This window comes from Segatella maculosa DSM 19339 = JCM 15638 (assembly GCF_000382385.1).
GTDB classification, from domain to species: Bacteria; Bacteroidota; Bacteroidia; order Bacteroidales; family Bacteroidaceae; genus Prevotella; species Prevotella maculosa.
In genome coordinates this window covers 1-52,516 of record NZ_KB908336.1, presented here as the reverse complement: position 1 = coordinate 52,516, position 52,516 = coordinate 1, and the positions used below count along the sequence as shown (strand labels likewise).

At 49.6% G+C, this 52,516-nt stretch carries 45 protein-coding genes, 3 tRNA genes, 1 rRNA gene and 1 pseudogene; 20 read left to right on the top strand and 30 right to left on the bottom strand.

Translation table 11 applies throughout. The features are described 5' to 3' along the window. From H164_RS0111795 to H164_RS0111765, 7 genes are all read left to right on the top strand, one after another. Positions 1–237 (top strand): IS982 family transposase (locus H164_RS0111795; RefSeq protein WP_019968806.1); only part of this gene is annotated, 237 nt, incomplete at its 5' end. 30 nt (positions 238–267) lie between these two features. Next, positions 268–1,680 carry an MFS transporter gene (locus tag H164_RS0111790; RefSeq protein ID WP_019968805.1) on the top strand — a complete coding sequence of 471 codons (1,413 nt, stop codon included), beginning with the start codon at positions 268–270 and terminating at the stop codon, positions 1,678–1,680. Then, entirely contained in the window at positions 1,677–2,780 is a 1,104-nt protein-coding gene (locus H164_RS0111785; RefSeq protein ID WP_019968804.1) for an endo-1,4-beta-xylanase, read from the top strand. Before H164_RS0111790 ends, H164_RS0111785 begins: the two co-directional genes overlap by 4 nt. Next, complete coding sequence (locus H164_RS0111780; RefSeq protein ID WP_019968803.1) at positions 2,777–3,742, top strand: glycoside hydrolase family 43 protein; 966 nt, start codon at positions 2,777–2,779, stop codon at positions 3,740–3,742. Before H164_RS0111785 ends, H164_RS0111780 begins: the two co-directional genes overlap by 4 nt. Before the next feature lie 102 nt (positions 3,743–3,844). After that, positions 3,845–3,917: transfer RNA gene (locus H164_RS0111775), tRNA-Phe, on the top strand. Positions 3,918–4,088: 171 nt separating this feature from the next. Next, a complete protein-coding gene (locus H164_RS0111770; protein WP_019968802.1) occupies positions 4,089–4,409 on the top strand; it encodes a metal-sulfur cluster assembly factor in 321 nt (106 codons plus the stop codon). Then, on the top strand, positions 4,410–5,177 hold the full coding sequence (locus tag H164_RS0111765; protein ID WP_019968801.1) for a UDP-2,3-diacylglucosamine diphosphatase: 768 nt from the start codon (positions 4,410–4,412) through the stop codon (positions 5,175–5,177). Positions 5,178–5,573: 396 nt separating this feature from the next. Here the strand turns inward: H164_RS0111765 and radC are convergent, their stop codons facing one another. From radC to efp, 3 genes are all read right to left on the bottom strand, one after another. Further along, positions 5,574–6,278 carry a RadC family protein gene (radC, locus tag H164_RS0111760; protein WP_019968800.1) on the bottom strand — a complete coding sequence of 235 codons (705 nt, stop codon included), beginning with the start codon at positions 6,276–6,278 and terminating at the stop codon, positions 5,574–5,576. An 82-nt stretch (positions 6,279–6,360) separates the two neighbouring features. Further along, the gene (locus tag H164_RS0111755) at positions 6,361–7,410 is read right to left on the bottom strand and encodes a glycosyltransferase (protein WP_019968799.1); all 1,050 of its coding nucleotides are present in this window, start codon (positions 7,408–7,410) and stop codon (positions 6,361–6,363) included. 75 nt (positions 7,411–7,485) lie between these two features. Next, positions 7,486–8,052 carry an elongation factor P gene (gene efp, locus H164_RS0111750; protein WP_008564597.1) on the bottom strand — a complete coding sequence of 189 codons (567 nt, stop codon included), beginning with the start codon at positions 8,050–8,052 and terminating at the stop codon, positions 7,486–7,488. A 247-nt stretch (positions 8,053–8,299) separates the two neighbouring features. Here efp and rpmH point away from each other — a divergent pair, with 247 nt between their 5' ends. The 4 genes from rpmH to H164_RS0111725 all read left to right on the top strand — a co-directional run bounded on the left by rpmH (position 8,300) and on the right by H164_RS0111725 (position 11,387). Continuing rightward, positions 8,300–8,455, top strand: a complete 156-nt coding sequence (rpmH, locus tag H164_RS0111740; RefSeq protein ID WP_004378018.1) for a 50S ribosomal protein L34 — start codon at positions 8,300–8,302, stop codon at positions 8,453–8,455. Between the two features lie 133 nt (positions 8,456–8,588). Next, a complete protein-coding gene (locus H164_RS0111735; protein WP_019968797.1) occupies positions 8,589–9,284 on the top strand; it encodes a PASTA domain-containing protein in 696 nt (231 codons plus the stop codon). Positions 9,285–9,304: 20 nt separating this feature from the next. Then, positions 9,305–10,378, top strand: coding sequence for an RluA family pseudouridine synthase (locus H164_RS0111730; RefSeq protein WP_025830231.1), 1,074 nt, complete (start codon positions 9,305–9,307; stop codon positions 10,376–10,378). A gap of 13 nt (positions 10,379–10,391) precedes the next feature. Continuing rightward, a complete protein-coding gene (locus H164_RS0111725; RefSeq protein WP_008564601.1) occupies positions 10,392–11,387 on the top strand; it encodes a D-alanine--D-alanine ligase in 996 nt (331 codons plus the stop codon). 154 nt (positions 11,388–11,541) lie between these two features. Here H164_RS0111725 and glpC read toward each other — a convergent pair whose 3' ends face one another. The 3 genes from glpC to glpA are packed head-to-tail and all read right to left on the bottom strand — an operon-like array spanning position 11,542 to position 15,704. Continuing rightward, entirely contained in the window at positions 11,542–12,840 is a 1,299-nt protein-coding gene (gene glpC / locus H164_RS0111720; protein ID WP_019968795.1) for an anaerobic glycerol-3-phosphate dehydrogenase subunit GlpC, read from the bottom strand. Between the two features lie 3 nt (positions 12,841–12,843). Then, positions 12,844–14,085, bottom strand: coding sequence for a glycerol-3-phosphate dehydrogenase subunit GlpB (gene glpB / locus H164_RS0111715; protein WP_019968794.1), 1,242 nt, complete (start codon positions 14,083–14,085; stop codon positions 12,844–12,846). Then, a complete protein-coding gene (gene glpA / locus H164_RS0111710; protein ID WP_019968793.1) occupies positions 14,082–15,704 on the bottom strand; it encodes an anaerobic glycerol-3-phosphate dehydrogenase subunit A in 1,623 nt (540 codons plus the stop codon). Before glpA ends, glpB begins: the two co-directional genes overlap by 4 nt. A 1,077-nt stretch (positions 15,705–16,781) precedes the next feature. On the opposite strand from glpA, the gene H164_RS0111705 reads away from it, so the two are divergent. The 3 genes from H164_RS0111705 to H164_RS0111695 are packed head-to-tail and all read left to right on the top strand — an operon-like array spanning position 16,782 to position 19,468. Next, on the top strand, positions 16,782–17,570 hold the full coding sequence (locus H164_RS0111705) for a DeoR/GlpR family DNA-binding transcription regulator (RefSeq protein ID WP_019968792.1): 789 nt from the start codon (positions 16,782–16,784) through the stop codon (positions 17,568–17,570). Between the two features lie 26 nt (positions 17,571–17,596). Next, the gene (locus H164_RS0111700) at positions 17,597–18,796 is read left to right on the top strand and encodes an acyltransferase (RefSeq protein WP_019968791.1); all 1,200 of its coding nucleotides are present in this window, start codon (positions 17,597–17,599) and stop codon (positions 18,794–18,796) included. A gap of 3 nt (positions 18,797–18,799) precedes the next feature. After that, positions 18,800–19,468, top strand: a complete 669-nt coding sequence (locus H164_RS0111695; RefSeq protein WP_019968790.1) for a NigD1/NigD2 family lipoprotein — start codon at positions 18,800–18,802, stop codon at positions 19,466–19,468. Between the two features lie 44 nt (positions 19,469–19,512). Here H164_RS0111695 and H164_RS0111690 read toward each other — a convergent pair whose 3' ends face one another. After that, positions 19,513–21,165, bottom strand: a complete 1,653-nt coding sequence (locus H164_RS0111690) for a S41 family peptidase (RefSeq protein WP_019968789.1) — start codon at positions 21,163–21,165, stop codon at positions 19,513–19,515. Between the two features lie 161 nt (positions 21,166–21,326). Between H164_RS0111690 and H164_RS0111685 the strand changes: the two genes are divergently transcribed. Then, positions 21,327–21,400: transfer RNA gene (locus H164_RS0111685), tRNA-Asn, on the top strand. Between the two features lie 135 nt (positions 21,401–21,535). On the opposite strand, the gene H164_RS0111680 is transcribed toward H164_RS0111685, so the two are convergent. The 14 genes and pseudogenes from H164_RS0111680 to H164_RS0111620 form a co-directional block, all read right to left on the bottom strand. Beyond that, positions 21,536–21,608, bottom strand: a tRNA-Pro gene (locus H164_RS0111680). Positions 21,609–21,783: 175 nt separating this feature from the next. Then, on the bottom strand, positions 21,784–22,746 hold the full coding sequence (locus H164_RS0111675) for a Rossmann-fold NAD(P)-binding domain-containing protein (protein WP_019968788.1): 963 nt from the start codon (positions 22,744–22,746) through the stop codon (positions 21,784–21,786). Between the two features lie 156 nt (positions 22,747–22,902). Further along, positions 22,903–24,150 carry a glutamate-5-semialdehyde dehydrogenase gene (locus H164_RS0111670; protein WP_025830230.1) on the bottom strand — a complete coding sequence of 416 codons (1,248 nt, stop codon included), beginning with the start codon at positions 24,148–24,150 and terminating at the stop codon, positions 22,903–22,905. Between the two features lie 2 nt (positions 24,151–24,152). Continuing rightward, the gene (gene proB / locus H164_RS0111665) at positions 24,153–25,223 is read right to left on the bottom strand and encodes a glutamate 5-kinase (protein ID WP_019968786.1); all 1,071 of its coding nucleotides are present in this window, start codon (positions 25,221–25,223) and stop codon (positions 24,153–24,155) included. A 10-nt stretch (positions 25,224–25,233) separates the two neighbouring features. Beyond that, entirely contained in the window at positions 25,234–26,910 is a 1,677-nt protein-coding gene (locus H164_RS0111660; protein WP_019968785.1) for an AMP-binding protein, read from the bottom strand. Positions 26,911–26,923: 13 nt separating this feature from the next. Then, positions 26,924–27,478 carry a helix-turn-helix domain-containing protein gene (locus H164_RS0111655; RefSeq protein ID WP_008564617.1) on the bottom strand — a complete coding sequence of 185 codons (555 nt, stop codon included), beginning with the start codon at positions 27,476–27,478 and terminating at the stop codon, positions 26,924–26,926. 456 nt (positions 27,479–27,934) lie between these two features. Continuing rightward, positions 27,935–28,711 (bottom strand): pyrroline-5-carboxylate reductase family protein, encoded by a 777-nt coding sequence (locus tag H164_RS0111650; RefSeq protein ID WP_019968784.1) that lies wholly within the window; start codon positions 28,709–28,711, stop codon positions 27,935–27,937. A gap of 9 nt (positions 28,712–28,720) precedes the next feature. Beyond that, positions 28,721–29,863: an aspartate aminotransferase family protein gene (locus H164_RS0111645; RefSeq protein ID WP_019968783.1), complete on the bottom strand. Its 1,143-nt coding sequence runs from the start codon at positions 29,861–29,863 to the stop codon at positions 28,721–28,723. Then, positions 29,864–30,865 carry an N-acetyl-gamma-glutamyl-phosphate reductase gene (gene argC, locus H164_RS0111640; RefSeq protein WP_019968782.1) on the bottom strand — a complete coding sequence of 334 codons (1,002 nt, stop codon included), beginning with the start codon at positions 30,863–30,865 and terminating at the stop codon, positions 29,864–29,866. It abuts the gene before it with no gap. Next, positions 30,862–31,086 (bottom strand): PspC domain-containing protein, encoded by a 225-nt coding sequence (locus H164_RS0111635; protein ID WP_008564622.1) that lies wholly within the window; start codon positions 31,084–31,086, stop codon positions 30,862–30,864. The genes argC and H164_RS0111635 overlap by 4 nt, the downstream gene beginning before the upstream one ends. A gap of 172 nt (positions 31,087–31,258) precedes the next feature. Further along, positions 31,259–32,539, bottom strand: coding sequence for an argininosuccinate synthase (locus tag H164_RS0111630; protein WP_282705207.1), 1,281 nt, complete (start codon positions 32,537–32,539; stop codon positions 31,259–31,261). Further along, complete coding sequence (locus H164_RS15965) at positions 32,526–32,882, bottom strand: endonuclease domain-containing protein (protein WP_373278021.1); 357 nt, start codon at positions 32,880–32,882, stop codon at positions 32,526–32,528. Before H164_RS15965 ends, H164_RS0111630 begins: the two co-directional genes overlap by 14 nt. A gap of 66 nt (positions 32,883–32,948) precedes the next feature. After that, positions 32,949–33,515: pseudogene (locus H164_RS15960) on the bottom strand (DUF559 domain-containing protein); the annotation flags it as partial. Positions 33,516–33,831: 316 nt separating this feature from the next. Next, positions 33,832–34,305, bottom strand: coding sequence for an arginine repressor (locus H164_RS0111620; RefSeq protein ID WP_019968778.1), 474 nt, complete (start codon positions 34,303–34,305; stop codon positions 33,832–33,834). 567 nt (positions 34,306–34,872) lie between these two features. On the opposite strand from H164_RS0111620, the gene H164_RS0111615 reads away from it, so the two are divergent. Then, positions 34,873–36,135: an Nramp family divalent metal transporter gene (locus H164_RS0111615; protein ID WP_019968777.1), complete on the top strand. Its 1,263-nt coding sequence runs from the start codon at positions 34,873–34,875 to the stop codon at positions 36,133–36,135. A 407-nt stretch (positions 36,136–36,542) separates the two neighbouring features. Here H164_RS0111615 and H164_RS0111605 read toward each other — a convergent pair whose 3' ends face one another. The 7 genes from H164_RS0111605 to folP form a co-directional block, all read right to left on the bottom strand. Further along, the gene (locus H164_RS0111605) at positions 36,543–38,486 is read right to left on the bottom strand and encodes a sialate O-acetylesterase (RefSeq protein ID WP_019968775.1); all 1,944 of its coding nucleotides are present in this window, start codon (positions 38,484–38,486) and stop codon (positions 36,543–36,545) included. 230 nt (positions 38,487–38,716) lie between these two features. Next, the gene (locus tag H164_RS0111600; RefSeq protein ID WP_026356353.1) at positions 38,717–40,660 is read right to left on the bottom strand and encodes an LTA synthase family protein; all 1,944 of its coding nucleotides are present in this window, start codon (positions 40,658–40,660) and stop codon (positions 38,717–38,719) included. 55 nt (positions 40,661–40,715) lie between these two features. Then, the gene (locus H164_RS0111595; protein ID WP_019968773.1) at positions 40,716–41,756 is read right to left on the bottom strand and encodes a sugar kinase; all 1,041 of its coding nucleotides are present in this window, start codon (positions 41,754–41,756) and stop codon (positions 40,716–40,718) included. A gap of 123 nt (positions 41,757–41,879) precedes the next feature. Continuing rightward, entirely contained in the window at positions 41,880–43,085 is a 1,206-nt protein-coding gene (locus tag H164_RS0111590) for an acetate kinase (protein ID WP_019968772.1), read from the bottom strand. 39 nt (positions 43,086–43,124) lie between these two features. Further along, a complete protein-coding gene (pta, locus tag H164_RS0111585; protein ID WP_019968771.1) occupies positions 43,125–44,147 on the bottom strand; it encodes a phosphate acetyltransferase in 1,023 nt (340 codons plus the stop codon). Between the two features lie 124 nt (positions 44,148–44,271). Next, on the bottom strand, positions 44,272–45,048 hold the full coding sequence (gene cdaA / locus H164_RS0111580) for a diadenylate cyclase CdaA (protein WP_008564634.1): 777 nt from the start codon (positions 45,046–45,048) through the stop codon (positions 44,272–44,274). A 24-nt stretch (positions 45,049–45,072) separates the two neighbouring features. Continuing rightward, positions 45,073–45,960: a dihydropteroate synthase gene (folP, locus tag H164_RS0111575; protein WP_019968770.1), complete on the bottom strand. Its 888-nt coding sequence runs from the start codon at positions 45,958–45,960 to the stop codon at positions 45,073–45,075. Between the two features lie 193 nt (positions 45,961–46,153). Here folP and H164_RS0111570 point away from each other — a divergent pair, with 193 nt between their 5' ends. From H164_RS0111570 to H164_RS0111555, 3 genes are all read left to right on the top strand, one after another. Further along, positions 46,154–47,470: a UDP-N-acetylmuramoyl-tripeptide--D-alanyl-D-alanine ligase gene (locus tag H164_RS0111570; RefSeq protein ID WP_019968769.1), complete on the top strand. Its 1,317-nt coding sequence runs from the start codon at positions 46,154–46,156 to the stop codon at positions 47,468–47,470. 70 nt (positions 47,471–47,540) lie between these two features. Continuing rightward, positions 47,541–48,752 (top strand): SGNH/GDSL hydrolase family protein, encoded by a 1,212-nt coding sequence (locus H164_RS0111565; protein ID WP_019968768.1) that lies wholly within the window; start codon positions 47,541–47,543, stop codon positions 48,750–48,752. Between the two features lie 181 nt (positions 48,753–48,933). Next, complete coding sequence (locus tag H164_RS0111555; protein WP_008564640.1) at positions 48,934–49,383, top strand: copper resistance protein NlpE N-terminal domain-containing protein; 450 nt, start codon at positions 48,934–48,936, stop codon at positions 49,381–49,383. Between the two features lie 735 nt (positions 49,384–50,118). Here H164_RS0111555 and H164_RS0111545 read toward each other — a convergent pair. Then, positions 50,119–50,760 carry a DUF4923 family protein gene (locus tag H164_RS0111545; protein WP_019968765.1) on the bottom strand — a complete coding sequence of 214 codons (642 nt, stop codon included), beginning with the start codon at positions 50,758–50,760 and terminating at the stop codon, positions 50,119–50,121. Positions 50,761–50,785: 25 nt separating this feature from the next. Next, on the bottom strand, positions 50,786–51,520 hold the full coding sequence (locus H164_RS0111540; protein WP_019968764.1) for a Bax inhibitor-1/YccA family protein: 735 nt from the start codon (positions 51,518–51,520) through the stop codon (positions 50,786–50,788). A gap of 618 nt (positions 51,521–52,138) precedes the next feature. On the opposite strand from H164_RS0111540, the gene H164_RS0111535 reads away from it, so the two are divergent. Beyond that, positions 52,139–52,516: ribosomal RNA gene (locus tag H164_RS0111535) — 16S ribosomal RNA — on the top strand; the annotation flags it as partial.

Below are 52,516 nucleotides of genomic sequence, written 5' to 3'. Positions count from 1 at the left end.
AATATGAAAGGTGCGTTGATGAGCGTTCCCGATAAGTTACTACTCAGAAAGAGGGCCATCATAGAAACCATAAACGATGAACTTAAGAATATAGCGCAGGTAGAACATTCCCGGCATAGGTGCTTCGACAATTTCATCGTCAACCTTCTGGGTGCCATTGCTGCCTATTGCCTATTTCCAAAGAAGCCATGCGTCAGAGTGCAAAGGACATTTGACACACAGCTTGCTTTATTCTAAATTCATCGAACTCACGTTAAAATAAACAAGATGAGCACAGAAGTGACCATACAGGAGGCTAAAGGCTTCTACAAACTGAATTGGCTACAACGCATCGGCTTTGGTTCGGGCGACTTAGCACAGAATCTTATCTATCAAACAATCTGTATGTATCTGTTGTTTTTTTATACGGATATCTACGGATTGCAGGCCGGAGAAGCGGCAACAATGTTCTTGGTTGTCAGATTGGTTGACGTGCTTTGGGACCCATTGGTGGGCACTTTCGTCGACAAGCATCACCCCAAACTTGGTAAATACCGTTCGTATCTTGTCTTGGCAGGTATCCCCTTGACGGGTTTGGCTATTCTTTGTTTTTGGAATGGCTTTAGTGGTTCGTTGCTCTATGCCTATATCACATACGTCGGTATCAGTATGCTCTACACCTTGGTCAATGTGCCTTACGGTGCTTTGAACTCCTCGTTAACTCGTGATACCAATGAAATTACGATTCTGACATCCGTTCGTATGTTCATGGCCAACGTCGGCGGACTCGCCGTTTCTGCCGGCGTTCCCATCCTTGTTGCAGTCTTTGCCTGCCAAAAACTGCCACTTGAAATGGCATTGTTCATGGGACTTGGTTCGCTCCCTTCATTCATTTTCATGCCAATGGTGCCGGCCATCAAACGCAAGGTGGGCAAGAAAAATATGTTCTACATTTTCCTTTCAGTGGCCATCATCGGCATGTTGGCACTCTATGTCATCAGTAAAATATCGTCGGTCGAAGATAATATCACGCTTATTTATATTGCACAATTCATCAAATCCACAGGTGTTATTGTGGCTACGGGATACATGTGGGCTCTCATTCCAGAAGTGATTTCTTATGCAGAGTACACTTCCGGGAAACGTATTTCAGGTATTGTGAATGCACTTACCGGCATATTCTTCAAAGCAGGAATGGCACTTGGAGGCGTCATTCCGGGTCTTGTTCTGGCCTATACCCACTATCAGGCGACCGCCGAAGCCAATACTTTGCCGAAGGATTCCGATGCTTGGTTCCTTACTATGCTTATCTTTTCTATCATTGGGTTGGGACTTCTTGTCTTCTGTTTCACGCAGACAGAGGAGCGAGTTGTCATGAATGACAGCGAAACTAAAAATGTAAAGGTGAGCGACCTATGGATGGAGTTCATGCGCAACCGTCCACTTCGCATCATTGCTCTTTTCTTTATCACGGCCTTTGCCATGATGTCGGTGGGTAATGCTGCAGGAGCTTATTTCATGAATAACCTTGAGATGCAGTCTCCGATGGCACAAGAAGGCATCCGATGGCTCGTTTGCATCATTCCAGCCATGCTGCTTGTGCTGGCTATGTTTATCATTTCCAAATATGAACTTTCCGACGAACTAATTGACAACATCAACATAGAAATTGAAAATCGTAATCAAAAGACCGAACAATGAACAAAAGAATGATTCTTGGCACTATATTCCTTTCTATGGGAATGGTAGCCACCGCACAGACCATGAAGGATGTTTTGGGCAAGTATTTTCTCATCGGAACGGCAGTCAGTACCGCCAATATAGATAGCAAAGATCCGAGAGTGAAGCAGGCTATCGTAGATAATTTCAATGCCATTGTGGCTGAAAACTGCATGAAAGGTGAGGCTATTCACCCTGAAGAAAACCGTTATTATTGGGACGAGGCAGATAGAATTGTGAAATTTGCAGAGGATAATCACATGACGATTACAGGCCATTGTCTTATTTGGCACTCGCAACCTCCCAAGTGGATGTTCACCGATAAAGAAGGTAGTCCCGTATCTCGTGAGGTGCTCATTGACCGTATGTATCATCATATCACCGATGTTGTGACGCGCTATAAGGGTAAAATCAAGGGTTGGGATGTCATCAATGAGGCCTTTGAAGACGACGGAAGCTATCGCAAGACACCTTATTATAATATCATAGGTCCAGAATACTTTGAACTGGCATTCAGGTTTGCACACGCTGCCGACCCTAATGCCGAACTCTACTACAACGACTATTCAATGGCGAAACCAGCCAAGCGTGAGGCTGTCTGCAAACTTGTCCGCGATTTGAAAGCCAAGGGGTGCCGCATTGATGCCGTGGGAATGCAGAGTCACAACGGAACGGATTACCCCGACCTTACCGACTATGAGAAGACTATCGATGCCCTATCGGCTTGTGGTGTGAAGGTGATGATGACAGAACTCGACCTCAATATGTTGCCCAATCCCAAGCGTTTCGGTGGCGCAGAGGTGAGTCAACACTTCCAATACGACAAAAGTTTCAACCCGTATGTCAAAGGATTGACGCGTCAGGCACAGAAGATGTTCAACGAACGCTACCTCGCTTTCTTTAAAATCTACAAGAAGCATGCTGAACAAATCAGTCGTGTGACTCTTTGGGGTCTAAGTGACGGTGACAGTTGGCTTAATGGATGGCCCATTCCCGGACGTACAAACTACAGTCTACTTATTGACCGTCAGTATAAATTGAAACCTATAGTGAAAGACATTATTAAACTTTTTGAACAATGAAAGCAAGATATTTATTCCCCAAGGATTATATGGCAGACCCTTCTGCCAACGTGTTTAACGGCAAGCTCTATATCTATCCCTCCCACGATTGGGATAGCGGAGAGTGCTTTGATGATGACGGTGGACATTTCCAGATGAAGGACTATCATGTGCTTTCCATTGAAGGCGATCCCATGTCTGCCCCTGTTGTCGATCATGGAGTAATGCTCGATGTGAAGAACGTGGCCTGGGCTGAGAAACAAATGTGGGATAATGATGTCGTAGAAAAGGACGGAAAGTACTATCTTGTTTTCTCTGCGAAAGACTATAATGGCGTATTCCATCTCGGGGTTGCCGTTGCCGATAAGCCTGAAGGACCCTTCGTTGCCAATCCTGATCCCATTCGTGGTTCCTACAGCATAGATCCCTGCGTATTCAAAGACGACGATGGCAAGATTTATTGCTATTTCGGTGGTATCTGGGGAGGTCAGCTTCAATGGTATAAAGACAACCGTATGCTCAAGAGCGAGTATCTTCCTGAGGGCAAGGAGGATCCACTGCCAAGCCGTGTGGCCCGCATGACCGATGACGTTCAGCAGTTTGCTGAAGCTCCACGCCCCATAGTTATTCTCGACGAAACTGGTAACAAGCTGCCTGCAGAGTCACCACACCGCTTTTTCGAAGCCAGCTGGATGCACAAATATAAGGGGCGCTACTACTTTAGCTACAGCACGGGCGACAGTCATCTGCTTTGTTATGCTGTAGGTGATAACCCTTATGGCCCATTCACCTTTAAGGGTGTTATTCTTGAGCCTGTAGTCGGTTGGACTACCCACCACAGTATAGCCGAATACAAAGGCCAATGGTATCTGTTCCACCACGACTGTGTGCCGAGCAATGGTACCACGTGGCTTCGCAGCCTGAAAGTCATGCCGTTGATGTATGACGAGGAGGGCAATATCATTACGATGAAGAGCGAATAAAAAAGATATATAAAAATTTTATCGACAGATTTTAATAGAAAAATTTGGCGGTGTGCAAGAAAAGGCCTATCTTTGCACCGCAAATCGCAACAAAGACGATGGGGTGCCATAGCTCAGTTGGTAGAGCAAAGGACTGAAAATCCTTGTGTCACTGGTTCGATTCCCGTTGGCACCACTTCCTCCTTTCATTGAGCCGCTTGTTCTCGCATGAGACGAGCGGCTTTCCTTTTTATGTAGAGGAGTTAGGCATAGGAATATACTGAAGCGGAAGGTTTGCATGAATATTTACGGAGCGAGACGACGTAGTTTCGTTTTATTTGTTATCTTTGCAGAAACAAAGAAAGATATGACACAGCAAGAGAAGACACAGATTGAGGAGCGCATCGTCGACGTGCTCAAGACAGTGTATGACCCGGAGATCCCAGTGAATATCTGGGACCTTGGCATGATTTACAAAATAGACGTGAAAGACGATGGCAACGTGGAAGTGGACATGACGTTCACCGCCCCGAACTGCCCCGCGGCCGACTTCATCCTTGAAGACGTGCGTACGAAGGTGGAAAGCGTGGAGGGCGTGGCCTCGGCCGACATCAACCTCGTGTTCGAGCCGGCATGGGACCAAAGCATGATGAGCGAGGAGGCACGTGTGGAACTGGGATTTGACTAAATGGGAAAAAACGTATATTTCTTGAGTGACGCCCACTTGGGCTCGCGGGCCATACCGCACAGTCGTATGCAGGAGCGGCGGTTGGTGCGTTTCCTTGACGACATCAAGGACAAAGCTTCGGCGATATACTTGCTGGGCGATATGTTCGACTTCTGGAACGAATACCGTCATGTGGTGCCGAAAGGCCATACGCGCTTCCTCGGAAAGCTGAGCGAACTGACCGACAGTGGCGTGGAGGTGCATTTCTTCGCGGGCAATCACGACCTGTGGACGTACGGTTATTTGGAGGAGGAGTGCGGCGTCATTGTGCACAAAGCGCCTGTGACGACGGAGATTTATGGTAAAGTGTTCTTCCTTGCCCACGGCGACGGACTGGGCGACCCTGACTGCAAGTATAAAATCTTGCGTAGGGTGTTTCACAGTCGCGTGTGTCAACGACTGCTGAACTTCATGCACCCGTGGTGGGGCATGGCTTTGGGTTTGAACTGGGCCAAGCACAGCAGGCTGAAACGGGCCGATGGGAAAGAGGCACCGTTCATGGGCGAAGACAAGGAGTATCTCGTGAAGTTCGCCCGCGCCTACAAGCAGTCACATCGCGACATCGATTTTTTCTTGTTCGGGCACCGGCACATCGAACTCGACCTTGCCATCGACAAGACGACCCGGATGCTGATACTGGGCGACTGGATATGGCAGTTCACCTATGCCGTCTTCGATGGCGAGCACCTCTTTATGAGTGAATATGCAGAGGGCGAAACGAAGTTCTGACTTTAGGCTTTGAATTTTGACGTTTGGACATTGAACTTTATGATTAGTCGGTCTCGACTCGTTATTTCAATGTAAACGGTCCGAACAGTAAGAGGAATAAATTTTTACAATATAGTAGCCTTTTCAAATTTGCTGCGTAGAAAATTCAAATTCCCTTATAAGAGAATTTAAATTCCCCTATAAGACAATTTAAATTCTCTTATAAGGGAATTTTTACTCTCTTTAAGCTGTTAATTATCAATAATTTGCAAAGTCGATTTTTTGGCCATTAAAACCGATGAAAATTATTTACGTTTTGAACTTTAGCCTGCTTCGTCGCGAGGTTGGTATTCATCGGTCATGCTCAAGCTAATCATAAAGTTCAAAATTTAAGGTTCAAGGTTCAAATATCAAAGTTCACAGTCTTCCACTGTCGTTGTAGGAATAATAATCTCCGTCGGTAACGATAATGTGGTCAAGGAAGTGGATACGAAAAGTCTCGCATGCCTTTTTCACGCGTTGGGTCAGTTGGTCGTCGGCGTTGCTGGGGTGGGGGTTGTTGCTCGGGTGATTATGAGCCAAGGCAAGGACGGTAGCGTTGCAGAGCAGGGCTTCTTTCAGAATGATGCGCACATCGACGGCCGTCTCGCTCAGTCCGCCGTGGCTGATGCAGAGTGCCTTAATGAGTTTATAGTGCCGATTGAGCAGCATCACCCACGCCTCTTCTACGTCAAGGTCCTGCATGCGTGGGTGGAGATAGGCGTAGATGGCTTCCGCTGAGTCGATGGCCGTGCGCTCCTCGGCCTTTTCCATGGTTCTTCGCTTGCCCAGTTCGCAGGCTGCGAGAATGGTTATCGCCTTAGCCGGCCCCACACCTTTATATTGCTCCAACTGGCGAATGCTTAGCTTTCCGAGCGTGTTCAGATTGTTGTTGCAGTCGCCCAGCACGCGTTTCATCAGGTCGACCGCGCTCTCGTTCGGCGTTCCGCTGCCGATAAGAATACCTAAAAGTTCGGCATTGCTCAAGGCAGAAGGGCCAAGTCGCTCTAATTTCTCACGTGGTCGATCTTCTTCTGCCCACTTTGCAATGCTCTTAAAAGTGTTGTTCAATTCCGTTTCCATGGTTTCATTTCTTTTTCCCGCCTTAGAAAGGCAGAATACAATGTTATCGGCGGCTTTCCTTCTTTGAAGTAGGCCGGGAATTTTACTTATAGAAGTTGCTTTCGTAGGCACTGAACTCATCTTTGCCTTCGATGCAGCGTTTCCACCACGCCTCGATAAAGCCGCAACCGTAGCTGGTGAGTTGAATAAAGGCTGCACCGATGCTCAAGAGACCAATCTTCGCACTGGCGTTCTTCGAGGTTGCATCGGCGAAGATGAGAAATGCGTAGAGGAGGAGGGGTAGCAGGGCCAAGAAAGATAACGCGAGGCCTCTTGCCTGCATCATGCCTGCAGGCAGAATGAAGAACAAGACAATACCCAAAATGAACAGCAGAACAAGCAGTGTGCAACCCACCGTGAACAGCATGGGGAGCAAATGAACGAACTTCAGGCTCTCGGGATATTTCTTGTAGAGGTTGATGCGGGCAATGCCGCTGTTGTATACCTGTCGCCAGAACTTGTGGAAGTCGGTGCGCCGCTTGTGCCACACCCATGCCTCGGGGAACAGTCGGCATGTGTAGCCGGCCTTGAAGATACGGATGCTGAAGTCGATATCCTCGCCGAAGCGCATCTTGCTGAAGCCGCCGAGACGTTCATATACGTCACGTCGAATGCCCATATTGAATGAACGGGGATAGAATTTGTCGAGTTTCTTCTTGCCACCACGTATACCTCCGGTTGTGAAAAAACTTGTCATGGAGTAGGAGATAGCCTTCTGCGTGTCGGTAAACGAGTCGTGTGCGCAGTCTGGACCACCGAAAGCGTCGGCTGGTTCGCGGCGTAATTCCTTTTCGATGGCAGCCAAATAGCCCGCAGGTAGCACCACGTCGCTATCGAGAATCAGTAGATATTCACCCGTGGAATGCGCGGCTCCGTAGTTGCGGCTCTGCCCGGGACCGCTGTTCTCCTTTATGAAATACTTGATATCGAGCAGCTTCTCGTATTGCTTGCAGACGGCTTCACAGGGATTTTGCGAACCGTCTTCCACGATAATCACCTCGAAATCAGTGAATGACTGCATGGTGAGACTCTCCAAAAGTTCGGCCACTTCGTCGGGACGGTTGTATACAGGAACGATGATAGCGTATTTCATAGCAAATATTTTTGGAAATAAAAAAGCCTACCCGCGAATGTCATGCGGATAGACTCGGGTAGGCTCAGTGTCTTTTTATTCGGAAACACGACCGAGATAGCTGCCGTCGCGGGTATCTACCTGAATGGTCTCACCTTCATTGATGAAGAGCGGCACGCGCACTTCGGCTCCCGTCTCCAATGTCGCGGGCTTGGTTGCATTGGTAGCCGTATTGCCTTTGACACCCGGTTCGCTATGCACAATCTTCAATGTTGTCTTCACCGGCATCTCGGCAGAAAGGATAGTGCCGTCCGTGGTATCTGTGACCACATCGACAATGTCGCTCTCTTTCATAAATTCAACACCGGTAATCTGATCCCTGTTTATAGGGATTTGTTCAAAGGTCTCTTGGTTCATAAAGATGTAACCGGTGGCATCTTCATAGAGGTACTGATAGGGACGATGCTCAACGCGAACGTCGTCAAGTTTGAAGCCTACCTGAAAAGTACGCTCAAGTACGCGGCCGTCGGCAACGTTCTTCAACTTGGTATTCATTACAGTGTTGCCTTTTCCCGGCTTACGGTGTTGAAAGTCAACACACTTCCAAATGCCACCATCCATGCGGATGCAAGTTCCGATTTTGATTTCCTGTGAATTAATCATTGTTGTATCATTGAATGTTTATTGTTATCGCCTTTGCAAAACAGTTTTTTGGAAAGCTGAATTTCCGTGCACAAAGTTACGACATTTTTATAAAAAAACATCAAATGGCTACTTAAAATTCTCTTCATTCTTTGGTAATTCGAAAATTATGCGTAATTTTGCAGCCCAAAGCGGAGGGTTTGTACGTTACAGTCTCGCTCGCTTTCGGCCTTATCAGCAAATCAATAACAAATAAATAAGAAAGAAAATGAAAAGAACATTCCAGCCTCACAACCGTCGTCGTGTGAACAAGCATGGCTTCCGTGAAAGAATGGCAACGAAGAACGGGCGTCGCGTGTTGGCTTCACGTCGTGCTCATGGCCGCAAGAAGTTAACCGTCTCTGACGAGAACCACGGGAAATAATCCGTAGACACCGGGTCGGAAGACGACAAAAAGCAGCAGAGAAGATTGTTCTTTGCTGCTTTTTGTGTTTATTTATTTTGTATTTCAAGGGGATTATCTTACCTTTGCATCATTAGAATACGAAAGAATAAAGATGAAGTCGTCGGAATTCGTCAGTAAGTTCAAGAGCTGGTATCTATGGAAGAACCTCATAGCCATGGCCGTCGTCGTGGTTTTGCTTTGCCTTGGTGCGAAGTTCGGACTTGATATTTATACACATCACGGCGAAGCCATTGCCATTCCCAACTTGAAACACATGCAACTTGCCGATGCCAAGCATATTCTCAGCAACTTGGGGCTTGAAGTTCAGGTTGTCGATACTGGTTACAAGAAGACACTCCCCCCTGATTGCATCTTGGAACAATCTCCTGCTCCCGGAGAGCGCGTGAAGTCGGGCCACGTTATTTATGTGACTATCAACTCCCCACATTCTCCGACGATTACGCTTCCCGATATCATCGATAACTGTTCGCTCCGTGAGGCCATGGCTAAGCTGACGGCGATGGGCTTCAAACTCGGAACACCGCAGTATATCCCCGGAGAAAAGGATTGGGTTTACGGCATTTTGGTGAAAGGCCGCCATGTTGTTGCCGGCGAAAAGATATCCGTTGAGTCCACATTGATTGTTCAGGTGGGCAACGGTATGCGTAGTGCCGACGATTCGGTCAATTATGTCGACCCTGAAATTCCTGATACGAAAGAAGACAACAACGATGTAGATGAGTTTCAAGTCGTGACAGGACCGGAGGCCGGTGAGCCTGCCAACAAGCATAATCACAGCGATCAATGAAGGCACTCGACGGAAATCCCATGACAGAAGAACAGCTCTTTGACATAGAAGACTTGGAAAACGACGCACAGCAGCTCTATGAACACTGGAAGATAGCAGTGGATATGGGGCAGACTCCTGTGCGTATCGACAGGTTCTTGGCCGAGAAGAATCCCTATCAGAGCCGCAATCGCATTCAGCAAGCAGCCGATTCGGGCTTCATTCATGTGAACGGCAAGCCCGTAAAGAGCAACTATAAGGTGCGCCCCGGCGATGTGATTACGCTCATGCTTGACCGACCCAAGCACGAAACGAGCATCATTGCCGAAGACATTCCTCTTGAAATTGTCTACGAAGATAACGTGCTCATGGTCGTCAATAAGCCTGCCGGAATGGTTGTACATCCCGGTGCCGGCAACTTCACGGGGACGCTTATCAATGCCGTGGCGTGGCATTTGAGAGACTTGGAAGGCTTCGACGCCAACGACCCCGAGGTGGGATTGGTGCACCGTATTGACAAAGATACCAGCGGACTCCTTGTCGTTGCCAAGACAGCAGCAGCCAAGACGGCCCTCGGAAAACAGTTTTTCAACAAGACTACTCACCGCAGTTACAATGCCTTGGTGTGGGGAAACCTTGTAGAGGACACGGGGACTATCGAGGGAAACATTGCCCGCGACCCCAAGAACCGCCTGCGCATGAAAGTCTTTCCGGCCGACAGTGGCATCGGAAAGTACGCAGTTACCCATTACAGGGTCATCGAACGCTATGGCTATACCACGCTCGTGGAATGCCTGCTTGAGACAGGTCGCACCCATCAGATACGTGCTCACATGAAGCATATCGGCCATCCGCTGTTTGCAGACGAGTCGTATGGGGGAACTGAAATCCTGCGTGGGCAACGCAGCAGCACCTACCGGGCTTTCATTCAGAACTGCTTCAAGTGCTGTCCGCGGCAGGCCTTACACGCCAAAACCTTGGGGTTCGTTCACCCCACGACAGGCCGTCAGATGGACTTCGACTCCACGTGGCCCCACGACTTCAGCGGACTCATCGAGAAATGGCGGGCTTATATCAAGGGAACAACGCAAGACACATTTGCAGAGAACAAGTAAATCAATATAGATTATGGAGCAATCAAAACGGAACATAGCCATCGTTTGCGGTGGTGATTCATCGGAGCACGACGTCTCGTTGCGCTCTGCACAAGGCCTTTATTCCTTTTTCGACAAGGCGAAGTATAATGTTTACATCGTCGATGTGAAAGGAACTGACTGGCATGTGAACTTCAACGACGGTGCAACGGCAGCCATCGACAAGAACGACTTTTCGTTCAAATGCAACGGAAAGCGCGTCTTCTTCGACTATGCCTACATCACTATTCATGGCCAACCGGGTGAGAACGGCGTCATGCAAGGCTACTTTGACCTCATTCATCTGCCTTATTCAACCAGCGGAGTGCTTGTCGAAGCGATGACATTCGACAAGTTTGTGCTCAACAACTACCTGCGTGGCTTCGGCGTACGCGTGGCAGATAGCATTCTGCTTCGGCGTGGTGAAGATTACGATGAGGAAGAAATAGAACAGCGATTAGGCATGCCTTGCTTCGTGAAACCGGCGGCCGATGGTAGCAGTTTCGGCGTTTCCAAGGTGAAGAATGCCGACCGTTTGGCCCCCGCCCTGCGCGTTGCGTTCATGGAAAGCAATGAGGTGATGATCGAAAAGTTCATTGATGGCGTCGAAATCTCGCAGGGAATCTATAAGACACGCGATAAGGAAGTGGTGCTTCCTGCTACGGAAGTCGTTACAAAGAACGAGTTCTTCGACTACGATGCCAAGTATAACGGACAGGTACAAGAGATTACTCCGGCCCGACTCAGCCCCGAAACAGCGGCCAAGGTGGCTGCCGAGACGAGCCGCATCTACGATATCCTGCATGCCAACGGCATCATTCGCATCGATTATATCATTGCGAAAGACGAGCAAGGCAACGACCTTATCTATATGCTCGAAATCAATACTACGCCCGGAATGACCGCAACGAGCTTCATTCCTCAGCAGGTTCGTGCCGCAGGGCTTGACATCAAGGACGTTTTGAGCGAGATTGTCGAAAACCAATTCTAAGCTTTTCGTTCTCCGAGACGGAAAGATTTGGGAAAAAATGAAAGGTGGCGGGCTTCACAGCTGGCCACCTTTCGTGTGATGATATTATTAAGATGGATTTGATTATTCAGAACACTTTTTCTTCAACGCAGCCAAAGCGTCGTCCACTACTTCGCTAAGGCATCGCTAAGTCACCCTGCATGCGTGGTTTATCGGCTTCATGCACTGTGTTCAGTCGTCGTGTTTCTTCCACATCGAGTGCTTCGGCGATGAGCGAGATAGGGTTGATGACCTTATACTTGGTCGACATTTCTATCTGCCACTTGCAGGTTTCGCAGTCGGTCGACACGCAGTCGGGATCTACCTCGTTGATATGGTCGAAGAGTGTCGCGCCGATTTGCTGCGAACGCTCATAATTCTCTTTCTTAAACCCATAGGTTCCGGCAATTCCGCAGCATTGGCTTTCGAGCATGATGAGGTCGAGTCCCGGCACCATTCGCATCAGTTCGGTGCTGTAAACAATCCAGCCCAGCCGCTCCATGTGGCATGCCGAGTGATAAGCCACCTTTTTCCGATAGTCTTTTTTGAAAGCCAAGCGTATCTTTCCGGCTGTGATAAGGGTGTGAAGAAAGCGAGTTGCCAGCATCAGACTGTCTCTCACGTCGGCGTTGTCAAGCTCAAGCAGATGCTTATATTCGTCGCGCATGGTGAACGTGCAGGTGGAGCTCGTGGTTACGATGGCCTCGTCACGGTTCTCAATCGACCGCCGCATCGACTTTAGGTTGACCGTTCCCTGTCGTTTTGCCTGTGCCGAGAGGCCGTTGGCAATGAGGGCCACGCCGCAACACTTCTCTTTTTCGAGCAGATGAACGCCGTAGTTGCAAGCGTTCATAATCTTCACAAGATCCTTACCCAGTTGCGGATAGTTGTAATTAACATAGCAACCGTGGAAGTAACTGACGAACCTTGTGAATTGTTTCTGCTGTTCCTCGGCCTCTTTCTTGAACCAAGTTTCGAACTTCTGGCGGCTGTATGAGGGGAAAGTACGGTGTTTGTCGATGCCCATTACCGTGTGGAGTACGGTCTTGGCCGGCTTCAATCCCAACGAGAAGTTGACCACCGGGGCCACCATTGTGGCCATGGTTCCCACGAAATCCGTGTTGGCTAACATGCGATCGCGCAGTGAAGGCGTGTGCGTACTGTACTTGATTCGCGCCTCTTGAATGATATCTCCCACCTTTACATCATTGGGACAGGCTACCTCGCAACGCTTGCAATTGAGGCACATCTTGAGGTTTTCGTTGAAGAAAGCGGCGTCTTTGATGCGGTAACGCATCAAGTCGGGACCCGAATGTTTAGGTCCCGGATATTTAGGTTCGACGGCCGAGACAGGGCAATACACCGTGCAGATGGAGCACTTCAGGCATTGTTCCAACTCGTGTCGGCTGATATTCTTTAACTGTATCTCTGACATGGCTTACTGGTTTAGAATGTTGTGCGCCACGGCAATGGCCGTAAGCATCGATACTCCCGTGCCCGTGGCCTGCTTGATGCCGCTGTTTCCGCTCAGAACGGAGCCGATGGCGTAGAGGTTGGTGACGGTTTTTCCGTCTTTCATCGGGTGGAAATCGTCGGTTGTCTTCACGCCGAAGGCCATGTAAGGCTGCTCATCGAAGAGGTATTCCGACGTCCATTGCGTGCGACTTTCATGTGCTTCGACCTCGAGATGCAGGGCAGGTTCGGTTATTGTTTGATAGTCCGAGACGAGTCCGCCGCTGAGGAATGAACCCGTGGCCAATACATATTGGTTGGCTTCCAAGCGTGTTTCTTCGAGCTTTTCGGTTGTTATGGCCGTGAGTTTGTCGCCTTCGAAGAAGCCATTGTTCACCGTGTCGCTGTTCAAAACAACCGCCCCATGCTGCCCGAGAAAGCCGCGCAGCTTGTTCTCTATGCGTATGCCGGGCACCGACGGTGGCATGGTTGCAACGCATTCGATGGGCATTTCGACCGCTTTTCGCAGCAAGTCGATGTTGTCATGGGCCAATCCCAGCACGGCCGGCAGCAGGACAAGGTCGAAACCCTTGCCGAGTCGGTTGATTTCGCGGGCCGCATCGGCCATGTTCTGCGCCTTGTCGAGGTACTTGGCTATGTTGATGGCGCGCATCTCCGTGGGACTTTTGCGGGCGAACGCCAGTGCCTCTGTGGTGAAAGATGCCGTTTTTACGTTGGCACCCATGGCCGAAAGACTGTCCGAAAGATAGGCCGTCGGCCAGTCGAGAAAGCCTTCTACGTTGGCCAACAACAGTTTTTTGCCATTCAATTCCGCCGTTGTTTCGAGTGTAATCAAGTCTTCGAGCGTCAGCCAAGCAGGGATAGTCGTGCCGATGGGTGATAACCTGAAGTGGTTCTTTTCGGCATTTCCCTTCATCTTCAGGCCTGCTTCGGCCAGCAGGGTCCGGGCCTCTTCGGCGTAAACCGTCAGCTTCTCGGTCTTGATTTTCCGATAGGGGTGGGCCTCATTCAGCTGGGCAATACCCTCGAAAGGCCTTTCTACGACCTTTCCTTCCTGAAAACCAAGAAGTTCGATGGAGCCCGAATTGAAGTGAAGACAGCTTTGTCCGGCCGTCACCAACGCCACTTTCTGTCCGTTTTTGGCAAGCATTGCGGCACAAGTCATGCCGCTTAGTCCGCCACCGATGATGATGGTATCGAATTTCATTGTGCAATCTCCTTTCCTTTTCCTGCGCGTTGGTTCAGTCCGCAAAGGCCTTCATACACCACGGACATCAATTGTGCCTCCTTCAACGTGTCGCCCCATGCCACAGGACGCATGCCTTTCCATCGCTCGGCCATGACGGAAGCAAGCTCATATTGGCTTTGTTTCGCTTCTGTTTTGGCGAGTTCACAGAGCACATGTGCCGCTCTGCAGGCGCAAAGTGTACCTTGACAGGTACCCATACTGACGCGGGTGCGACGCCGCATGTTGATGAGTTGCGTCGCATGAAGGGTCTCTACGGCATACTTCATCTCCCCAACAGTCACCTCTTCGCACTCACATACCATCGCTCTGTCGATGTCGGTGGCGTTCGGAATGAGCGGAGCAAGCGTGCCATGACGGCCTTCTTCGGCCACAACGGCTGTCGGAAGACCTCGCTTTCTGTATGTCTTTTCTGAGCCGGGCAGCGGCTTCGTGGCGGTTTCGCAGGCTTTATCGACCCCTAATTTCTTGCAGGCAAGGTCGGTAGCCAGCTCGGCCATCAGTCGATAGGTCATCATCTTGCCGCCCGTGATGGTGATGAAGCCACCCAATCCGTCGCGCGTTTCATGGTCAAGCAGCACGATGCCACGGCTGATGTTGCGGCCCGAAGGGTCGTTATCGGCTGCAACAAGCGGACGAACACCGGCATATGCACGCAGAATACGGGTCGTTGCGAGAGCCGGGGCAAGCTTTTCTCCCTCGCGAATCAATAGGTCCACTTCTTCGGGAGTAACCTTCAAGCGGTCTATTTCGTCAAAGGGAACGCGGTCACTTGTGGTCCCAATGACGCAAACGGCGTCGTCGGGGACAAGTATATCGGCGTTGGCTGGCTTGCGACAACGGTTGATAACCATCTGATTGACGCGGTGACCGAACACCAACAACGCCCCTTTTGCGGGGAACATATTCACGGTAAGGTCGGCCATTTGGGCTATCAAGTGGCCCCAAATGCCTGCCGCATTGATGGTAAGTGGGGCATATGCCTCGCAAATCTCACCCGTTTTATGGTTGCACATCACGACACCTTCCACGCTGCCATTACGGATAATGAGCCGCGTTACCTCGTGATAAGTGAGCACGTCTGCGCCATGTAGCTTGGCATCAAGCATGTTTGCGGCAGTCAGCCTGAACGGGTCTATCGAGGCATCGGGCACTTTCACGGCCCCGATCAGCGTAGGGTTGACGGCCGGTTCAAGCCGAATGGCCTCCTTGGGGTCGATGATTTCGGCGCGAATACCGGCTTCGGTGCAAGCCTCAACGAAGTTCTTTTGATAGCAAAGGTCGTCTTCGGGCAGCGTGATGAACAGCCCTTCGGTCTCTTCCACGCAGTGGCGGGCAATCTTTCTGAGTGTCATATTCTCCTGAATGCACTCTGTGGCCGACTCTTTATCGGTCACGGCGTAGCGTGCGCCACTGTGCAACAGACCGTGATTGCGCCCCGATGCACCGTTGGTCAGGTCGTATTTCTCGACAAGCAACACGCTCAAGCCGCGCAATGCACAGTCTCTGGCCACACCGGCCCCCGTGATTCCGCCCCCGATAACGATTACATCGAATGTTTTATGTTGTCTTTCAGCCATAGCTTTGATTGGATTCTCCGAGTCAATTCGTATTATTCATGTCGATAACGCTTGTCGGCTTGCAAATTCTTTTGTTCGATATTGCAAAAGTTTCATAACGCAACAAAGTTAGTTTTTAATTCTGAAAAAGCAAAACCTGCAAGTGTTTTTGACCGTTATTTAACATCTATTCGTATTTAAGTTGGCGATTTTTGTTTTGTTTGCGCTATTGCCTTGCGAAATATTTAATTAGTATGAACGTTTTTAGAACATTTGTTTGGAAAGAATGTTTTACGATGTTTTGAAACGAAAGCAATTGCATTTGGTGGTGTATGTCGGCGGAATTGCGATTTCATATCGAAATGTTTGCGTGCCTCGGTCGATGCCGTTGCATGGCATGATGGGCGGGCCTGCGTTTCGGTTTACATCTCGTTGGGAACCAACAGGTTGGATATCAGTTTCCAATATGGCCCATATTAGCCCGCAAAATGACCCATATTGCACGATAATATCACCCATATTGCGCGGTAAAATGGGTGAGATAAGAAACCCATCTGTAAGAAACTGTAAATAACAGCTTTGAAACGGCTTTGAAAAGTGAAGGTAGGTGCATGGCGGTTTGGGCGGACGCACGGGCCGTGCGTCCCTACATTCCCCGCACACTCCATCTGTTTTTGCATGGGAAACGCTGTAGGCTTCTAGGGACGCACGACTCGTGCGTCCACTCATTTTTCTGTTGACAGTTGGCAAGTAGGCGAGTAAACAAGTTAATTGTTGCGTGGTATGTAGGGACGCACGGCTCGTACGTCCACTCATTTTTCTGTTGACAGTTGGCAAGTAGACGAGTAAACAAGTTGATTGTTGCGTGGTATGTAGGGACGCACGGCTCGTGCGTCCGTTATATCAATCATCTTGTGCGGCAGAACGGCCGAGACGGCAATGCCACGTGGACCGGCTTTGCAAGCCAAATGATGGTCCTGCGGCGGCCAAAGTTAGTTAATATATTGTTAAATCTTATGCTCGCGCGAACCAATATAGTAGAAAAAGACTATCTTTGTATAGTTTAACCGGAGATGATATTGCTAATTCAATCGGCCTATGACAAAGGAAGAACGCCATACTTATATCTTAGAACAACTCATGAAGCAAAGTTCTGTTCAGGTGTCGGAGCTGGCAGAGTTGCTCAATGTGTCGTCCGTGACCATTCGAAAAGACCTTACGGAACTCGAGAAAAACGGCAGATTGTATCGCAGTCACGGCAAGGCTATCCTCATCAATCCCTTTGCCAACAACCGTTCTGTCAACGAAAAGGAGAGCCTCAACGCTGAGGAGAAACAGCTCATCGGCATGGAAGCGGCGCAATTGGTGGTGCCTAACGACTCGATACTGCTTGCTTCGGGCACCACGATCCATGCGCTAGCACGCAATCTTCGGCCGGCCGACAAGCTCACCGTGGTCTCTGCATCGTTGCAAGCCACGGAGTTTCTGGCCGAAAACGAGAACATCGACATCATTCAGATAGGCGGAAACGTGCGCCACAGCAGCCTTTCGGTGGTGGGACAATACAGCGAAATGATTTTAAGGAGCTGCTCGTTCAGCAAGTTGTTCTTGGGTGTTGACGGCATAGACCTTGAGTTTGGCATCTCAACCACCGACATGCGCGAGGCTGAACTCAACCGGGAGATGATTCATACGGCCCAAAAGACCATCGTACTTGCCGACTCGAGCAAGTTCGGACGGCGTGGGTTTGCCCGTATCTGCGGCATGGACGATGTCGATATGATTATTACCGATGCCCATGTTTCGCCGACTATCGCCGCAGCCATTGAAGAGTTGGGTATCGAACTTGTTATTGCCGGCGACACGATGGCCTCCGCCATGCTCTAAATGCTTTAATTTCTAAATCATATATTATGAATATCCCGTCAGAATTTGATTGCATCAGGCCCTTTGAGCCCGAGGAGTTACCCGCGGTCTACGACAGATTGCTGGCCGAACCTCAATTCCAAAAGGTCTTGGCTTACCTTTATCCCGACATTTCGCTCGACGATATTGCCAAGAAGATGCATGAGTGTAAGACGAATCTTGAGTTTCAGAAGGCATTCTGTTACCCCTTCTTGCAGCAGTTGATCGTGAAGTTGAGCTTGGGATGTGACATGGATGCCTATAATATCAACATCAAAAACCGATACACTTTCGTGAGCAATCATCGCGATATCGTGCTTGATTCGGCCTTTCTCGACAAGCTTCTCATCGACGTAGGCTTTGATACGACTTGCGAAATTGCCATAGGTGACAACCTGCTTGGCGAGCCTTGGGTGAGGGATCTTGTGCGGATTAACAAGTCGTTCACTGTGGAACGTGCCCTGCACTCGGTCGAAATGCTGCGTGCCAGCAAGCGAATGTCGGAGTATATCCACTTCGCTATCAACGTGAAGCACGAGAATGTGTGGATAGCCCAGCGGCAAGGACGGGCCAAGAACTCCAACGATCTGACGCAACCTGCCATTCTCAAGATGATGGCCATGGGCGGTGAGGGGTCTGTTATCGACCGTCTTTGCCAGTTACATATCGTTCCTTTGTCCATTTCTTACGAGTTCGACCCCTGCGATTACCTGAAGGCAAGGGAGTATCAACTGCGTCGTGACGTTCCGTTTTGGAAGAAAACGGCCGAAGACGACATGGAAAGTATGCTCACAGGTATCAAGGGATTCAAGGGTCATATCCATTATGAATGCGCACCATGTATCGATGATTGGTTGCAAACCGTAGACCAAGAACAACCCAAAAACAAGCTCTTTGACACGATAGCTGCGCATATCGACACCGAGATCCACCGCAACTATCGTCTCTATCCCTGCAACTATATCGCGTTGGATATGCTCCAAGACACGCGCATGTACACCGAACATTACACCGAGAACGACCATAAACAGTTCGAAGAATACATGATGGGGCAGCTTGCCAAGATTGATATCGAGAACAAGGACGACCGTTATCTGCGGGTATGTCTGCTCAGTCAGTATGCTTATCCGGCGAAAAACTATATGGCGGCACGTGGCGAAGGCGGAAGGTTCAAGTCGTTGCTCAACTATCTTCCCTTTATGAAATGACACATGGCGCGGTATAAATGGCCTTTTACACTGCTCGTCGTTCCTTTTCTGGCGGGCAGTTGCTCCAATGACACCTATGAGAGTGGCGATGGGGACTACTCTTATCTTCGAGCCGACTTCGTTGAGGCGCATACAAAGGCGCCCAATGAAATCGATTATGCCGTCACCGACAACAGAGATTCATTGGTGTTGTCTCCCAGATACAAGGTTTCGTGGGCTTCGCAGGCTGATACGAATTATCGCGGACTGCTTTATTACAGCAAAGTAGACCATCATACGGCGATTGCTTCCCGTTTCTTTCAGGTTCCCGTGGTGGCTTGGCAGTCCAAAAGCAAGGTCAAGGCGGTTCGTACGGACCCCGTTGTGTTCGAAAGTGCATGGATCAGCCGCAATCGGCGTTATCTCAACATTGGCTTTTCGGTGAAGACTGCCAGACAAAACGATGGGAAAAAGGGACAGACCATAGCCGTGGTTGCCACTGACAGCATGGAACTTGGTGGCCATATCCGTCAACTTTGGCTCACCCTCTACCATGACCAAGGTGGCGTTCCCGAATATTATTCAAGCAAAGGATATATAAGTGTGCCCCTTCAGCGGTTGCCGAAAGGTTGTCATATCCGTCTCACGGTGCGTGATTATCGGTTGATTGTCAAGAAGGATTTCGTGAAATAGCTTGCTTTCCAGTGTAAATGTGACAACGGGAAAGCAAGTCTCAATCACTTATTCAGTATCTTTCGATACTCAGTCATGTTGCCTAACAGTTTCTTGGCCGCTTTCATTTGTTTGTCGTGCTTCAATGTATAGGCGATAGTTCCGCGTTGATAGTAGTAGACGCCCACGATATCGGCGGCTAACGCTTGTTTGATGCGGTCGCGGTTGTAGTCAAGGTCTTTGGCAACATTGTGTTTCAGTTTATTCTCAATGGCCTCGAACTCGGCTTTTGCATCATCATAATAGCCTTCGAACTTAGCCGTCTTCACGAGTTCTTTCAAGATTTTCTCGCTCACGCCGTCGTATTTGAAACCGCTGTTGAGCACATGTTGCTTGAAGGCTTCATAGTCGGCATCGCTAAGTTCGAATTCTGACGGACCGACAATCGTGGGATGCTTTGCGACATAGTCGAGAACGTATTCAAGAACGGTCTCCGTGGAGTCGATAACCGACATGAGATAGCTCTGAATATTCGAGGCTGTGTCGGGTTTCACCTCGATATCGGGCTTGATTCCGCCGCCATCGCGCACCTCACGCCCGTTTCGGGTGTGGAAAATGCGTGAGAGCGAGTCGGGAACATGCTCGGTGTAGCCGCCACGGTCGTGTTTGTAGTTGACAGCCTGAATGCAACGCCCGCTCGGGATGTAGTATTTGTGGGTTGTCAGCTTGAGTTTTCCGTTGTAAGGCAGGTCTACCGTGGTTTGAACGAGCCCTTTCCCGTAAGTGCGTGTACCCATGATGACGGCCCGATCGAGGTCTTGCAGCGCGCCGGCGGTGATTTCACTCGAGCTGGCAGTGTTGCCGTTGACCAGCACAACGATAGGAATCACGGTGTCGATGGGTTCAGAATTGGTCTTATAGTTGCGGTCGAGCCGCTTCACTTTCCCTCGGTTTGACACAATCATCAAGTCTTTCGGCACGAAAAGGTTCACGATATCAACGGCTTCGTTCTCTAATCCTCCTCCGTTATTGCGTAGGTCGATGACCAGTTTTTGCATGCCGTCTTTCTTCATTTCAACGAAAGCCCGACGGAAATCCTTGGCGGCTCCCTCCGTGAATTGGTTGAGATTGATGTAGCCGAGGCCGTTTCCAAGTAGTCCGTAATAGGGAACTGCGGGCATTTTGATGGCACCTCGTGTGATTTTGAGCTTCATGATCTTGCCCGTTGACGGCCGTTTTATTTTTATCATGAATGTTGTTCCGGCATCACCTCGCAGATGGTCGCTGACAAACTGCGTGGGTTTGCCTTCCATTGAAAGGGCATCTATCGCAAGGATCAGGTCTCCTTTACGCAGACCGGCATTGGCAGCCGGCATGTTTTCGTAGGGTTCGTCGATAAACGTGTTCTTGTATTTCGGACTATAGCGTATCAATGCCCCTACACCTGCGTATTTTCCTGTCATCAGCAGCTTGAGATCCTTGCCTTTGGCCTGCGGATAATACTCCGTGTAAGGGTCAAGTGACTCCAGCATAGCATCAACAGCGTTGCCAATCACAGTGTCGGCAGGTAGCCGATCCACGTAAAGCAGGTCGAGATTCTTGTAGATGGCATTGAATACTTCAAGGTTTTTGGCCACCGTGAAGTTATGGTCTGTGTCATTTTGCGCGGCTGCCGGCAAGGTCAACAGTGCTATAATGAATACTATTAGCTTTCTCATAATAGCTACAAAAGTAATATATAAAGATGTAAAATCATTACGATGACAGGCAAATTAGCTAAAATTAGCGATACAATGATTTTTTTAGTCGAAAAGTTTGGCCATTAAAAAAGATTATCTTACCTTTGCAACCGCAAATCGGTATTGATTTTGCAATTCATGCTTCAATAGCTCAGTTGGTTAGAGCACCTGACTGTTAATCAGGGGGTCGTTGGTTCAAGCCCATCTTGAAGCGCATAGAGCGGAAGTCCTTTGTAATGGGCTTCCGCTCTTCTTTTGTTTTGATGTCGGAATGGGTAGCGTGGCAAAGCAAAAAAACTTATTTTCAACAAAAAAGGGGTTGACAATCAACCCCTTTTGCTTGCTTTTGTCGGGATGAGGCGACTCGAACGCCCGACCCCTACGTCCCGAACGTAGTGCGCTACCAACTGCGCTACATCCCGATTTAGCTTTTATTGTGGGTGCAAAGGTACATAAAAATCTGTAATCACACAATGTTATCCTAAATATTTTCATACGAAAATGAGAAAACATGATGGGTAAGAGACCGTTCGGAAGCCGGGTTTGCCTCGCTTTACGTACCTTTGGAAAGCCTGAAGGTATGGCGGTCAATGGTTTTCACAGCCCCTCTAATATCCGCTTGATAACCACCTCGGCACTGATTTCCCGGTTGGCTGCCTCTGGAATGACAAGACTTTGCGGGCTTTCGATAACGTCATCGGTCACGATAAGACCGCGACGAACGGGCAGACAATGCATGAAATAGGCGTTGTTCGTCCAACTCATGTGTTCTTGGTCTATCGTCCATGCAGGGTCGTTACATAGGATTTTGCCGTAATCGGCAGGCCGTGTGACACCCGGACAGCTCCAGTTCTTGGCGTAGATGAAGTCGGCTCCTTCGAAGGCCTTACGCTGATCGTATTCTACTTTTATGTTTCCTGCGAACTTAGGGTCAAGTTCGTAGCCCTTAGGATGGGTAATAACGAAGTCTACATCGGCTGCGTTCATCCACTCGGCAAAGCTGTTTGGGACCGCTTGCGGCAATGCTCGGCAATGCGGTGCCCATGTTAATACCACCTTGGGACGTTCGCTTTTCTTGTGTTCTTCAATGGTTATAAGGTCGGCAAAAGCCTGAAGTGGGTGCACGGTTGCCGTTTCCATGGCGAAAACGGGGCGGCCGCTGTATGCTACAAATTGGTTGACAATGGTCTCGGCATAGTCAAATTCGCGCTCGACAAGGCCTGCAAAGCTGCGAATTCCGATGAGATCGCAGTAACTGGCCATCACCGGAATGGCTTCTAACAGGTGTTCACTCTTGTCACCATCCATGATTACGCCGCGTTCTGTCTCAAGTTTCCATGCACCGGCGTTCACATCGAGCACAATGACGTTCATTCCAAGATTCATTGCAGCCTTCTGGGTGGACAGACGCGTGCGGAGACTGTTGTTGAAGAATATCATCAACAGCGTTTTGTTCTTACCTAACGGTTGAAAACCGAAGCGATTGTTCTTTACTTCGCGGGCTTCGGCCAAAGCTTGCGTGAGATTACCTAAGTCAGATACGTTGAAGAATGTGTTCATAAGGTGAATATTGAGTTGTTTTAATGAGGAATTATTTTAATGGGAAATGGCGAATGTGGAGTTGTTTTTATGATGTGGAGGGTTGAACCTTCGGACTTGACATGATTCATTTATCATTTTATATGATGATAACTTCTCATTCAATACTCCACATCCCTAACTCCTCACCTGTCCCCGTCCTTCTATCAGCCATTTATAGGTGGTGATTTCCTCTAAAGCCATTGGTCCGCGGGCACCAAGTTTCTGCGTACTGATACCGATCTCAGCACCAAGACCGAACTGTCCGCCGTCGGTAAAACTCGTAGGGGCGTTCACATAGACACAAGCTGCATCGACCATCGTCTGAAACTGATGTTGCTTTTCAATGTCTTCGGTCACAATACTCTCACTATGTCCGCTACCATAGGTCGATATATGGTCAAGTGCTTCGTCTATACTGCCGACCGTTTTGATGCCCATTTGCATGCTGAGCCATTCGGTATGCCAAATATCCGCGGTCACCAAGACGAGTAATTGGGCGGGATAATGGCCTTCGAGGACATGATAGGCTTCGCTGTCAGCATGGAGTTTTACACCTTTCTCTGCCAATTGACTGCATAGTTGAGGCAAGTCTTGTAGGCGGTTGCGGTGGACAAGCAGAGTGTCGAGAGCATTGCAGACACTACACCGACGGCATTTGGCGTTTGTGATGATGTCACGGCCCATTGTCAAGTCGCCAGCTTCATCGAAATAGCAATGTACAACGCCTGCTCCGGTCTCTATGACGGGCACTTTAGCCGTGTTTCGAACGAAGTCTATCAGGCGTTTACTGCCGCGTGGAATACACAGGTCCACGAAGCCGACGGCAGTAAGAAGCTCTTCCGTGGCTTCATGGCTTGCAGGAAGGAGTTCAACGACGCTGGGATTGATGTTGTGTGCTTTCAAAACATCGTGTATCAAGGCTACTCCAGCCCGGTTACTTTCGTCAGCATCCTTCCCACCTTTTAATATACAAGCGTTTCCACTCTTGAAACAAAGGGAGAAAACATCAAAGGTAACGTTGGGACGCGCTTCATATATCATGCCGATGACACCGAAAGGCGTGCTGACACGGCGCAGGTGAAGTCCGTTATCGAGCGTTTTTTCCTTCAACGTCCGGCCAAGTGGTGAAGGAAGTTGGCTGACATGGCGCATGTCATTGGCTATGTCGTGAAGGCGTTGTGGCGTGAGTTGCAGTCGATCGTACATGGGGTTGGCTTTGTCCATGCAGGATAAATCAATGGTATTGGCAGCCAAAAGGCAGTCAATGTGGCTCTCTATGGCATCGGCAAGAGCCTGCAACACTTCGTTTCGGCGGTCATCGGTGAGGAAGGCCAATGATTTACTTGCTGCTTTTACGCGTTTGAAAGTTTCAGAGAGCATCATAGTCATTCCATATAAAGGTAGTCGTAGTGGATAAGGGGCTTCATGTCGTGCGCCCCGATGTGTTGTTTGGCCTTGGAAGAAGCGTAACTGCTCCTACCCACGGCAATCAGCTTGTTGTCGTTTCCCACCACGTTGATGATGTCATTTTCCTCGAATTCGCCTTCGATGGCTGTCACGCCGACAAGCAACAGACTGACGGCTTTCGGGCCTTTCAAGGCTTCTTCTGCCTTTTGGTTGATATGAACAACACCTTTGGCAAAGCTTTCGCTGTGGGCAATCCACTTCTTTACCCGTGAAGTCGGGGTGCTGTTGGGGCGGAATTCCGTGTGGATTGTTTCCTGCGGACGCTGGGCGAGGTCAATCAAAATATTGTCGGTTGTACCATTGGCAATGATAACCTTGATACCTTCTTCTGCGACTTTGCGGGCGATTCCAGCCTTCGTTATCATTCCGCCGCGCCCGAAGCCACTCTTGGTGTCTTGTATGTATTCGCTAAGGTCGCTGTCGCAGTTGACAAATGGAATAACGCGTGTGGTGGAAACCTTGGGGTCTCCGTCGAATATCCCGTCGACATTGCTGAGGATAATCAGCGTGTCGGCGTCCATCATTGAGGCGAGTAGCCCCGAAAGTTCATCGTTATCGGTGAACATCAACTCTGTGATGCTGACCGTATCATTCTCATTGACGATGGGAATCACATCGTTCTTGAGCATCACAGTCATGCAGGCGCGTTGGTTCAAGTATTCACCACGGGTGGAGAAACTCTCCTTCATGGTGAGCACTTGACCAATGCGCAAACCGTATTCCTGAAAGAGATTATGGTAGTAGCCAATGAGTTTCACTTGTCCGATAGCCGAGAATAACTGCCGACGGCCCACGGTGTCGAGCTTGCACTCTGGTTTCAGTTCGCCTCTTCCGCAGGCCATGGCACCTGACGAGACAAGGATAACCTCATAGTCGTTTCGCTTGAGCCATGCCACTTGGTCAACGATGGCCGATAGTCTCGTGACGTCGAGCTTACCGTCTTCACGGGTCAGCACATTGCTGCCCACTTTCACCACAATCCTTTTCATAAGTTTATGGCTATTTACGGTTGTCTTTCTCCCTGATTTCCACACGGCGTATCTTGCCGGAGATGGTCTTTGGTAGTTCTTCCACGAACTCTATGACGCGTGGATATTTGTAAGGGGCCGTCTCATGCTTGACATGGTTCTGCAATTCCTTCACGAGTTCGTCGCCTGCCTTGTCCTTGTATTCCGCAGCCAAGACCACTGTAGCCTTGACAATCATTCCGCGGATAGGGTCGGGAACACCAGTGATGGCGCATTCCACCACGGCTGGGTGGGTCATCAAGGCATTCTCGACTTCGAACGGACCGATGCGGTAGCCCGAACTCTTGATAACGTCGTCCGTACGGCCCACGAACCAGAAGTAACCGTCCTCGTCGCGCCACGCCGTGTCGCCTGTGTGGTAGACGCCATCGTGCCATGCTTCCTTGGTTCTTTCCTCATCGCGATAGTAGCCTTTGAACAGTCCGAGGGGTTTCTCATCGCCGATGCGAATACAAATCTCTCCTTTCTCTCCGTCTTCACACTCTTTGCCGTCGGGACGGAGCAGATGTACGTCGTATTGCGGGTTGGGCTTGCCCATCGAACCGGGTTTCGGCTTCACCCAAGGGAACGTTCCCAGCGTCATGGTGGTCTCCGTTTGTCCGAAGCCCTCGTAGATGGTAACGCCCGTGAGCTTCTTGAACGTCTCTGCCACCGATGGGTTCATGGCTTCTCCCGCCGTCGTGCACCATTCAAGGCTACTCAGATCGTATTTGGAGATGTCCTCGCGAATCATGAAGCGATAGATGGTTGGGGGTGCACAGAAGGAGGTGACGCGGTATTTCTCCATCTGCCGCATGATTTTCTCGGCCGTGAACTTCTCATGGTCGTAGACAAATACCGTTGCACCGGCAAACCACTGCCCGTAGAGTTTCCCCCATACGGCCTTGCCCCAACCCGTGTCGGCCACGGTCAGGTGCAGGCTCTTCTCGTGCAGGTTGTGCCAATAGACACCCGTGGTCAAGTGTCCCAAGGCATAAAGGAAGTCGTGGGCCACCATCTTCGGCTCGCCACTCGTGCCACTGGTGAAATACATCATCATGGTGTCTTCATTGGTGTTCACGTTCTCTGGGCGTACGAAGGCAGGAGCCTCTGCCCATTCTTTGCGCCAGTCGTGGAAACCTTCGGGGACAGGCTTGCCGCATTCGGAAAGCGAGTTGACCGCAACCAACACTTTCACCGTGCGACTCTCGGGCATGGCTGCAGCTATCTGGTGAGTTATATATTCGTCGTTGGCGCAGATAATCGCCTTCACGCTGGCGCTCCGGTTGCGATAGACAATGTCGTGGGCCGTCAGCATGTGGGTGGCAGGAATGGCAATGGCTCCGACCTTACACAATGCCATGACCGACAGCCACCATTGATAGTGACGTTTCAAGATTAGCATCACCTTGTCGCCGTGCTTGATGCCGAGGCTCATGAAGTAGGCCGCCGTCCGGTCGGTCTGTTCCTTGAACTCCTTATAGGTAGTGCGGATTTCGTCGCCCTTTTCGTCGGTCCACAATAGGGCGAGGTTGTCGGGGCGTTCCGTGGCCCACACGTCCATTACGTCGTAAGCGAAGTTGAAGTTCTCGGGTATCTTGAAGTGTAGATGCTTTGCATAATCTTCCTCCGAAGCAAAGCTCGTCTGCGTTAAAAATCGCTCTAACATAGGCTTCTCCTTTTTAGTTTACTACGCATAAGAATTTAGCTGACTTCCCTTCCAAGGCGTGCATGCAATGAGGGATAGTCGCATCGAAGTAGACACAGTCGCCTTTCCGCAACACGAGCACCTTGCCGTCGATGGTCAGCTCCAACACACCCTCGAGGATATAGTCCACTTCCTGTCCGTCGTGCGTGTTCTTGCTGTGTCGCTTCCCCTCGGGCAACGGGTCGACGACCACGAGGAACGGGTCCATCTTGCGCCCGCGGAAGCCTCCGGCCAGCGTCTGATACTGGTAGCTGTCGCCACGGTCTATCTCGGGAGCCTGACCGTCGCGGGTCAGGTAATAGCTGCTCATGCGCGGCTCTTCGCCGAAGAGCAGCACGTCGAGCGATATGCCGTAACGTTTTGATATCTTCGATAGGCGGTAGACCGAAGGGTCGGCCTCGCCCGATTCAATCTTGAGATAGTGCTCCAGACTGATGTTGCAGAGCTCGGCGACTTCTTCTGCCGGAATGTCGAGTACGTCGCGGAGCCCGCGCAGTCGCTCGCCGATTTGTTTGATAGAATCTTCCATATTGCTTATGATTTAATTGTTTTCATGCCGCCAAAGTTACGAAATCTTTTCCGATTACGCTGTATTCGATACGATTTAATTAGAGAGACTCCCCCGCGCCTCACAAAGGAAAGGGGACCGAATAGCCTTTCCAAAGGGTATACCGTACCTCTGTTCAAAGGTGTATCGTACCGACTTTCATCGGTGTACCGTACCGACCTCCATCGGTGTATCGTACCGACCTTCGTAGGTGTACCGTACCCATGGTCAAGGGTATACCGTACCTTTCTCCGAAGGTGTTAAACACCCACGACTGTGAGTGTTTAACACCCACGATTGCAAGTGTTTAACACCTACGACTGCGAGTGTTTAACACTCATGGTTGCGAGTGTTTAACACCTATATTTCTAAGTGTTTGCTGTTGTTGGCACGCCCCTCCTTTCGAGAGGGGTTGGGGTGGGTGTTTGGAGAGGCGCTTCACACTTTCAGTCCGCGTATCACAGCACTCGTGAAGCCGGCATGCTCCATTTCGTTGAGGCCACGGATGGTGAGCCCGCCCGGCGTCGTCACCTTGTCGATTTCGGCTTCGGGGTGGTTACCGTTGGCTTGCAGCAGTTCCACCGCCCCTTTCACGGTTTGCAGCACGATGTCTTTAGCCACGTCGGCCTTGAAACCCAGTTCTACTCCGCCCTCCGCGGCCGCACGGATATAGCGCATGGCGTAGGCGATGCCGCAACTTGCCAGCATCGTTCCGGCCCGAAGGTGTTGCTCGTCGGTGAGGTAAGTCTGGCCCACGTCGTCGAACACTTCCTTTACCTGCCTCACTTGATCGGCGTCGGCACGGCACGGCACGATGAAAGTCATGCTGTTCCCAACCGCAATGGCGATGTTGGGAATCACTTGAAAGAGCGTGGGACCGTTGCCGTCTTCCTGTTCCAGCCACGCAAAGAGCTGTTCCGAGGAGATGGAGGCCGCCATGTTGACGATGATTTGCCGAGGGCTGAGCACGGGTTTGATGTCGTTGACGACCTGTTCCACCAACCACGGCTTCACCACGATGGCCACAATGTCGGCATCGCCCACGGCGGCTTTGTTGTTGGTGGTGATGCTTGCGCCCATTTCGGCGAAGCGTTCGAGCTTCGAGGCGTGCGGATTGGCCACGGTGATGTCGGCAGATTTGAACCGGTTGCCTCTTAACAGGCCCTCTGCAAAGGCTCCGCCCATGGCTCCGGCTCCGATGATTGCTATTTTCATACCTTTATATTATAGTTCGCTTAAAGCGGTTTCCAGTCGCTTGATGAAGTCGTCTGCGTTGTCGCGCGAGAGGGTCAGCGGCGGAAGCAGGCGCAGCATGTCGGTCCCGGCACTGCCCGTGAAGCAGTATTGCTCGTGAATGAGCTTGTTGCGGAGCTCCTTGTGCGGCATGTCCAACACCACACCGACCATCAATCCGCGCCCGCGCAGTTCGCGAATGTGGCGGGTGCGCTGTTGCAGTTGGCTCAGTTCGTCCATCAAATAGTCGCCCACGAGATGCGCATTCTCCACCAAACCCTCGTTCTCGAACACGTCGAGCACGGCCAATGCCGCTGTGCAGGCCAAGTGGTTGCCGCCGAAAGTGGTTCCCAACTGACCGTAAACGGGCTTGAAGTCGGGCGAAATCAACACGCCGCCCATAGGGAATCCGTTGCCGATGCCTTTGGCCACGGTGATCATGTCGGGTCGGATGCCGAGCCATTGGTGGACGAAGAACCGGCCGCTGCGACCGTAACCGCACTGTATCTCGTCGCAGATGAGCACTGTGCCGTGCTGCTTGCAGGCCGCTTGCAGGCCTTGGGCAAACGCCGGAGTGGCCATGTCGAGCCCGCCCACACCCTGTATGCACTCCACGATACAGGCACACACGTCGCCTTTGGCCAGCTCTTTCTCCCATGCCGGCAAGTCGTTGAGCGGCAGATAGGTCACGTGTCCGTTGGCATTAATGGGTGCAATAATCTTCGGATTGTCGGTTGCTTCCACGGCCAACGACGTACGCCCGTGAAAGGCTTTCGCTGCGGAGAGCACACGTTTTCGCCCATTCGCGAACGAAGCCAGCTTCAAAGCGTTCTCGTTGGCCTCGGCCCCGCTGTTGACGAGGAACAATTGATAGTCGTCATAACCGCTGATTCGCCCCAGTCTTTCGGCCAGTTCCACTTGCAATCGGTTGACGACGGAGTTGCTGTAAAAGCCAAGTTCGCCCAGTTGTCGGGTCATTCGGTCGACATAATGCGGGTGACAGTGCCCGATACTGATGACGGCGTGTCCGCCATAGAGGTCGAGATACGCCTGACCTTTGTCGTCCCACACGTTGACTCCTTGTCCCCTCACGATGTTTATATCGAAGAGAGGGTACACATCGAATAGTTTCATCTAAAATCCCGTTGCTTTTAATTTCAATCCTTTGTCTTCCTGCATGCCGAACATAAGGTTCATGTTCTCGACGGCCTGTCCGACGGCCCCTTTCAGCAGGTTGTCTATGCACGACGTGACGAGCAGTTTGTTGCCTATCTTGTCGCAATGGACGAGACATTTGTTCGTATTGACCACCTGTTTCAAGTCTATTGCGCAGTCTACGTAGTGCGTGAAGCAGGCGTTTTTATAGAAGTCCTTGTAAGCATTGACGATTGTGTCGGCATCGACGTCTGTCTTGATGACCTCGGTGGCAAAGATGCCGCGCGTGAAATCGCCCCGATAGGGAATGAAGTCGATGGAAGCCGTCAAAGAACCCTGCACCTGCGCGAGGCTTTGCCTGATTTCAGGCACGTGTTGGTGGTTGAATGCCTTGTAGATGCTCATGTTGTTGTTACGCCAAGAGAAGTGGGTCGTCGCCCCGGGCTTCTGTCCTGCCCCCGTACTTCCTGTGATGGCATTCACGGCCACGTCTTCTTTGATGAGCTTCAGCCTTGCGGCAGGCAGCAAACCCAACTGAATACAGGTGGCAAAGCAGCCCGGATTGGCTACATGGCGTGCCTTTACGATGGCCGCTTTGTTGAGTTCCGGTAGCCCGTAAACAAAGTCGTGAGCCTCTGGAGTGGGCCGTTGTGTCGCCACGACCTTGGCAGGAAGCAGACGAAAGTCCTGTGCTAAGTCGATGATTTTCACCCGTTCCGGAATGTCATGTGCATGCATGAAAGCCTCGCTCTTGCCGTGTCCGAAGCAGAAGAACACCACGTCTACCTCGTCAAAAGGCATCTCTGACGTGAACCGAAGGGCAGTATCGCCATACAATCCCTCGTGAACATCGGCCACGAGGTTGCCGGCATTGCTCTCGCTGTTGGCAAAAACAATCTCCGTTTCGGGGTGATGGAGCAGCAGCCGAATGAGTTCTCCCCCCGTATATCCTGCCGCCCCGAGAATTCCAACCCTGATCATACGTCGTAGTTTGTGTCCCGTGGCATGCATATCCACAGGATAATGTAGGCGATGATGCCCGGAAAGCCTACGCTGCACAGTGTCAACAGCAAATAGGCAATGCGAAGCAATGCCGGGTCCCAATCCAAATAATCGGCTATACCGCCCAATATTCCGGCCAGCCATCTGTCAGATGACGAGCGCACCAGTCTTTTTCCGTTTCCCATAATCCTTTGTTTCATTCACAATTATTCATTTATCATGCATCGTTTTAGCTGCACTTTTTTATTTATATGACTCGTTTAAGCGATGAAAAGTTGCAAGGAAGGCCTACGACTTTCGCCGTTTAGTCGGCCCATCTCCTTGCCTCAAGCTCACGCTCCCCTCCTTCAGAGGGGCCGGGGGAGGTCTTCTTTAGGGACGGGAGAGCTCTTTGGGGTGCATTCCATAGTACACTCTCAGTGGTGTGGAGCTTACTTTTATGAACCCCTTTGCGTCTTCCGCCGTCCAACCATGCTGCATTTCGCCGTATTCCCCAAGCTTCGATTTCGTCAAATCGTCGGCACTATCAATGCCTACCGTCTGGAAACCGAAGGGTCGGAGCCGCAAGATTGCCGTGCCGTTCACGTTGCGTTGGCTGCTGGTGAGCATTGCTTCGATGTCCGGCATGACGGGTTCGAGATACTGACTCTCATGCAAAAACATGCCATACCAGTTGGCAACTTGGTCCTTCCAATACTGTTGCCACTTGCTGAGTGTGCTTTTTTCCAACAGTCGATGGGCCTCGATGATGAGCTTGGGAGCTGCGGCTTCAAAGCCAACGCGCCCTTTTATACCGATGATTGTATCGCCAACGTTGCAGTCACGCCCTATGGCATAGGCCCCACCGAGGGCTTCTATCCGTTGAATGGCAGCTATCTTGTCGTCGAACTTCTCATCATTCACGGCCACGATTTCGCCCTTTTCGAAAGTTATCTTCAGCAGACTTTCTTCCTTCTTCGTGACATGTTTCAGGTAAGCCTCCTCGGGAAGGCCCTGCATTGGGTCGAGTAATTCGCCCCCACAGATGCTGGTTCCCCAGATGCCTACGTTGTAACTGTATTTCAATTTGGCGAAGTCGGCCGCGAAACCATGCGCATTCAGATAGTCAACCTCTTCCTTTCTGCTCAACGCTTTGTCGCGGGTCAGCGTGATAATCTCCACGTTCGGCGCCATTACAAGGAACGTCATGTCGAAGCGTATCTGGTCGTTTCCCGCCCCAGTGCTGCCATGTGCGATGGCATCGGCACCGATCTCGTTGGCGTAGCGAGCGATGGCAATGGCCTGAAAGATGCGTTCCGAGCTGACGGAAATGGGGTAACAGTTGTTGCGCATTACGTTTCCGAAGATCATATATTTGAGACTTTTCTCGTAATACTCCTGCGTAACGTCGAGCGTAACATAGTGCTTTGCCCCCAGTTTGTAGGCATTTGCTTCGTTGGTCTTGAGCTGTTCGTCGCTGAAACCGCCCGTGTTGGCACATGCGGCATAGACTTCCCAGCCTTCCTGACTGAGTTTCATCACGGTGTATGAGGTGTCGAGTCCGCCTGAAAAGGCGACAACGACGCGTTGGCCCACCCCCTTCCCCTCCCGAGGGAGGGGAGATGCGACTTGCTCCTTAACCGAACAAGGTGATTTTGTGCTATGTTCTCCCATATTCAATTATTTTTAATCGTTCTATTTCCTTTTGTATTTCATTCAAAACGCGCTTGGTATCGGCTATAATTTCTTCATTCGTGAACCTCATAACCGTGTAGCCTTGTGCTTCAAGCCACGCAGTACGCTGCCTGTCGGAGGCCTGTTGGGAAGGCAGTTGATGGTAACCTCCGTCGATTTCTATAATCAGTTTCAACCGTGGACAAGACAAATCGGCAATAAATTGTCCTATGATGTGTTGTCTTCTGAAGCGCACTCCTTGTTGCATACCTTTCAGATAGCCCCATAAGATATGCTCCGCTTCGGTCGGATTTCTTCTGTTCTCGTATGCAAATTCTTTCAATTTACCATACGTCCCACTGTCCGCGGTCTTATATTGTGCTATCTTTGTTGTGTGTGTTGCGCTCCCCTCCCTTGGGAGGGGTTGGGGGTGGGCTTCCATTTCCTCCTCCGGATCGAACAACATGGCCGTGCAGATGCAATAACGGCGGTTGGTTCGGTGGAGCACATCAACGTTGATGCAACCCTCACAGCCGCGCCAAAAGGCGTCATCGTCGGTCAGTTCCTTAAACGTTACAGGCCTATAACCCAGCTGTGTGTTCATTTTCATCACGGCAGCTCCGCTGGTCAGTGAGAAAATCTTAGCCTTTGGCCATCGCTTTCTGGCTAAAGTAAACGTGAGATCCTTTATCTTTTTGGCCAGTCCGAGGCCGCGGAAGTCAGGGTGAACAATCAATCCTGAGGTCGTTACATAGTGCTTGTTGCCCCACGTTTCGATGTAACTGAAACCGGCAAACCGCCTGCCTTGCAGGGCAATGACGGCCTTTCCCTCGCGCATTTTCGTGGCCACATATTCCGGAGAACGCTTGGCTATGCCCGTTCCCCTGACCTTTGCAGCATCGGAAATCGTTTGCAGAATGGTGTCGACATAGTCGATATGACTGCTGTCGGCCACCATGACGTTGAGTTCTTCCATTTCTTTTTCCTTTCAATATTTCGTGAGGCATCGGCCTCCGCGGGTCACGTTGTTTTGTCCTATTGGCCGTTCCGGTTTGTAATCTCAGCCATTTTGTCGCGTAATCTCAGCCATTTTACCGCGCAATATGGGCCATTTTACCGTGCAAAGTCAGTCTTATTGCAGACCCGTCTCATGCAGATTACGGTTCCATTTGGCTATCAGTTGGTTACGTCTTTTTAGATAGGGAAGGCCAACAACATTCGTGTTTTATACGATGAACACCGATAATTGATAACACCTTATTATATGTAAGGAACCAACCATAGCCGGCGAACTAAAAATCGGGGCGCAATCGGTTCAGACTTTCAGTCGTTTCTTCGTGGCTGAAGCCCTCTTTGATGACGATAAAAATGGTGTCATCGCCGGCTATCGTACCCAAGATTTCGGGTATATCGCAGTTGTCTATGTCGTAAGCAATACTGCTGGCGTAGCCCGGACGCGTCTTGATGACTCCCATGTTCCCCGAGAAATTGATGGAAATAAAGCCCGGATTACGCATCATTTCTCCGGGCGAGAGCGGCTTATGTATGCGCTTGTACATCGTTTCGTTGGGCAACACGTAGACGTATTTCCCGTTCATGCTGGCCGCTTTGGCCACTTTCAGCTGCTTCAGGTCGCGGCTCAAGGTGGCTTGCGTCAGCTTAAAGCCCTCTTTCCTTAGCGCTTTCAGCACCTCTTCTTGGTTGCCGAGCTCGTTGCTTGAGATGAGAAGCTTCAGCGTTTCGAGCCTGCTTGTCTTTGTTTTCATGTGTGAATGTTTATACAATTAGTGATGCAAAAATACAATTTAATGCAATATAATCCAAATAAAACTGCATATTTTTTATTAATATTCGTTTTTTTGATTCATAAATGAATAATAATGATGCCATTCATGCATGCATTTTACCACGCAATATGGCTGGGGAGTGAATGTAGGGACGCACGGTTCGTGCGTCCGCCCAAGGTGAATGGAAAACGAATGCACACGGTTGGTTGAGCGGACGCACGGGCCGTGCGTCCCTACATACCGCAAAGTATACAACTCGTTCGCCCGTTCACTCGTCAATTGTCAACCGAAATGTGAGCGGACGCACGAGCCGTGCGTCCCTACATTCCCCGCTTCCTTTCATATTGCGCATAAAAATACCTACTATTTGTTGTCGTTTCTTTTTCATTTGTCAACAGCTTACACTATCTTTGCATAAGATAGGCTGCACTCGGCAATTGAAAACAAGTTTCCATTGCGCTCGTTTGCACTATTTTTACATAGGATATAGAATCTGGAAACAAGCTTTTAGGTAAGCTGTTTACCTCATTATAGTTAAGAAAAAGCATGAAGAATATTTTAAAAGAACTCAAACGAAAGGACCACCCACGGGTGTTGGGGGCCTTGGATATCTTCAAATCCGTCGGACCGGGACTGCTTGTGACGGTGGGTTTCATTGACCCGGGCAATTGGGCCAGTAACTTTGCTGCCGGATCGGAATATGGTTATGCGCTGTTGTGGGTGGTGACGCTTTCTACAATCATGCTCATTGCCCTGCAACACAACGTGGCTCACTTGGGCATCGTGACGGGATTGTGCCTGAGTGAGGCTGCCGTGAAATACGCTCCCAAGTGGATTGGCCGCCCAATCGTTGTAAGTGCCATCTTAGCCAGCATATCCACTTCGCTGGCCGAGATACTTGGCGGTGCCATAGCCCTGCAAATGCTTTTCGGAATCAGCATTCCTACGGGTGCGATACTGACGACTGTGGCTACGCTTATCATGCTTTTCACCAACAGTTATCGCAAGATGGAACGCGCTATCATCGGGTTTGTGTCGATGATCGGGTTGTCGTTTATCTACGAACTCTTCCTTGTTGACATTCAATGGCCGCTGGCTTTGCAAGGCGCTTTCGTTCCTTCGGTGCCCCAAGGTTCGCTGCTTATCATCATGAGTGTGCTGGGTGCGGTGGTCATGCCCCACAATCTGTTCCTCCATTCGGAGATTGTTCAGAGCCGGGAAATACACTTAAAGGGCGACGAACGCATTCGTCATATGCTCAAATATGAGTTTTTTGATACGCTGTTTTCAATGATTGTGGGGTGGGCTATCAACTCTGCAATGATCTTATTGGCCGCAACCACGTTCTTTGCTCACGGGCAACACGTTGACGAACTGGCCCAAGCGCAAGCCATGCTTCAGCCGCTTCTTGGCAACAACGCAGCCAACATCTTTGCTATTGCCTTGCTTTTGGCCGGCATATCGAGCACGATCACGAGTGGAATGGCGGCCGGAAGCATCTTCTCGGGCCTTTTCGGAGAGTCGTATAATGCCAAGGATACGCACTCTATTGTGGGCATTTTGCTGTCGTTGGGCATAGCCTTACTGCTGATATTCTTCATCGCCGACCCGTTCAAAGGACTGATTATCTCGCAGATGTTCCTCTCCGTTCAGTTGCCGTTCACGGTGTTTCTGCAAGTGGGGCTCACCTCCTCGCGTCGTGTGATGGGCAAATATGCCAACAGTTTGCCCAATGCAGCTTTCCTATATTCACTCGCAGGCATTGTCACCTTGCTGAATATTTGGCTACTCATAGAGAGTTTCCAGTAGAAGGAAGAGGGGTTTCGTGCGCTCTTTTCCATGTTTTTCCATGGCGTTTTGCCGGAGTAATCGCGTTGAGACAGGTATTGAACCGTGCGTTCTTGCCTGTCTCATCAACGAAAATGCCTACTTTCCCACCTTTGTTTAATAGGAAATCGCCGCTTGAAAAGCAGACAAAGCGGTCGGTAGCAGTGAGTGGGAGGGGAAAGAAGAAGAAAGTCAATCCTCAACCTCCAAGGGGCTATCTCCAACCCCTCCCAAAGGAAGAGAAGAATAGCCTATAAATAAATTACTTAAGTATGGTTGTATTCATCACAGTTTCAAATCTGCTTAATATGAAATGCTGTATTTCTTCGGTAAAACCATGATCTTGTTTGTTCTTCTTTTTCTTGGAAACGGGCGAGGGTGGGCTGTTTTTATTTGAAAAGTTTTGTTGCGAACACCTTTAAACAGCGTCTCCAAGTCAACCATTCGTGTGCTGTGCCCTCTGAAAAGAAGCTGTCTACCTTCACACCGGCCTTTCTAAGGTCGTCAACAAGCTTTGCCGTACCCATGTCCTCGGCTGTTCCGCAACCCAAAAAGAGGTAATGGAGTTTGCTATTCACCTCATTCGGCCGGGTAAAAATGCCGTTATAAGTCTTGTTAATATCCAATCCGAAGATGGCACCGCTGAAAGCTCCGGCATAAGAAAACTTGTCGAGATGGGTGAAAACGACGTCGAATGTTTGGTGACCACCCCAAGAAAGGCCCGCCATGGCACGGTGATCACGGTCGGATTTGGTGCGGAAAGTCCGGTCAATTGTCGGGATAAGGTCGTTCAAAAGCACGTTATAGAACGATGCTCCGTATGTGCTACGGCCCGCATCGTTGCTGCCTCCGCGGAAAGGAGCCTTCACATCGCCACTCTCCATGACCACAATCATCGGCACAGCCTCGCCTTTTGCGATGAGATTATCCATGATATTCTGCATCAATCCCTGCCGACTCCAACTCGTTTCGTCCTCGCCCATGCCGTGTTGAAGATAGAGAACGGGGTAGCGTTTTCGGTCATTTTCATACGCAGCAGGCGTGTAAACCAAGGCCCTACGCCATGCATTTGCCGATGAGGAATAGTATTGAAGCGAGCGAACCTGCCCCTTGGCCACGTCTAGTTGTGGCCGGTAATAGTCGCCTTCCGGACCTTCGGGCACCTCAATACCGCTCGCTTGACGACCGTAACCGAAGAAAGTTTCGCTTGCAGGGTCGGTCACTTGCGCGCCATCCACCCAGAAGGAGTAATAGTGAAAGCCAACGACAAGCGGCTTGGTAACGCCGGTCCAAAAGCCTTTTTCATCGCGTTTCATATCGTATTTCTTGCCGCAGATGTCCACTTTCACGCTTTTTGCCGATGGAGCATACAGGCGGAAGTAACCCCGATGCGCTGCATCAAGCTTCGGAAATTCATTGTTCGGAATGACTGTTGAGGCCACTATGGCGTCGGAAGGGATGGCAGCGGGCTTGAAGACCGAGTAACCCAACAGTGAAAGCATCTTGTAAGCATAACGCCGTCCAAGTTCTCTGTAGCCCTCAGTATCGAAATGTATGTCGTCAGGTCCGCTGGTGCAACCTTCGGAAGAAATGACATGGGCCGTGTGAATGGTCTCCGGTAGGGCGTCAATGATGGAATTCATGGAGATACATTTGCCGCGACCATCGGCCCGGACCACCTCTCCGGCGAGCAAAGGTACGTCGTTTGCCTTCAGATGAAGGTCGGTAAGGAGTCGGTTATACACGGAATCCACCTTTTCGGGCCATGTCTCATCGCCCGTATTCGACTCGCCTTGATGTAGTAATATGCCCTTGATAACACCGGCTTCTTGCGCTTTTCGGGCTATTTCCACCAGCCGATCATAGGGCTTGTCATTATAAGCTTTGAGCATATTCTTCATCCATTGCGGTGCTCGGGTCTTGACATAGTCGTCTACATATTCGTGCATGAAGGTCTCAATGTGGCAGCCGCTGACGGCTACATTGATGACGCCTACGCGGATATTCTTGGGCAAATGTTCAACCATTGTGCGGCCGAAGTAGTCTACAGGCGTTAGTCCTGTGTTCTCACGACATAGCGGTGGCACCGCAGTATACCATTCTCCCTTCTTCCGTCCCAGTCTGTTATTGTCGACAGCTGCCATCATTTGGAAGCGATTGTCAATGCCCACGAGGTCCTGTGTCTCGATTTTTGCATTGCCTTCCATGTTGGATTGGCCGAAACAAAGGAAGATATAAAAATTCGGATCCACCGCAGCATGCGTGGCAATGGTAGAGGTTAACAACAATGCGCAAGCTAAAATGCGCTTCAAAAAAAATGTTTTTCGTTTCATGTTTAATGATAATTAGATATTTATTTTGCAAAGATAGGATTTATATTTAAAAATACCAAGAGCAGATGTAGCATATAACTTTGCATTTGTAACATCATAATGTGGCCGATTGCATGAGGACAACGTCTGGTTTTATTACATATGCCACTGTTTTCCCAGTCAATTTTCGTTGTACGCCAACTGTCCCTCGACTCGTAAAGCGTGCAATACACGTATATCAATACAGTGTCTTATGGTTTTCGGAAGCACAGATTGAAATAGATTTCGCGCAAGAGATTACGAGCAGCGAGCCGCTTTTCGGCCGTTTTATAGCCGTTTTTGTCGGCCAAAAGCTGCTCGACATTGTAGCTATAGAAGCAGGAATCGGGCAGATTACGGTCGAAAAGGTTATTGCCGAGCTTCATGTAATGCGTGCGATGCAGGGCAAATGGGGCTACGGTTGCAAGGATATCATCGTGGCATCCCCACCGATTCGTCATCCGGCAGTAGTCAGGATGGCGAAGTGAAGGGGGAAGATAGACGTAAAGCGGTACGGAATGTGTCCAGCGTTTCCCGATAAATGAGGGGTCAAGAATAGAGCGAACATTGTGGTCACCCGTGACAATAAGGATTGTGTTCCGTGCTGCGGGGGAGGCTTTGAAGCTGTCGAGGAATGCACTCAACACCTTATTATAATATCTAAAGCCCGTGATGTATTTGTTCAGCACAGTCGAATCCTTCTCCGCAAAGCATGGATTTGTGTAGAAACGGCTTGGTAGTGGCGATAGAGAAAGGCTCTTGGGGTATTCAAAGGGTGGGTGATTTGTAGTGGTCATAGCTATCATCAGTCTTGGCTTTGCAGCCTTTTTGTTGAGCCTGTCGAGGATAGCAGTGAGCAGATATTCATCGAAAACGCCCACACTGTTGGCCTCGGCATGCGGATAATCCTTTAAGATGCTGAACTTGTCGTAGATGGTTTGGAAGCCCTGATGGCGCAAAGCCTCGGCGCAATTCTCCCATGCGGTGTCCATTCCCGATAGGAATTCCGTCGTATAGCCGCTTGCATTGAAAGGCAAGGCAATGGAAGTGGGAAGGAGGCGCAGCCTGAATGCCGATGCAAAGAAACGCGGATAGGGTGTCGAGACCGTCAGGTTTTCGATGGAAGCGACGGTGCCGTTCTGCACGGATTGGAAGTTTCGGAACAACAAATCCTCCTTAAAGTGTCGCTGCATGCCCAATAATAGCGAGCCTTTTGCGTCGTCCAGGTTGATGAGATAGTTGCTCCAGCTTTCGCTATAGATAATAACAACGTTTGGAAGCGGGTGAGTAAGCGTGTCGGGAGCCTTGGCAAAGAGGGCCTCGCGCAGTGCTTTCAGCGTGTCGTTTGCCTGCAACCGCACGCCTTTGTCAGTATAGATGTCAAGTGCCTGCTGTATGTCGGTGAAGTGATAGCGGGCCAACAAGGCGTCCGGAGTTTCGATTTTAAAAGCGTTTTTCTTTTCTTTGCAGGCCGTTTTCAGCATATAGAGACCGTTGGGCACCATGTCGTTGATGAGCTTATTGTCTGAAACAAAGGTGTCTTCTATCTGCAACGGGAAGCGGGAAAACGAGCCGCGGAGTCCGAAAGTAAGCAATGTAAGATAACCGATGAGCAGGGCAATGCTCCATGGTTTGGGCATCACGGCATGAGAAATGTGCAACCTCTCCACCCTTTCCGATAGGATTTTCAAGACGATGGCGGCCAAGCAAAGCAAGAAGAGATAAAGCATACAGTGGTATTCTTCCCAAATGGTTTGCAAAAGACCGATGGGTCCTTCGTTGAAAAAGTCGAAGATTGTGAGGTTGATATGCGAATTGAAGTTGGCATAAAAGCCGAGATCGATGATGGAAATGATGAGAATGAGAACATCGAGCACCACGAAATACCAAACGGAAAAGCGTCTCAGGAAGTGTTCGAAGCCTTGGTTACGCCATAACAGCACTGCAAAAACCAATAAAGTGGGCAAAATCAGGAGGTAAGAAGCCACCTGAAAGTCGAAGCGAAAGACGTTGTAAGCGGCCAAAGGTAGGGCCTGTCGGTTGCCTGTGAGCAGGTCGAAGGGAACGTATTCGACAATGAAAACAAGACGAACGACCCATAAAATGACCATTATTATCAGGGCATGGAGGAGTAGTTTTGATAGTTTCTCAGCCATTTTTTGCGATATTGTGTAGTATATTGGTATTTATAGCGTCTCTTGACAGAGTGAATCAACGTTCTATGCGTCCTCCTTGGCCTTGCATGTTAGCGATGATTTCAGCCTCACTGACAAGATTTTGGTCGCCGATAATCGTGTTTTTGAGTGCCGAAGCCGACAAGGCAAAGTCGAGACAGTGTTGGTCGTCAGCCCATTTCATGCGGGCGTGGATGAAAGCGGCCACGAAAGCGTCGCCACAACCCATGGGATCAATGACAGGATTGATGTCATAGATGCGCGTTTTATAAAGCTTTCCCTCGGCAAAAAGAATGCCGGTGAGCGTGTGATGCGTTGAAGTAAGTTGGTTACGGAGGGCTATCAGCATGCGTTTGCAGCGTGGAAACTGCTGTCGGAGTTGCCGAAAATAGTCGAGATATGCGGCATCATTGATTTCATAAGTGGCATCCTTGGCCTCAAAGGGAATCTGTTTCAAACCACTTCCGACCTCCCATTCGTTCTGATCGCCAAAGATAAAGGAACTGTATTCCATGAGTTTTCGGAGCGTTTTCGGGGCATCTGCGCCCGGATAATGCCAGAGATTGTGACGGTAATTAATGTCACAAGTGATTTCAACGCCCATGCTTTTAGCCAGCTCTAAGGCGTCGAATGTGGTGTTAAGTGCGTCTTTACTCATTGCACAAGTAATGCCCGAGCAATGGAAAAGTGCAGCGTCTTGGAAGACAGGTTCCCACAGAATGTCGCCGTGTTTCAATGTATAGAAAGAACTGTTCTCGCGATCATACACCACCATTGCATTGCGCATGGCCGCTGCAGTCTCGAAGAAATAGCTGCCAAGGCGGTCTCCTCCCCACACGACATGGCTGACATCGAGGCCGAATTCACGCAGATGCATCAGTGCGGCATGCCCCATTGCATTGTTGGGAACACGGGTGACGTATTCCACTTGGTCGCCTAAAGTGGCCAATGACACGGCAACATTGGCCTCAGATCCTCCAAAATCGCCGTTGAAAGCACGGCCTTGCGTCAGTCTGGCTTGGTTTTCTTTCGATAACCGAAAGAGGATTTCTCCGAAAGTTACAATCTTTTTCTTCATCGATGTTTTTGTTTGAACGGTCCATCGTTAGGATATCAGAGAATGATGTTGGTTTAAAAGTCGAAGTCTTCCCCTGAAGTTGGAGAAGACCTCGGCATACGTTTCCCTACCATTTTTGTCGGTTTACTTCGCTTTCTCCACCAATTCTTTCGTATCGCGAGCGATAACAATTTCCTCATCGGTGGGAACAACAACGACTTTCACCTTGCTGTCGGGCGTAGAAATAATGGCTTCTTCGCCGTGAATGGTCGCATTCTTGGGCTTATCTATCTTGATTCCAAGGAATTCAAGACCTGCACAAGCTTGCTCACGTGTGCCCGTTTGGTTCTCACCTACGCCGGCTGTGAAGACAACGGCGTCTACTCCACCGAGTGCAGCAGCGTAAGCTCCAATGTATTTCTTGATGCGATAATCATACATTTCCAGTGCGAGTTTAGCACGTTTGTTGCCTTTTTGTGCCGCATTCTCCACGTCGCGCATGTCGCTGGAGATGCCGGTAATGCCGAGAACACCGCTTTGTTTGTTGAGATAGTCGGCCATTTCCTGTGGCTTCTTGCCCAATTTATCCATCAAATATGTAACAACTGAGGCGTCAATATCACCGCATCGGCTACCCATCATCAGGCCGGCAAGCGGGGTAAGACCCATGGAAGTGTCAATCACTTTACCGTTCAATACGGCGGCAACACTGGCACCATTGCCGATATGACAGGTGATAATGCGCGAGTTATTGACGTCGAGACCGAGGATTTCGCACACGCGTTGCGACACATAACGGTGGCTTGTGCCGTGGAATCCATAGCGACGAATGTGGTATTTCTCGTAAAGTTCGTAGGGAATGGCATAGAGATAGGCATAGTCGGGCATGGTACTATGGAACGCATTATCAAAGACACAGACCTGCGAAGTGGTAGGCATCAGTGCGTCAACAGCGCGGATTCCCTTCAGATGGCCAGCATTATGAACGGGTGCAAGGTCACAAAGCTCCTCAATATCCTGCTCAACCTGCTTGTCAACAATGACGCTCTTATTATATTTATCTCCTCCTTGTACGATGCGATGTCCCACGGCATCAATCTCTTTCAAGTCTTTAATGGCACCGAATTCGGGGTCGAGCAGGCACTTGAACACCAGACTTACGCCCTCTTTATGGGTGGGCAAGTCGGCCATAATCTGCTTTTTCTCTCCATTGGTCAGCTTGACTTTGATGAATGCATTGTCCAAACCGATGCGCTCAACGCCGCCTTGTGCCAATACAGCCTCATTGTCCATGTTATATAACTTATACTTGATGGAACTGCTTCCACAGTTCAAAACGAGAACTTTCATAGTAATATTGTTGAATGTTAATATTGAATTCCTCACTTCTCATTGCTCATTCGCTTTAGCGTCTTGCGCCTGACAGGCCGTGATAGCAACCATATAATAAATGTCATCTATGGAACAACCGCGGCTGAGGTCGTTGACCGGGCGGGCAATACCTTGGAGAATCGGACCGATGGCAATAGCATTACCGAGGCGTTGCACGAGTTTATAGCCGATGTTTCCTACTTCAAGGTTGGGCACAATGAGCACGTTTGCTTTACCGGCGATGGCACTTTGCGGTGCTTTCTTCGTCGCAATGTCAGGCACGAGGGCTGCATCGGCCTGCAATTCTCCGTCGATTTTCAGTTCAGGGTCAAGTTCACGTGCCAGCTTAGTGGCCTCGACTACCTTGTCAACCACCTCATGTGACGCACTACCCTTGGTCGAAAAGCTCAGCATAGCCACACGAGGTTCCGTAAAACCGGCAACGCTTTTGGCCGTCTCTGCAGTGCAAACGGCAATCTGAGCGAGCTGAGCTGCGTCGGGAACGGGGGTCACTGCGACGTCTCCGATGACCACGACGCCATTCTCACCATATTCCTTTTGCTTGGTAATCAACAGCAAACCACCACTCACACAAGTTATTCCCGGTGCACATTTGATGATTTGTAACGCAGGACGAAGCGTATCTCCGGTGGTACTTAAGGCCCCACTGATCTGGCCATCTGCCTCTTCTGTCTTGATAATCATACAGCCCAAGTAAAGGTTATTCTTGGTAACCAGTTCGCGAGCTTGCTCAATTGTCATGCCTTTCTTCTTGCGAAGCTCAGCAAGTTTGGCTGCATAAACTTCACTTTTAGGGTTGTTTTCGGGGTCGATAATGGTTGCTTTTCCGATGTGATGAAGCCTCCATTGTGCGGCCAGCTCTTTGATGTGGCCGGGATTACCAATCAAGATAATGTCGGCAATGTCGTCAGCCAACACCCTGTCGGCAGCCTTCAGCGTGCGTTCCTCTTCTGCTTCCGGGAGCACAATGCGCTGCTTATCTGCCTTCGCACGAGCAACTATTTGTTGTAATAAATCCATAGTTTGTTATAATGTTAATAAATGTTTTAAGTTCATTTCAATCACAAAATTGTAATTTCTGCTTTGCAAAAGTAGTAAAAATCATTGAAATAGCGAGGCTGCAGAGGCTAAAAAAGTATAAAACTCAATCGATTTCACTTGTCAGAATACGCTCAAGTTCTTCCGCCGAGAGCCGAAGATGGAACTGACCTTTCATGGCTACGCTGATACGTCCGGTCTCTTCGCTTACCACAATGGCTATTGCATCGCTGTCTTGGCTGATGCCCATGGCTGCACGATGACGCAAACCGAGTTCCTTGGGTATGTCGAGATTGTGGCTAACCGGCAGAATACAGCCCGCAGCCTTGATGCGCTTGTGAGCGATTATCATGGCTCCATCGTGCAAAGGTGAGTTCTTAAAGAAGATGTTTTCAATGAGACGCTGGTTGATATTGGCGTTGATGAGGTCGCCGGTATCAACAATATCGTCTAACGGAGCACCGCGTTCAATGACGATCAATGCGCCGACTTTGCCCTTCGACATATTCATACAGGCCATCACAATGGGCATGATTAGTCGGCGGGTTGCCTCAAGGTTCTTCTCATTGCGGCGCGAACCGAGGAAGCTACTGAGCTGTTTGATGCGCTGATGCGCACCGAGCGAGTAGAGAAAACGACGTATCTCTTCTTGAAAAAGCACGATCAGAGCGATGGCACCCACGCCGACCAACTTATCGAGAATAGCCCCCAAGAGCCGCATTTCGAGCACCTGACTCACGAAAAGCCATACCAATACAAACACCATCACGCCGATGAAGATGTTCAGCGAACGGCTTTCTTTCATCAGTTTATAAAGGTAGTAGAGGATAAGCGCAACCAGAACAATGTCGATGGCATCTTTTAATCCGAAGTCGAAAGGCATAGGCAGAGTTTGAAATGATGAGTGTTAAATGTGAAATGAGGAATTTTGAACTGCAGTTTCTGGCTTTTCAAAAGGCGAGGCCGATTGAATGGCCGAGACAATCTGTACGGCTTCCACCGCTTCGCGCACGTCGTGGACACGCAGAATGCCGGCACCTTTGAGCAAAGCGGCAGTGTGGAGCACCGTTGTCCCGTTCAATGCGGTCATTGAATCGCCTCCAATGAGCTTGAAAATCATGCTCTTTCGCGAAACACCTACAAGCAAAGGAAGACGCAAAGTGGCCAATTGTTCCATACCATTATATATCTCATAGTTTTGTTCAAGCGTCTTTCCAAAGCCGAAACCCGGGTCAAGTATGATGTCTTTCACGCCACGATCACGCAACTGTTGCACCTCTTCTGCGAAGGCTATCATCATGTCGTGGAGACACGATTTCACCGACATCAGAATGTAAGGCACCTTTAATTCGCCCACAACATCGAACATACTACCGCTTTCATGAATAGGGGTATTGACAATACCTGTGATGCCTCCCTCGCTGACATCATTGATGATGTCGGCTCCCCACTCCTCAATACACCGGCGAGCCACGGCAGGTCGATAAGTGTCTACGGAGACAATGGCATCGGGTTGCTCGCGTCTGACAAGTTGTAATGCCTTTTTCAGGCGTTCTGTTTCCTCTTCTTCGCTCACTTCCTTGGCCCCCGGACGTGTAGAAAATGCGCCCACATCAATCATTGTTCCACCCTCGCTGATAATTTGGTTGGCCCGTTCGGCTATCTCATACTCGGTCTGTTTGCGGCTTCCGGCATAGAAACTGTCGGGCGTGCAGTTCAGGATTCCCATGACTTTTGGGCTACTCAAGTCAATCAGATGACCGCGGATATTGATTGTATAGTCTATTGGTTTCATACCCACAAAGTTATCATATTTTGCTTTATCCTCCAAATTAAATCGCTGTCTAACCGTAAATCGTTAACATTATATATAATAAGTACACGCGCTTACGTACACTTTCTTTCGTCTTATGCGTTATTTTAATTCCGAACACCTACTTGTCGTCAAAGAAAAAAGCGTAACTTTGCACTACAATATTCGCAAAGCTATGGATATAAACGAACTTTATCGCCTCTACCGGAAGCACCCTTGCATCACTACCGATAGCCGCAACTGCCCCGAAGGCAGCATCTTTTTGGCCCTAAAAGGGGCTTCGTTCAACGGTAACAAGTTTGCCAAGGCAGCCTTGGAAAAGGGTTGTGCCTATGCCATCATCGATGAAAAGGAGTTTGATGAGGCCGATAACGACCGTCTGATTTTGGTTGACAATTGCCTCGTCACATTCAAAGAATTAGCCAGAATGCACCGTCGTCGCTTCCATATCCCCGTGATTGGCATCACAGGAACCAATGGAAAGACCACCACCAAGGAGCTTCTTTCGACCGTTCTTGCCGAGCGTTACAAGGTGATGCACACCGAAGGGAACTTCAATAACGATGTCGGTGTGCCCAAAACACTGTTCCGTTTGGACGAAACACATGAGATTGCCGTCGTTGAAATGGGTGCCAGTCACCCCGGAGATATCGAGAAACTGGTCACTTATGTGGAGCCGACGTGTGGTATGATCACGAATGTGGGCTGCGCACATCTGCAAGGTTTCGGTAGTTTTGAAGGTGTAAAGAAGACCAAGGGCGAGCTTTATGACTATCTGAAGGCCCACGATGGCCTGCTCTTTCTCAACGAAAGCAATCCCGACCTTGTGGAAATGGCACGCCAACGTGAGCTGGACCGCATCGTAACCTACGGTCAGTCGGCCGATGCCGACGTGCAGGGTGAGGTCGTGAGTTGCGCTCCTTTCTTGAAATTCTCATGGAGAAACCTTGCTACAACGGCCTCGAAAATGCGTATATATGAGGTAGAAACCCACCTGATAGGGGCCTATAACATCGACAATATGCTGGCAGCCATCACCATAGGGCTACATTTCGGCGTGACGCCAGAGCAAATCAACCATGCCCTCGAAAGCTATATTCCGTCTAACAACCGCAGTCAATTGGAGGTAACGGCCAAGAACAAGCTCATCGTTGACGCCTATAATGCCAACCCGTCGAGCATGGCTGCGGCCATAGAAAACTTCAAGTTGATACAGGCAACGCGCAAGATGGCCATTCTGGGTGACATGCGTGAGCTCGGCGAAGTGTCGGAAAAGGAACATCAAAAGGTTGTGGACAAGCTCAAGGCTGACGGCTTTGAAACGGTATGGCTCGTAGGAGAGGAGTTCGAAAAGACCGAAACCGCTTTCCGAAAGTTCAAGAATGTGGACGAAGTGAAGGCCGAACTCGCAGCGCATTGTCCCAAGGATTACTACATATTGATAAAGGGAAGCAACGGCATTCGCCTGTTCGAGTTGCCCGAATTGCTCTGACAAGCGTCGTCAGTAGCCCGGAATTGGGCCGAGAATGAACGTTGCAAGGAAACAAAACCAAGGTAGAAGGATGAAAAGATTTTTAGGATTATTCTTGTGTTTGGCCTCGATTGCGGCACAAGCACAGCTGTCACGGGCCGTGACAGGCAATCATTGGGTGGGCACATGGGCCACGGCTCAGCAGCCGGTTGTCAAGAGTTTCATGCCTTATGATAACAACATGAGCGACCGTTCGGTGCGTCAAATCGTGAAAGTCTCCATCGGTGGCAAGCTGATTCGCTTGGAATTGAGCAACGAACTCTCCACGGAGCCTGTCGTCATTCGTTCGGTTTACATTGCCCACGCAACCGATAGCTTTGCCATTGTTCCCCATTCGGCAAAGTATTTGAAGTTCGGTGGCAGTCATAAGGCAGTCATTCCGGCCGGCAAAGCCCTGTTCAGTGACGCGTTGCCTTTCGACCTTCAGCCGCTTGAAAAGCTCGCCATCACCATCAATTACACCAAGGCTCCGGCACAACCTACCGTGCACATGGGATCGAGAACCACCAGTTATATCATGCGAGGTGTGACGAATGCCGCGACAAACTTCGCCCCGTCGTTCCGTGAAAACCATTGGTTCAATATCGCGTCCATCGATGTTTACGACATGACGGCCAAGAGTATAGCCATCATCGGCAACTCCATCACCGACGGAAAGAATGCAACCGACAACGCAAACAACCGCTGGCCCGACGTGCTTTCGGAGACTTTGCAGAAGAAATACGGCGTCACCGACCGCGGAATCCTTAACCTTGGCATCGGAAACAACCGTGTCACGATGACCGGAGGCTTTGGTTTCATGGCCCGACAACGCTTTGATCGCGACATACTTTCACAGCGGGGTGTGCACACAGTCATTGTTTTTGAGGGCGTAAATGATATAGGAGCAGCCGGCAATGGCGGCAGTGAAGCTGTGGCAAACGACCTCATTCGCGCCTATGAAGAGATGATACGCAAGGCCAAGGAGCGCAATCTGCGCGTCTTTCTTGGCACGATAACGCCGTTCAAAGGGGCTGGATATTATTCCATTTTCCATGAGGCGGCCCGCCAAACCGTCAACCAATGGATCAGAGCGCAGCGCGGAAAGGTTGACGGAATCCTTGATTTCGACGAACTGTTGCGCGACCCTTCCGACCCAGCCCGACTGCAGAAGCAATGGCAGAGCGATTGGCTTCACCCCAACCCCGAGGGCTATCGCGCCATGGGAACGTATGCCGCAGAGGTCATAGCACACAGTTTGTAAAGCATGATGATGGTTATCGAGGCCTATTTGCGCAATGTTTATCCGCATTCATGGTGCATGAGGTATGATGAATGGTGCATGACAAAAGGCTTTGTTAACGTTTTTTATTGCAAAACGCTGTGATGTTTTCGTTGATAATCCATATATTTGCACCCAGTTTTAATTATTAATTATTACATTTATGAAAAAGCTTAGAAATTTTATCGTATTGTTTGCTGCCAGTGCAGCTATGGTAGCTTGTCATAACAACGGTAAGACCGCTGCAAATGCAGCCGGTACGGACTCTGCTGCTAACGATACTGCAATGCAAGATTCTGCAGTTTACGAAGGTGAAATCCCCGGAGCAGACACCGGTTCCATCTACACCCTCAAGCTGGCCAACGACTCTACCGATGGCTTTTCACTTCAAATCAAATACTTGAAGGACAAGGCTCCTGTAGAAAACTACAACGGCAAGAAGGTTGTTGCCACCAAGAAGGTTGCTGGCAAGGACGTAACAGTTTACAAGTTTGCGCTCGGCAAGGACACAACCTACTTCAAGGTTGTCAACGATTCTGTGCTCCGCATGGTCAACGACCAGTTTGAAGAGGCAGCAAGCAAGCTCAGCTACGACTTGAAGTTGAAGAAGTAAGCATCGTTTCCGCCTGCCTTCACAAAGGCATTTGGACGATATGACATCGGGTTCGCCGGCAGTTTATTCCGCCGGCGAACCTTTTTTGTTTCCTTTTTCTCGTAGGGTTGCCGGTCGAAAGCCTTGACTTGGAACGTCAATAAGCAATTTTTGCGGTGTAACGAATGATAAAATACAGCGAAATTGGCCGTGAATTGCAGACAAAGTGCACAAAGGAAACGATACCCGATAAATGATGAGGGCAAGCGAGAGGGCTTTAATCGTTTGTCAGGCGAACCAAAATTACACGATAGAAGCTTTACTTGAGTGGACGCACAAACCGTGCGTCCCTACATGTTTATAGCGCTTTTCATGCGAAAACAAGCGGAGAACGCAAGCTATATAGGGGACGCACGGCTTCATTCATGGTCTTTTTGATTGCTATAAGTTTAGCTGTGTGCAAGCTATGTAGGGACGCACGGCTCGTGCGTCCGCCCAGACAACCGTACGTCTGCATTCACTTCTCAAAATTATTCGAAAGCCGTTGGCGGACAACTTCTTACGGGTTGTCTTTTTACTTCAGCCATTTTACCGCACAATATCAGCCATATTGCGCGCTAATGTCAGCCATTTTACTCCACAAAATGGCTGAGACTGGAAAACAAGAATAATAAAAAAGCCGATGGAGCCATTGAGGTTGTCAACCGAACAAGGCTTCATCGGCACCGACGATTAAGATTTTTGATTATCTTCTCCTTATCTCCTCATCTCGAATCCCATGCGTATTCCGTCGTAGTTTCTACTCAGTTCGCCGACGGTTTGCAGGGTGCTGTTGCCGCTAAGGGCCGAAACGGTTTGGAGAACTGACAGTAACTTCTTGGATTCCAACAGGAAACTCATGCCCGAAGTGGTGCGTTTTGCATAGACGGGAATGGTGAATAGCAACGTTTTCAGGGTGATTTTCTGGTTGCTATTGTCGTAACTCCACGTCCCCATAAGGCTGGTTCCGGCGATTTTTCCACTGAAGGTTTTGTCGCTGTTAAAGGTGAGTTGAGTATTGTTTCGGTTGAAACCGACGCTTCGATAAGCCTCTTCCAACTTTACTTTTGCCTGACTTGCCGCTACTTCTCCACCTGCTTTGGCCAGCGTGTTACTGCTGGTGAAGGCCACACCGGGGCCATTGTAGTGCCATGCCCCGATGAGTTCGCGCTCCGTGGGCTTGTCAATGCCGAGCACACTGCCCAATGCGTTGCCGATGCTCTTGGTGTTCATGCTGTTAAGCACGTCGCCTAAGACGTCGGTTCCTGTGTTACTGTTGTTGTTGACCGTGATACCGCAGCCAATCAATACCATTGTCATGGCCGACACGCCTGCGGCCAAGATGCTTTTTCTGTTCATTTGTGTTGTGAAATAAGTTTCTGGGTTAATTGTTTCGGCCCAAAAGTCTCAACAGATAGATAAACATGTTGATGAAATCGAGGTATAAATCGAGCGCTCCGCACAGGGCAATCTTCTGCGAAGCCTCGCTCATGTCGGGCGCCATGGCCAATTGTCGCTTGATGTTTTGGCTGTCCCAAGCGGTCAGTCCGACGAAAAGTGCCACGCCGACAAGGCTGATGATGAGGTCGAACATCGCGCTCTTGAGGAACATGTTGACTGCCAAGGCGATGATAAGTCCGAAGAGTGCCATGAATAAGAAGCTACCCAAGCCGGCAAGGTTCTTCTTGGTGAAGTAGCCATATGCGGCAGTTGCGGCAAATGTTCCGGCTGTGATGAAGAATGTTTTGATGATGGCTGTCGGTGCAAAAATCACGAAAATGTATGACAACGTGGCTCCGTTTAGCGCGGAGAAAACGGCAAACATGGCGGTCGTGGCAGCCAAAGAGCGATTCTCTTTCCACAGGCTTCCGCTGATTTTCCATACCAATACCAACTCGGCAATGAGGATTCCCCAGAACACAAGCTTGTTGCTGTAAATCAAATATAACAGGTTTGGCGACGTAGCAACACCGTAAGCGACGATGCCACTGATAGCCAAAGCAAAGGTCATCCATAGGTAAACCTTGCGCATCAAGGCAGGAAAGGCCTCTGAAAGGGCAAACTCTCTCGTGCCGTATTCCTGCTCTTTAACGCTCTCTTCAAATTCTTTATAATCCATATACTTACTTTTTTGATGATAATCTGTATGATTTATAATTGCTGTTCCAGTTGTATTGTGGTCGGTTCCTCACCGTCTTTGTCTGCAAAAATACGCTTTTCCTGTGCTATGAACAAATACAATGCCATTTTTCGGCAGCTCTTTAATATTCTTTAGCCTATTTCCCGGTTGCCGATATCCATGCCTAAACTTATTTTGTTCGCCTTGGTATGCTTATATATAATAAGGTGTAAGCGTCTAATTCCTTTCTTTTTAATCACGATTTCAAGAAAATAATCCTATTATTTAAACTTTTCTTCAAAAAGATTTGGTTATAATTAATAATAGTATTACTTTTGCATTCGCTTTCCGAGCCAGATGTTGTTCGGTAGCGAGATGAAATAGCGTTCTTTGATAGGATTAAGATAAACAGAGAAGTAGTACAAGAAGCGAGGTGCATATTTATTTATGTACCTTGGGTAGAAGAAACGAACCGTTCAATTATTTGAAAAGAGTTTGCTTTAGACTTCGATACTAAAGAAGGAATTCGTTCTGAACAGATTAACTAGAGGTAGAGTGAGAGAGTAGAAGTGTTTTTGCTTTTTACTTTTTGGCATTTTACCTTATGATTTCTATTTTACAATGGAGAGTTTGATCCTGGCTCAGGATGAACGCTAGCTACAGGCTTAACACATGCAAGTCGAGGGGAAACGATGAGAGAGCTTGCTCTCTCAGGCGTCGACCGGCGCACGGGTGAGTAACGCGTATCCAACCTGCCTCTGACCAAGGGATAACCCGTCGAAAGTCGGACTAATACCTTATGCAGTCGTCGGAAGTCATCTGATGACGACGAAAGATTTCATCGGTGAGAGATGGGGATGCGTCTGATTAGCTTGTTGGCGGGGTAACGGCCCACCAAGGCGACGATCAGTAGGGGTTCTGAGAGGAAGGTCCCCCACATTGGAACTGAGACACGGTCCAAACTCCTACGGGAGGCAGCAGTGAGGAATATTGGTC

Bases quoted from the DNA above. Each gene is read 5' to 3' on its own strand.
- H164_RS0111790 (WP_019968805.1), top strand. From the start codon at position 268: ATGAGCACAGAAGTGACCATACAGGAGGCTAAAGGCTTCTACAAACTG.
- H164_RS0111785 (WP_019968804.1), top strand. From the start codon at position 1,677: ATGAACAAAAGAATGATTCTTGGCACTATATTCCTTTCTATGGGAATG.
- H164_RS0111780 (WP_019968803.1), top strand. From the start codon at position 2,777: ATGAAAGCAAGATATTTATTCCCCAAGGATTATATGGCAGACCCTTCT.
- H164_RS0111770 (WP_019968802.1), top strand. From the start codon at position 4,089: ATGACACAGCAAGAGAAGACACAGATTGAGGAGCGCATCGTCGACGTG.
- H164_RS0111765 (WP_019968801.1), top strand. From the start codon at position 4,410: ATGGGAAAAAACGTATATTTCTTGAGTGACGCCCACTTGGGCTCGCGG.
- radC (WP_019968800.1), bottom strand. From the start codon at position 6,278: ATGGAAACGGAATTGAACAACACTTTTAAGAGCATTGCAAAGTGGGCA.
- H164_RS0111755 (WP_019968799.1), bottom strand. From the start codon at position 7,410: ATGAAATACGCTATCATCGTTCCTGTATACAACCGTCCCGACGAAGTG.
- efp (WP_008564597.1), bottom strand. From the start codon at position 8,052: ATGATTAATTCACAGGAAATCAAAATCGGAACTTGCATCCGCATGGAT.
- rpmH (WP_004378018.1), top strand. From the start codon at position 8,300: ATGAAAAGAACATTCCAGCCTCACAACCGTCGTCGTGTGAACAAGCAT.
- H164_RS0111735 (WP_019968797.1), top strand. From the start codon at position 8,589: ATGAAGTCGTCGGAATTCGTCAGTAAGTTCAAGAGCTGGTATCTATGG.
- H164_RS0111730 (WP_025830231.1), top strand. From the start codon at position 9,305: ATGACAGAAGAACAGCTCTTTGACATAGAAGACTTGGAAAACGACGCA.
- H164_RS0111725 (WP_008564601.1), top strand. From the start codon at position 10,392: ATGGAGCAATCAAAACGGAACATAGCCATCGTTTGCGGTGGTGATTCA.
- glpC (WP_019968795.1), bottom strand. From the start codon at position 12,840: ATGTCAGAGATACAGTTAAAGAATATCAGCCGACACGAGTTGGAACAA.
- glpB (WP_019968794.1), bottom strand. From the start codon at position 14,085: ATGAAATTCGATACCATCATCATCGGTGGCGGACTAAGCGGCATGACT.
- glpA (WP_019968793.1), bottom strand. From the start codon at position 15,704: ATGGCTGAAAGACAACATAAAACATTCGATGTAATCGTTATCGGGGGC.
- H164_RS0111705 (WP_019968792.1), top strand. From the start codon at position 16,782: ATGACAAAGGAAGAACGCCATACTTATATCTTAGAACAACTCATGAAG.
- H164_RS0111700 (WP_019968791.1), top strand. From the start codon at position 17,597: ATGAATATCCCGTCAGAATTTGATTGCATCAGGCCCTTTGAGCCCGAG.
- H164_RS0111695 (WP_019968790.1), top strand. From the start codon at position 18,800: ATGGCGCGGTATAAATGGCCTTTTACACTGCTCGTCGTTCCTTTTCTG.
- H164_RS0111690 (WP_019968789.1), bottom strand. From the start codon at position 21,165: ATGAGAAAGCTAATAGTATTCATTATAGCACTGTTGACCTTGCCGGCA.
- H164_RS0111675 (WP_019968788.1), bottom strand. From the start codon at position 22,746: ATGAACACATTCTTCAACGTATCTGACTTAGGTAATCTCACGCAAGCT.
- H164_RS0111670 (WP_025830230.1), bottom strand. From the start codon at position 24,150: ATGATGCTCTCTGAAACTTTCAAACGCGTAAAAGCAGCAAGTAAATCA.
- proB (WP_019968786.1), bottom strand. From the start codon at position 25,223: ATGAAAAGGATTGTGGTGAAAGTGGGCAGCAATGTGCTGACCCGTGAA.
- H164_RS0111660 (WP_019968785.1), bottom strand. From the start codon at position 26,910: ATGTTAGAGCGATTTTTAACGCAGACGAGCTTTGCTTCGGAGGAAGAT.
- H164_RS0111655 (WP_008564617.1), bottom strand. From the start codon at position 27,478: ATGGAAGATTCTATCAAACAAATCGGCGAGCGACTGCGCGGGCTCCGC.
- H164_RS0111650 (WP_019968784.1), bottom strand. From the start codon at position 28,711: ATGAAAATAGCAATCATCGGAGCCGGAGCCATGGGCGGAGCCTTTGCA.
- H164_RS0111645 (WP_019968783.1), bottom strand. From the start codon at position 29,863: ATGAAACTATTCGATGTGTACCCTCTCTTCGATATAAACATCGTGAGG.
- argC (WP_019968782.1), bottom strand. From the start codon at position 30,865: ATGATCAGGGTTGGAATTCTCGGGGCGGCAGGATATACGGGGGGAGAA.
- H164_RS0111635 (WP_008564622.1), bottom strand. From the start codon at position 31,086: ATGAAACAAAGGATTATGGGAAACGGAAAAAGACTGGTGCGCTCGTCA.
- H164_RS0111630 (WP_282705207.1), bottom strand. From the start codon at position 32,539: ATGGGAGAACATAGCACAAAATCACCTTGTTCGGTTAAGGAGCAAGTC.
- H164_RS0111620 (WP_019968778.1), bottom strand. From the start codon at position 34,305: ATGAAAACAAAGACAAGCAGGCTCGAAACGCTGAAGCTTCTCATCTCA.
- H164_RS0111615 (WP_019968777.1), top strand. From the start codon at position 34,873: ATGAAGAATATTTTAAAAGAACTCAAACGAAAGGACCACCCACGGGTG.
- H164_RS0111605 (WP_019968775.1), bottom strand. From the start codon at position 38,486: ATGAAACGAAAAACATTTTTTTTGAAGCGCATTTTAGCTTGCGCATTG.
- H164_RS0111600 (WP_026356353.1), bottom strand. From the start codon at position 40,660: ATGGCTGAGAAACTATCAAAACTACTCCTCCATGCCCTGATAATAATG.
- H164_RS0111595 (WP_019968773.1), bottom strand. From the start codon at position 41,756: ATGAAGAAAAAGATTGTAACTTTCGGAGAAATCCTCTTTCGGTTATCG.
- H164_RS0111590 (WP_019968772.1), bottom strand. From the start codon at position 43,085: ATGAAAGTTCTCGTTTTGAACTGTGGAAGCAGTTCCATCAAGTATAAG.
- pta (WP_019968771.1), bottom strand. From the start codon at position 44,147: ATGGATTTATTACAACAAATAGTTGCTCGTGCGAAGGCAGATAAGCAG.
- cdaA (WP_008564634.1), bottom strand. From the start codon at position 45,048: ATGCCTTTCGACTTCGGATTAAAAGATGCCATCGACATTGTTCTGGTT.
- folP (WP_019968770.1), bottom strand. From the start codon at position 45,960: ATGAAACCAATAGACTATACAATCAATATCCGCGGTCATCTGATTGAC.
- H164_RS0111570 (WP_019968769.1), top strand. From the start codon at position 46,154: ATGGATATAAACGAACTTTATCGCCTCTACCGGAAGCACCCTTGCATC.
- H164_RS0111565 (WP_019968768.1), top strand. From the start codon at position 47,541: ATGAAAAGATTTTTAGGATTATTCTTGTGTTTGGCCTCGATTGCGGCA.
- H164_RS0111555 (WP_008564640.1), top strand. From the start codon at position 48,934: ATGAAAAAGCTTAGAAATTTTATCGTATTGTTTGCTGCCAGTGCAGCT.
- H164_RS0111545 (WP_019968765.1), bottom strand. From the start codon at position 50,760: ATGAACAGAAAAAGCATCTTGGCCGCAGGCGTGTCGGCCATGACAATG.
- H164_RS0111540 (WP_019968764.1), bottom strand. From the start codon at position 51,520: ATGGATTATAAAGAATTTGAAGAGAGCGTTAAAGAGCAGGAATACGGC.